The 57,671-nt window shown below is 51.3% G+C and carries 52 protein-coding genes (2 of these 52 running past the window's edge); 37 read left to right on the top strand and 15 right to left on the bottom strand.

Translation table 11 applies throughout. From position 1 onward, the window contains the following. Both ACETK5_RS23695 and ACETK5_RS23700 read left to right on the top strand, forming a co-directional pair. Positions 1-724: the 3' portion of a carbohydrate ABC transporter permease gene (locus ACETK5_RS23695; protein WP_326112016.1), read on the top strand. 143 nt of this gene lie to the left of the window's left edge; the window shows 724 of its 867 coding nt (coding positions 144-867); its start codon lies off the left edge, out of view; the stop codon is at positions 722-724. Beyond that, entirely contained in the window at positions 724-1,542 is an 819-nt protein-coding gene (locus tag ACETK5_RS23700) for a carbohydrate ABC transporter permease (protein ID WP_071221920.1), read from the top strand. The genes ACETK5_RS23695 and ACETK5_RS23700 overlap by 1 nt, the downstream gene beginning before the upstream one ends. Positions 1,543-1,769: 227 nt before the next feature. Here ACETK5_RS23700 and ACETK5_RS23705 read toward each other — a convergent pair whose 3' ends face one another. Continuing rightward, the gene (locus ACETK5_RS23705; RefSeq protein WP_394058211.1) at positions 1,770-3,233 is read right to left on the bottom strand and encodes a carboxylesterase/lipase family protein; all 1,464 of its coding nucleotides are present in this window, start codon (positions 3,231-3,233) and stop codon (positions 1,770-1,772) included. Between the two features lie 205 nt (positions 3,234-3,438). Here ACETK5_RS23705 and ACETK5_RS23710 point away from each other — a divergent pair, with 205 nt between their 5' ends. From ACETK5_RS23710 to ACETK5_RS23740, 7 genes are all read left to right on the top strand, one after another. Beyond that, positions 3,439-4,437 (top strand): Gfo/Idh/MocA family protein, encoded by a 999-nt coding sequence (locus tag ACETK5_RS23710; RefSeq protein WP_394058213.1) that lies wholly within the window; start codon positions 3,439-3,441, stop codon positions 4,435-4,437. Continuing rightward, positions 4,434-5,429 (top strand): Gfo/Idh/MocA family protein, encoded by a 996-nt coding sequence (locus tag ACETK5_RS23715; RefSeq protein ID WP_127594637.1) that lies wholly within the window; start codon positions 4,434-4,436, stop codon positions 5,427-5,429. The genes ACETK5_RS23710 and ACETK5_RS23715 overlap by 4 nt, the downstream gene beginning before the upstream one ends. Before the next feature lie 440 nt (positions 5,430-5,869). Next, on the top strand, positions 5,870-6,769 hold the full coding sequence (locus ACETK5_RS23720; protein WP_394058215.1) for a helix-turn-helix domain-containing protein: 900 nt from the start codon (positions 5,870-5,872) through the stop codon (positions 6,767-6,769). A gap of 294 nt (positions 6,770-7,063) precedes the next feature. Continuing rightward, positions 7,064-7,369: a hypothetical protein gene (locus ACETK5_RS23725; protein ID WP_100540138.1), complete on the top strand. Its 306-nt coding sequence runs from the start codon at positions 7,064-7,066 to the stop codon at positions 7,367-7,369. A 205-nt stretch (positions 7,370-7,574) separates the two neighbouring features. Then, entirely contained in the window at positions 7,575-8,405 is an 831-nt protein-coding gene (locus ACETK5_RS23730; RefSeq protein WP_326112009.1) for a MurR/RpiR family transcriptional regulator, read from the top strand. A 222-nt stretch (positions 8,406-8,627) separates the two neighbouring features. Then, positions 8,628-10,118, top strand: coding sequence for a PTS transporter subunit EIIC (locus ACETK5_RS23735; RefSeq protein WP_326112006.1), 1,491 nt, complete (start codon positions 8,628-8,630; stop codon positions 10,116-10,118). A 29-nt stretch (positions 10,119-10,147) separates the two neighbouring features. Then, a complete protein-coding gene (locus ACETK5_RS23740) occupies positions 10,148-10,792 on the top strand; it encodes an N-acetylmannosamine-6-phosphate 2-epimerase (protein WP_326112005.1) in 645 nt (214 codons plus the stop codon). 141 nt (positions 10,793-10,933) lie between these two features. On the opposite strand, the gene ACETK5_RS23745 is transcribed toward ACETK5_RS23740, so the two are convergent. The 8 genes from ACETK5_RS23745 to ACETK5_RS23780 all read right to left on the bottom strand — a co-directional run bounded on the left by ACETK5_RS23745 (position 10,934) and on the right by ACETK5_RS23780 (position 19,514). Next, the gene (locus tag ACETK5_RS23745; RefSeq protein WP_394058217.1) at positions 10,934-11,776 is read right to left on the bottom strand and encodes an undecaprenyl-diphosphate phosphatase; all 843 of its coding nucleotides are present in this window, start codon (positions 11,774-11,776) and stop codon (positions 10,934-10,936) included. Between the two features lie 86 nt (positions 11,777-11,862). Next, positions 11,863-12,474: a DedA family protein gene (locus tag ACETK5_RS23750; protein WP_100540142.1), complete on the bottom strand. Its 612-nt coding sequence runs from the start codon at positions 12,472-12,474 to the stop codon at positions 11,863-11,865. A gap of 43 nt (positions 12,475-12,517) precedes the next feature. Further along, complete coding sequence (locus ACETK5_RS23755; protein WP_394058220.1) at positions 12,518-14,467, bottom strand: ABC transporter permease; 1,950 nt, start codon at positions 14,465-14,467, stop codon at positions 12,518-12,520. Beyond that, positions 14,442-15,212 (bottom strand): ABC transporter ATP-binding protein, encoded by a 771-nt coding sequence (locus ACETK5_RS23760; RefSeq protein ID WP_100540144.1) that lies wholly within the window; start codon positions 15,210-15,212, stop codon positions 14,442-14,444. Before ACETK5_RS23760 ends, ACETK5_RS23755 begins: the two co-directional genes overlap by 26 nt. Positions 15,213-15,397: 185 nt before the next feature. After that, entirely contained in the window at positions 15,398-16,405 is a 1,008-nt protein-coding gene (locus tag ACETK5_RS23765) for a HAMP domain-containing histidine kinase (protein WP_100540145.1), read from the bottom strand. Further along, complete coding sequence (locus ACETK5_RS23770) at positions 16,402-17,103, bottom strand: response regulator transcription factor (RefSeq protein ID WP_100540258.1); 702 nt, start codon at positions 17,101-17,103, stop codon at positions 16,402-16,404. Before ACETK5_RS23770 ends, ACETK5_RS23765 begins: the two co-directional genes overlap by 4 nt. Before the next feature lie 219 nt (positions 17,104-17,322). Next, on the bottom strand, positions 17,323-18,831 hold the full coding sequence (locus ACETK5_RS23775; RefSeq protein WP_394058223.1) for a sensor histidine kinase: 1,509 nt from the start codon (positions 18,829-18,831) through the stop codon (positions 17,323-17,325). After that, positions 18,828-19,514 carry a response regulator transcription factor gene (locus tag ACETK5_RS23780; RefSeq protein ID WP_394058225.1) on the bottom strand — a complete coding sequence of 229 codons (687 nt, stop codon included), beginning with the start codon at positions 19,512-19,514 and terminating at the stop codon, positions 18,828-18,830. The genes ACETK5_RS23775 and ACETK5_RS23780 overlap by 4 nt, the downstream gene beginning before the upstream one ends. 249 nt (positions 19,515-19,763) lie before the next feature. Between ACETK5_RS23780 and ACETK5_RS23785 the strand changes: the two genes are divergently transcribed. The 5 genes from ACETK5_RS23785 (at position 19,764) to ACETK5_RS23805 (ending at position 23,388) form a co-directional block, all read left to right on the top strand. Then, positions 19,764-20,528: a pirin family protein gene (locus tag ACETK5_RS23785; RefSeq protein WP_100540148.1), complete on the top strand. Its 765-nt coding sequence runs from the start codon at positions 19,764-19,766 to the stop codon at positions 20,526-20,528. 424 nt (positions 20,529-20,952) lie between these two features. Further along, positions 20,953-21,771, top strand: a complete 819-nt coding sequence (locus tag ACETK5_RS23790; RefSeq protein ID WP_100540259.1) for a C40 family peptidase — start codon at positions 20,953-20,955, stop codon at positions 21,769-21,771. A gap of 188 nt (positions 21,772-21,959) precedes the next feature. After that, the gene (locus ACETK5_RS23795) at positions 21,960-22,157 is read left to right on the top strand and encodes a YwbE family protein (RefSeq protein ID WP_100540149.1); all 198 of its coding nucleotides are present in this window, start codon (positions 21,960-21,962) and stop codon (positions 22,155-22,157) included. A gap of 193 nt (positions 22,158-22,350) precedes the next feature. Then, complete coding sequence (locus tag ACETK5_RS23800) at positions 22,351-22,941, top strand: hypothetical protein (protein WP_100540260.1); 591 nt, start codon at positions 22,351-22,353, stop codon at positions 22,939-22,941. Between the two features lie 108 nt (positions 22,942-23,049). Continuing rightward, entirely contained in the window at positions 23,050-23,388 is a 339-nt protein-coding gene (locus tag ACETK5_RS23805; RefSeq protein WP_207797524.1) for a hypothetical protein, read from the top strand. A 60-nt stretch (positions 23,389-23,448) separates the two neighbouring features. Here ACETK5_RS23805 and ACETK5_RS23810 read toward each other — a convergent pair whose 3' ends face one another. Further along, positions 23,449-23,934, bottom strand: coding sequence for a GAF domain-containing protein (locus ACETK5_RS23810; protein ID WP_100540151.1), 486 nt, complete (start codon positions 23,932-23,934; stop codon positions 23,449-23,451). A gap of 187 nt (positions 23,935-24,121) precedes the next feature. Between ACETK5_RS23810 and ACETK5_RS23815 the strand changes: the two genes are divergently transcribed. Then, positions 24,122-24,427 (top strand): hypothetical protein, encoded by a 306-nt coding sequence (locus ACETK5_RS23815; RefSeq protein WP_071221900.1) that lies wholly within the window; start codon positions 24,122-24,124, stop codon positions 24,425-24,427. Positions 24,428-24,510: 83 nt separating this feature from the next. Here the strand turns inward: ACETK5_RS23815 and ACETK5_RS23820 are convergent, their stop codons facing one another. After that, positions 24,511-25,587: an alpha/beta hydrolase gene (locus ACETK5_RS23820; RefSeq protein ID WP_100540152.1), complete on the bottom strand. Its 1,077-nt coding sequence runs from the start codon at positions 25,585-25,587 to the stop codon at positions 24,511-24,513. 168 nt (positions 25,588-25,755) lie between these two features. Between ACETK5_RS23820 and ACETK5_RS23825 the strand changes: the two genes are divergently transcribed. The 12 genes from ACETK5_RS23825 (at position 25,756) to ACETK5_RS23880 (ending at position 41,882) form a co-directional block, all read left to right on the top strand. After that, a complete protein-coding gene (locus ACETK5_RS23825; RefSeq protein WP_394058230.1) occupies positions 25,756-26,337 on the top strand; it encodes a GNAT family N-acetyltransferase in 582 nt (193 codons plus the stop codon). Between the two features lies 1 nt (position 26,338). After that, a complete protein-coding gene (locus ACETK5_RS23830; protein ID WP_394058232.1) occupies positions 26,339-27,097 on the top strand; it encodes an energy-coupling factor transporter transmembrane component T family protein in 759 nt (252 codons plus the stop codon). Positions 27,098-27,218: 121 nt separating this feature from the next. Next, the gene (locus ACETK5_RS23835) at positions 27,219-27,806 is read left to right on the top strand and encodes an ECF transporter S component (RefSeq protein ID WP_100540155.1); all 588 of its coding nucleotides are present in this window, start codon (positions 27,219-27,221) and stop codon (positions 27,804-27,806) included. A 4-nt stretch (positions 27,807-27,810) separates the two neighbouring features. Further along, positions 27,811-29,394, top strand: a complete 1,584-nt coding sequence (locus ACETK5_RS23840; RefSeq protein ID WP_394058234.1) for an ABC transporter ATP-binding protein — start codon at positions 27,811-27,813, stop codon at positions 29,392-29,394. 146 nt (positions 29,395-29,540) lie between these two features. Then, positions 29,541-31,055, top strand: a complete 1,515-nt coding sequence (locus tag ACETK5_RS23845) for an MDR family MFS transporter (RefSeq protein ID WP_394058236.1) — start codon at positions 29,541-29,543, stop codon at positions 31,053-31,055. Between the two features lie 256 nt (positions 31,056-31,311). Then, complete coding sequence (locus tag ACETK5_RS23850) at positions 31,312-33,102, top strand: sensor histidine kinase (protein WP_326119907.1); 1,791 nt, start codon at positions 31,312-31,314, stop codon at positions 33,100-33,102. Beyond that, a complete protein-coding gene (locus ACETK5_RS23855; RefSeq protein WP_394058239.1) occupies positions 33,083-34,720 on the top strand; it encodes a response regulator in 1,638 nt (545 codons plus the stop codon). Before ACETK5_RS23850 ends, ACETK5_RS23855 begins: the two co-directional genes overlap by 20 nt. A gap of 97 nt (positions 34,721-34,817) precedes the next feature. Then, a complete protein-coding gene (locus ACETK5_RS23860; RefSeq protein WP_394058241.1) occupies positions 34,818-36,503 on the top strand; it encodes a type 2 periplasmic-binding domain-containing protein in 1,686 nt (561 codons plus the stop codon). Positions 36,504-36,672: 169 nt separating this feature from the next. Beyond that, positions 36,673-37,563, top strand: coding sequence for an ABC transporter permease (locus ACETK5_RS23865; RefSeq protein ID WP_036664449.1), 891 nt, complete (start codon positions 36,673-36,675; stop codon positions 37,561-37,563). A gap of 21 nt (positions 37,564-37,584) precedes the next feature. After that, positions 37,585-38,463, top strand: coding sequence for a carbohydrate ABC transporter permease (locus tag ACETK5_RS23870; RefSeq protein WP_394058243.1), 879 nt, complete (start codon positions 37,585-37,587; stop codon positions 38,461-38,463). Between the two features lie 40 nt (positions 38,464-38,503). Further along, positions 38,504-40,576 carry a beta-galactosidase gene (locus tag ACETK5_RS23875; protein WP_394058245.1) on the top strand — a complete coding sequence of 691 codons (2,073 nt, stop codon included), beginning with the start codon at positions 38,504-38,506 and terminating at the stop codon, positions 40,574-40,576. A 286-nt stretch (positions 40,577-40,862) separates the two neighbouring features. Continuing rightward, complete coding sequence (locus tag ACETK5_RS23880; protein ID WP_394058350.1) at positions 40,863-41,882, top strand: glycoside hydrolase family 53 protein; 1,020 nt, start codon at positions 40,863-40,865, stop codon at positions 41,880-41,882. A gap of 74 nt (positions 41,883-41,956) precedes the next feature. Here ACETK5_RS23880 and ACETK5_RS23885 read toward each other — a convergent pair whose 3' ends face one another. Continuing rightward, positions 41,957-42,427: a MarR family winged helix-turn-helix transcriptional regulator gene (locus ACETK5_RS23885; protein ID WP_127594664.1), complete on the bottom strand. Its 471-nt coding sequence runs from the start codon at positions 42,425-42,427 to the stop codon at positions 41,957-41,959. A 214-nt stretch (positions 42,428-42,641) separates the two neighbouring features. On the opposite strand from ACETK5_RS23885, the gene ACETK5_RS23890 reads away from it, so the two are divergent. From ACETK5_RS23890 to ACETK5_RS23900, 3 genes are all read left to right on the top strand, one after another. Continuing rightward, positions 42,642-43,982, top strand: coding sequence for an MFS transporter (locus tag ACETK5_RS23890; protein ID WP_394058247.1), 1,341 nt, complete (start codon positions 42,642-42,644; stop codon positions 43,980-43,982). Positions 43,983-44,064: 82 nt separating this feature from the next. Then, positions 44,065-44,796 carry an ABC transporter ATP-binding protein gene (locus ACETK5_RS23895; protein WP_394058249.1) on the top strand — a complete coding sequence of 244 codons (732 nt, stop codon included), beginning with the start codon at positions 44,065-44,067 and terminating at the stop codon, positions 44,794-44,796. A gap of 14 nt (positions 44,797-44,810) precedes the next feature. After that, entirely contained in the window at positions 44,811-46,073 is a 1,263-nt protein-coding gene (locus ACETK5_RS23900; RefSeq protein ID WP_394058251.1) for an ABC transporter permease, read from the top strand. A 96-nt stretch (positions 46,074-46,169) separates the two neighbouring features. On the opposite strand, the gene ACETK5_RS23905 is transcribed toward ACETK5_RS23900, so the two are convergent. Beyond that, a complete protein-coding gene (locus tag ACETK5_RS23905; RefSeq protein ID WP_100540169.1) occupies positions 46,170-47,447 on the bottom strand; it encodes a BaiN/RdsA family NAD(P)/FAD-dependent oxidoreductase in 1,278 nt (425 codons plus the stop codon). Positions 47,448-47,658: 211 nt separating this feature from the next. Here ACETK5_RS23905 and ACETK5_RS23910 point away from each other — a divergent pair, with 211 nt between their 5' ends. The 3 genes from ACETK5_RS23910 to nadE all read left to right on the top strand — a co-directional run bounded on the left by ACETK5_RS23910 (position 47,659) and on the right by nadE (position 51,396). Next, positions 47,659-49,383, top strand: coding sequence for a two-component system sensor histidine kinase NtrB (locus tag ACETK5_RS23910; RefSeq protein ID WP_100540170.1), 1,725 nt, complete (start codon positions 47,659-47,661; stop codon positions 49,381-49,383). Between the two features lie 325 nt (positions 49,384-49,708). Beyond that, on the top strand, positions 49,709-50,143 hold the full coding sequence (locus ACETK5_RS23915) for a BrxA/BrxB family bacilliredoxin (RefSeq protein WP_100540171.1): 435 nt from the start codon (positions 49,709-49,711) through the stop codon (positions 50,141-50,143). 443 nt (positions 50,144-50,586) lie between these two features. Further along, the gene (gene nadE / locus ACETK5_RS23920) at positions 50,587-51,396 is read left to right on the top strand and encodes an ammonia-dependent NAD(+) synthetase (RefSeq protein ID WP_100540172.1); all 810 of its coding nucleotides are present in this window, start codon (positions 50,587-50,589) and stop codon (positions 51,394-51,396) included. A 68-nt stretch (positions 51,397-51,464) separates the two neighbouring features. Here nadE and ACETK5_RS23925 read toward each other — a convergent pair whose 3' ends face one another. Continuing rightward, entirely contained in the window at positions 51,465-52,016 is a 552-nt protein-coding gene (locus ACETK5_RS23925; protein WP_100540173.1) for a dihydrofolate reductase family protein, read from the bottom strand. A 190-nt stretch (positions 52,017-52,206) separates the two neighbouring features. Here ACETK5_RS23925 and acpS point away from each other — a divergent pair, with 190 nt between their 5' ends. Together acpS and mutY are read left to right on the top strand one after the other, a co-directional pair. After that, positions 52,207-52,602 carry a holo-ACP synthase gene (gene acpS, locus ACETK5_RS23930; RefSeq protein WP_100540174.1) on the top strand — a complete coding sequence of 132 codons (396 nt, stop codon included), beginning with the start codon at positions 52,207-52,209 and terminating at the stop codon, positions 52,600-52,602. A 24-nt stretch (positions 52,603-52,626) separates the two neighbouring features. Next, on the top strand, positions 52,627-53,775 hold the full coding sequence (gene mutY / locus ACETK5_RS23935; RefSeq protein ID WP_326111967.1) for an A/G-specific adenine glycosylase: 1,149 nt from the start codon (positions 52,627-52,629) through the stop codon (positions 53,773-53,775). A 268-nt stretch (positions 53,776-54,043) separates the two neighbouring features. On the opposite strand, the gene ACETK5_RS23940 is transcribed toward mutY, so the two are convergent. Continuing rightward, positions 54,044-54,652 (bottom strand): superoxide dismutase, encoded by a 609-nt coding sequence (locus tag ACETK5_RS23940; RefSeq protein ID WP_100540176.1) that lies wholly within the window; start codon positions 54,650-54,652, stop codon positions 54,044-54,046. 326 nt (positions 54,653-54,978) lie between these two features. On the opposite strand from ACETK5_RS23940, the gene ACETK5_RS23945 reads away from it, so the two are divergent. Together ACETK5_RS23945 and ACETK5_RS23950 are read left to right on the top strand one after the other, a co-directional pair. Then, positions 54,979-57,546 carry a hypothetical protein gene (locus ACETK5_RS23945; protein ID WP_394058256.1) on the top strand — a complete coding sequence of 856 codons (2,568 nt, stop codon included), beginning with the start codon at positions 54,979-54,981 and terminating at the stop codon, positions 57,544-57,546. Positions 57,547-57,573: 27 nt separating this feature from the next. Next, positions 57,574-57,671: the start of an ABC transporter ATP-binding protein gene (locus ACETK5_RS23950; protein WP_394058258.1), read on the top strand. 670 nt of this gene lie beyond the right edge of the window; 98 of the gene's 768 nt are visible here — the first part of the coding sequence; its start codon is at positions 57,574-57,576; its stop codon lies beyond the right edge, outside the window.

The following is a 57,671-nucleotide window of genomic DNA, read 5'->3' on the forward strand; positions in this document are numbered from 1 at the left end:
CGGATTCAAGAATTACGTCAATCTGTTTAAGGACGGCAACGTGGGCAATGCGTATTGGTTCACATTCAAATTCGCGGTCGTGGTAACCATCCTGATCAACATCTTCAGTCTGCTGATTGCCATGGGGCTGAATGCCAAAATCAAAGCGAGGAATTTCTTCAGAGGCATCTACTTTCTTCCGAATATTCTGAGTGTGCTGATTGTTGGTTACATATTCAACTACCTGTTCTCGAATGTGTTCACCATTTGGGGACAGAACCTGGGGATCGAGTGGCTGTCCACCAATATCCTGGGCAGTGAACAGCATGCCTGGATCGGGATTGTGGTGGTAGCGGTATGGCAGGGCATAGCGTATAACACGATCCTGTATCTCGCGGGGCTCCAGACCATCCCTCACACACTGTATGAAGCGTCCAATCTCGATGGGGCGAACCGCTGGCAGGAATTTTGGAAAATAACGTTTCCGCTGATCGCGCCGTTCTTTACGATCAATATGGTGCTGGCGATGAAGAATTCCCTGATGGTCTTTGATCAGATCGTCGCCCTCACCAACGGCGGTCCGGGCCGGGCGACGCAGTCGATCTCCCACCTGATTTATACGGGCGGCTTCGAGGGAGGAGAGTTTGCTTATCAATCCGCGAACTCCGTGATCTACTTCATCCTGATTGCAACGATATCGATTGTGCAGATTCGGTTCCTGCAGAGAAGAGAGGGGGACATGTAATGCGGACGAAAACCAACTGGACGGTGATGATTCTCATCACATTGGGTACGATACTGATCTTGTTCCCGCTGTATATGACGATCACGATTGCGCTCAAAACACCGGAGGACATGCTGGCTTCCGTATTCGGCCTGCCGAAGGAGCTCCATTTCGAGAATTTTACGAATGCCATAAAAATGACCAATTTCTTCAACGCGCTGGGCAACAGCGCCATGGTAACGACAGCAACGGTGGTGCTGACCCTGCTGACCAATTCGCTCGTCGCTTATGCGATTGCCCGCAATATGAACCGGAAGTTCTTCAAAGGCTTGTACTTCTATTTCATCAGTGCCATGTTCATTCCATTCCCGATCATTATGCTGCCGCTGGTCAAGCTGACAGCCGGGTTTAATATGACGAATCTGGTCGGGCTTACGATCCTGCATACCGTATATGCCTTGGCATTTAACGTATTTGTGTACGTGGGTTATATTAAATCCATCCCGGTTGCGCTGGAGGAGGCGGCCCGAGTGGACGGTACCTCGACTTGGGGGACCTTCTGGAGGATCATATTCCCGATTATGGCGCCGATCAATGCGACGGTGGGCATTCTGATTTGCCTCTCGACCTACAATGACTTCCTGCTGCCGCTCATCATTATCAGCGATACGGATTCCTACACGCTGCCGCTTGTGCAGTATATATTCCAGGGGCAGTTCAATACAGACTTCAATCTGGCCTTTGCTTCATACCTGATGGCGATGCTCCCGATGATCATCATCTATCTGTTCGCACAGAAGTGGATCATCAATGGCATTACGCAGGGAGCTGTGAAATAAGGCTGCTTCCTGCCTTATCCTAGGGCCCCCTTAGTCCTCACCATCCTTTCGCTGCAGCAGGCGGGGGCTGGGGAGCCCACGATCAGTGGCATGTACATGTACGGCCCATAATAACAAAAAGCTGTATTCCAGCATGATATCCATGATGTCATGCCTGGAAATACAGCTTTTTTGCTGCCATAAGGATTCTATTGGCATAAGGGACTCCTTGCTTATGGCTTGCTATTTTATAATTGCAGCATTTCCCGCTTCTCCGCATCCGGGTCCTCGATGATCCTGCTGTCGTTGTTGAATATCATCGTTGAACGCGATGCCCGATCATAAGCAGGCCACGGCAGCGCCTCCGTATCCGGTGAGCCATTGCGCGCAAATGCAATCCAAGCATCCTGCATCCGGTCGGACAGGGTTTGCGTAGCGGCATCGACTTGAACACCGATGTTCTGAAACAGCGCCAGCGTGTTGAATACAAACGGGATTTCCAGGGCGTGCATCGCTTTGCCGAGAACCGGATGATTCGGCAGCGTCCAATCGAATCGGTACATCCATACCGGCGCGTGTTTGCTCTGAGCGGAAGCGAACTGCAGGGCCGAGCGCCAGAAATACAGGTCGGTCATAATCTGGGCATGTCCGTCGATGCTGTACGGGTACTCCTTGGTGATTGGGGCGGCATCCTCAATACCGGTCATCATCTCCACGGTGCGGACAAGATCGTTCTCCTTCACAAGCGGCATGTCCGGTCGGAAGAACAAAGCCCCTTCATCGTGATTTGTTCCGATTAGGATCGGCACGTCCTTGGCCCAGCCCGATTGAACAGCCTGCAGCGGATCATGAGGCAGCGTGTCCGGTTCCAGCACCGGCTGGAAGATCATGTTGACGCCGGCTCCAATTCGTTTCTTCAGCCGTTCCCCGGCTTCAAATATTTGCTCACCTGTGAGGGATTCAAGCTGATGGGCCTTATCAGGCGTTATGTCCAGCTCCTTAAGCAAACCAGCCGTTACCATCTTTGCCTGTTCCGGAGCCATGACCTGGGCAGCACCGCTTTGCATGATGGCCCGGTGGAACAACCCTTTGGCTGCCGGCATTGCTAGTAAGGCTGCAATGCTCATGCTGCCGGCCGACTCTCCGAATACCGTCACTCGCTCTGGGTCGCCGCCGAAGGCCGCGATATGATCCCGCACCCATTGCAGGGCGGCGATCTGGTCCAATAAACCGGTATTGGAGGAATAGGCTTCACCGAATGGAGAGAGATGGAGAAAGCCGAGCGGACCCAGCCGGTAATTGAGCGTTACCACAATCACGTCTCCACGGAGAACGAAGGGCGCGCCGTTATAGCTTGGCAAGCTGCCCGAGCCTGTGACAAAAGTGCCCCCGTGAATCCATACCATGACGGGCAGCGGCTCCGCCGGCGTGTTCAGGGGTGCCCACACATTGAGATAGAGGCAATCCTCGGACACCGTTTTGGTCACTCCTCCGCCAAGCATGCTTGAGGTGGATTCAAGCGGTTGAAGGCACATGGGGCTGAAGGCGGTGGCATCTTTTATCCCGTCCCATGGATCGGGGGATACGGGAGCACGGAACCGAAGCGGACCGATCGGTGGCTTTGCATAAGGGATTCCCTTCCATACACGTACTCCGTTTTCCGAACTGCCTTGAATACGCCCGTCTTTTGTTTGAACGACAAGTTCTGACATGTTCTCGCTACACCCTTTCTCTCTACTCTATATATACACTTTACCAAGTTAGCGGCATAAGTTCAAAAAAGCACGAATCATGTGAAATATAGGCAGGAATGTCATGTCACATGAAGAATGTAACAGGGTGGAGTAGTATTCGCGGACAACGGATACGGCATCACCTTTTGGTCCAAGTCATTACAGGTATACTGGAGGGATAAGCATGAACATAGCGATTTTGGGCTGTGGAACGATGGGAACGGCCTATGCGCACAACTTGGCGAAAATGCCGGGAGTAACGGTGACAGGCGTGGTTGATATTAACGCCGGGCGGGCTGAGCAGGCAGCAGCTTTGACCGGGGCGAAGGCATACACGGATGTAGAGTCGCTGTTTGAACAAAAAGATTTGGAAACGGTTGCGGTGTGTCTGCCCACCTATCTCCATAAACCGTTTGTACTGAAGTTAGCTGAAAAAGGACTGCACGTGATCTGCGAAAAGCCGGCAGCATTAACGCTGGAGGATGCACAGGAAATGAAGGCAGCCTGCGAGAAGCACGGAGTCCGGTTGTTTATCGGACATGTCGTCCGGTTCTTCCCGAACTATCATGACGCTTATCGGCAGGCTCACTCCGGAAGCATCGGAACACCGAAGATGGCTCACTTTAAGCGGTACGGCTCATACCCGCAGGGTATGGATGGATGGTATAACGACCCGGGCAAAAGCGGCGGTGTTATCATGGACCTCATGATTCACGATATCGATTTTGCCTGCTGGCTGTTCGGGGATGTGGAGTCGGTGTATGCTTCCATCGTTAAGCGGGATGAGCCTGAGATGGAGTATGCCCAGCTTACGCTTCATTTTAAAAATAGCGCAATCGCCAGTCTAACCGGCTATTGGGGGTATCCCGGACCGTTTACAACGCAGTTCGAGATCTCGGGAGACCAGGGAATTATAAGATTTGACAGCAATCAGGTGCAGTCTCTGGACATTAAACTGGTGAATGCGGAGGCAGGCGAGGGAGCAGCCGTACAGGTTCCTTCAAGCCCAAGCCTGTATGACCCTTATTATAACGAGGTGCAGCATTTTATCGAGTGCATCCGAAACGGCAGCGAGCCGCTCGTAAGTATTAAGGATGCTTGCTACGCCGTTGAAATCGCTCAGGCAGCGGAGCAATCGGCCCAGACTGGACAGCCCGTGACGATCGGAGGGACGGTTTCATGAAGAAAGTTAAAGTAGGCTTTATCAGCTTTGCCCATATGCATGCAGCGAGCTATCTATTTGGCATGCTGAAGCGAGATGATGTCGAGGTGGTCGGCGTCGCCGATGAAGACGCGGAGCGCGTGCGCCCTTACTCCGTGGACCGGGGCATACCGTATTATGCAGACTATAATGAATTGCTGGCACAGGAACTGGATGCGGTTGTCATCTGTTCGGAGAATGCGCGTCATGCGGAATTCACCAAACTTGCCGCTGCGGCGGGTAAGCATGTGCTGTGCGAGAAGCCGTTAGGCTTGTCCGAGTCCGAAATGCTGGAGATGATTCAAGTGTGCAAGGATCATGGCGTTCAGCTCATGACGGCTTTTCCTTGCCGTTATATTACGTCCGTTCGTCAGGCGAAGGAAGCGATTGACGCAGGGCAAATCGGCGAAATTTTGGCCATGAAGGGAACCAACCGGGGAAGCATGCCGGGCGGCTGGTTTATCGAACGGGAGAAGTCGGGCGGCGGGGCTGTCTTGGACCATACCGTCCATGTGATGGACCTGATGCACTGGTTTACCGGCAGCAAGGCAGAGGAAGTATACGCCCATGCGGAAACACTCTTCCATGACACAGAGATTGACGATGCCGGCATGGTCCACGTCAAATTCGCGAATGGCGTTGTTGCTGTACTGGACCCAAGCTGGTCCCGTAATCGCACCTTCCCTACCTGGGGGGATGTCACGCTTGAGATCATTGGCACCAAGGGTGTGCTGAACATTGATTCCTTTGCTCAGAAGAACGATGTCTACAGCGATGTAACTGGTAAAGCGGCGTGGAGCTTCTGGGGCGATGACATGGACGCAGGTCTCGTCAACAGCTTTATCGACAGCATTCGCGATGGCAAGCCGGTCGAAATAACGGGGGAAGACGGCTACTATTCTGCCCGTGTAGCCATTGCAGCGTACGAATCCGCAAGCACCAAGCGTACCGTTCAACTGAAACCGCTGGGGTAATGGTGCAGTATGCGGCTTAGCCGTACAGCAGAATGCGCTCGGCTATATAATGGGGGAGTGCCCTGGAGTTCGGGGATCCGCCGAATTACAACGGGTAGAGGAAACTGTCATCAGGGATGACATACATTTTTCCTGCCCGAGACGAGACTGCTGTGAATCACGGAGCCACGCCTCGGTTGAGGCGCGTCTTAGCTTTCTTATGGCATGAGTTCGCTTGCAATAGGCCTCTTCGATGATCGTAATCGAAGGGGCTTTTTTTTATTTCAGAAAATTAAACTTCAGAGCTTGAGCCTCCCTGATCTCCGCAAGAAGACAGCTTCCGCTATTTGCGATTGGTTTTGCGAGAAATCACGTCGACAGACGGTTATCTTATGTTGGCAAAAAAGATCAAAAACGCTCTTCTCCCGTTTGGTATCCTAATAACAAAGGAGGGCCTGACCTTGAGTACCCAGCGTATCATCCAAAAAAGTATAGCGTACATGGAGCAGCATCTGGAGGAGCAGCTGACCCTCACGGATATTGCATCCTATGCGGGGTTTTCGCCATATCACTTCCACCGCTTGTTTCGGAAGGAGGTTGGCATGAATATCGCGGATTACCTTAGAAAACGAAGACTCTGTTATGCAGCACAGCTCCTGCTGCACTCCGAGGCTGCGATTATCGACATTTCCCTGCACTGTCACTTCGAGAGTCAGGAGTCGTTTACGAGAGCATTCAAAAAATTGTACGGCATGCCGCCGGGGCGTTACCGGAAAATCTTTGCGGTTCACGCTCAACACTCAAGCTACCAAAAAGGAGAGGATCATATGCAGCAGCAAACGCAATCCGCATTAAAAGGCTGGTTTCTGAGCGGAAGTCATCCGCATGATTATGAAATCGGCGTCGACCGGTCCACCGTCCACCAAGGAAGCACTTCCGGTTACCTAAAGGCCCTTACCCCAACGGAAGATGGCGCTTTTGCGACCATGATGCAGCAGTTCAAAGCCGACAAGTATGCGGGCAAGCGGATGCGGTTCTCCGGCTTTGTCAAAACCGAGAACGTCAAAGAATACTGCGGGCTGTGGATGCGCGTCGATAATCGTGCGGAAGACGTGCTCCAATTCGATAATATGAATGACCGGCGCATTGTGGGCAGCACGCACTGGAATCACTATGCGATCGTGCTCGACGTACCCGAGGACAGCGCCACGATTTCGATCGGTGTCCTGCTGATGGGGACAGGCAAGGTGTGGGTGGACAGCTTCCGCTTTGAAGAGGTGGATCTCAGCGTACCTACGACGAACCTCGACTTTCACTATGAGCTGCTGGAGGAGCCCGCCAATTTATCGTTTGAAGAGTGAGGCAGAGGGGTTTCAAGCTGCTATTGAGAATGAATCCTGGCTCATCGATGGATAGGGGATTCCCCGTACAACCATTAGGCAGAAGTCCCTCCTTATCGGAGGGCTTTTTCTTCATGGATGAATGGTTGCGCTGCACCATATTTACTCCTATGATGGTCTTGAGCAATTATCCCTATCATTCTGACAATCATAGAGAGCATTTAGCGCATTAGAAACTTTTATCATCCGCATCTTTTCTTGTCCACGATATTTCTGAAGAGTACGAGTATCTATTTACCAAAAGGAAGGTGTACGATGCAGGTAATAACGCTATGCGGCTCGACCAAGTTTAAAGCACAGTTTCGGGAAGTCGAAGCTGCGCTTACGTTAAGCGGACATATCGTTCTTAGTGTCGGTTTTTTTGAGCAGAGCGACGGGATCGAGATCACGGAGGAGCAGGAGCGGAAGCTTAAAGAGCTGCACTTCCGCAAAATCGATATGTCGGACGAAATCTTTGTAATCGATGTGAATGGCTATATTGGAGACAGCACTCGGGCTGAGATTGAATACGCCAGCTGTCATGGTAAGAGGGTACGGTATTATTCAAAGGACCAACTGTAGTAGTCTGCTCCTCGAAGTACCCGCATTTATGATATTCGTTGACGGACAGAACGGACGTTGTTTACTAAAAATCGGTCTTCCGGACGAGCTCGATATCATTCTCTGTAATATCCGTTTTTACGAACTAGGATTCAGGATGGGCACTAGCATTCACGCCCATAGCAATAATATTGAATCCACATGCTTTTTTTGTTATAATTCCCAAATGGCGGTGGTGGATTCAATGGATATTTATATGGTTATTCAGCAGTTATATCCGAGTTTCTCGAAGAAAGAACAGTTGGTAGCGAATTATATTCTTCAAGAAGGTCAATCAATTAATAACATGAATATATCTGTGCTGGCGAACCATGTTGGTGTCTCGAATGGGACAATCACGCATTTTTGCAAGAAGATTGGTTGCCGTAATTTTGCCGAATTGAAGGTTCAGTTGGGCAGGCTTCGTACTGCGACGGCTCCTTCGGCGGAGGACAATATTCTCATACAAGTATCTAAATTCTATCAGACGGTCATTGAGCGTTCGAATCAATTGCTGGACATTACATATTTGCATCGACTTGCTGAAGCGATTAAGAGCGCAGCACGAATTTACATATACGGAATCGGGAGCTCGGGACTTTCAGCGAAGGAAATGATGCTTCGTTTGCTGCGTATGGGCTTCAATGTGCAGAGTATTACGGATTCTCATTTAATGCTGATCAATAGTTCGATCGTGAATGAGAATGATTTCGTTATTGCGATTTCCAGTTCAGGGGAAACGTCCGTCATTGTCGACGCAACCAGAATTGCAAAGAATAATGGGTGCAAAGTCATCTGTCTGACCAGCTTCTCCGAAAGTACGCTGGCGCAACAAGTGGACTCTTTTATTTTGGTCTCCAATACATTGTTTGTTGATAAAGAAAGGTTTGTAAATAGTCAATTTTCCGTCATGTATGCGATAGATATTTTATGTATGATCTTACTCGAGGATGCGGATTTAAATAGTCGGATGCAAATTACAGTGAATACGATTCTTGAACACAACCGAATGGATTAATAATAAAGCTTTCATCGTACCTGTGAACCTCAGAAGTTGACGTATTTTTCGTCTGCTGGAGGGACACAGGTTTTTTATTGTGATTGTTCATACTAAGTGTCATAGCTTATTTACCAAAAATAAAATTATTTCAGTTAAATTGTATTTACTAAAATAATTTCATGATGTAGAATTGACATATCGCGATGGAATACAATGATTGATCCAATAGGAGGAAAATCCATGTTTAAACAGTTGCAAAAACTTGGTAAGTCATTTATGTTACCGATTGCAATCCTACCTGCTGCGGGTTTGCTGCTTGGGATTGGGGGAGCCTTATCGAATGCGAATACGATTGCTGCATATCCGATTCTGAATACGCGGTTTTTACAAGCTGTTTTTCAAATTATGTCGGCAGCCGGCAATGTTGTGTTTGCCAACTTAGCGCTAATCATGTGTATTGGTCTTGCCGTGGGGCTAGCGAAAAAAGATAAAGGTACTGCTGCGCTGGCGGCAGCCGTCTCGTTCCTGGTTATGAATGCATCGATTGGTGCAATGATCACGGTATTTAATCCAAGCGTTGAATCCATTGACACCGGAGTTGTAGGGGCTATTGTCATTGGTATCCTGGTTACTTATTTGAACAATCGATACCGTGGGATTCAATTACCTTCCTTTCTAGGATTTTTTGGAGGCTCACGGTTTATTCCGATCGTCTCATCTTTTAGTGCTATTTTTGTAGGCGGGATCTTCTTCTTAATCTGGCCTACGTTTCAAGGCTGGCTGGTAGCGGCAGGGACTGCTATAGCCGGAATGGGATATTTCGGTACCTATTTATACGGATTCTTGCTTCGTCTTACAGGTGCTGTTGGTCTACACCATATGATTTATCCGATGTTCTGGTTCACAGAGCTGGGCGGTGTCGCCACGGTTGCAGGTCAGCAAGTGGTGGGTGCGCAGAAAATCTTTTTTGCCGAACTGGCTGATCCGAATCATGTTGGAATGTTCTCCGAAGGAACCCGTTTTTTTGCAGGACGTTTTGCTACGATGATGTTTGGTCTTCCTGCGGCATGTCTTGCAATGTATCATTGCGTTCCGAAGCACCGTCGCAAGCTTGTGTTTGGTTTGTTCTTTAGTGCTGCGCTGACATCGTTCCTGACAGGGATTACGGAGCCTATTGAGTTTATGTTCTTATTCGTCGCTCCTTGGTTATATGTGATTCATGCGGCTCTAGATGGTCTATCCTTTATGATCGCGGATATGTTATCCGTTCGTATCGGGAATACCTTCTCTGGCGGGGCCATCGACTTCATGCTCTTTGGGGTTCTGCAGGGGAATGCCAAAACTAATTGGATCTATGTCATTATTGTGGGGCTTTTCTGGGCTGTCATCTATTACCTTGTGTTCCGTTTCTTAATAACGAAATTCAATGTGGCGACACCGGGACGTGAAAGTGATGGGGAGAGCGTATCGGTTGAAACCAAGGACAGTATTGGAGAGACCGCGATGAAAGTGCTGAATGCACTTGGTGGCAAGGAGAACCTGGAAGATGTCGATGCATGTATTACAAGACTTCGTGTTGCAGTCAAAGATGTATCGAAAGTAGATAAGGATACAATCAAAGAACTGGGTGCTACTGCAGTATTGGAAGTAAAAGGCGGGATTCAGGCTGTATTTGGCGCAAAAGCCGACTTAATTAAACAAAAGATAAATGAGGCTATTGGAGAAGAATAAAAGAGGATAGGGCATGGAGGGAACATATTGTGAAACGAGGATTAATTGTATCATGTCAGGCTTTGCCAGGCGAACCGTTGCATAGTTCATTTATTATGGGACGTATGGCCATTGCGGCAGCCGAATCCGGTGCGGTGGGGATCCGTGCTAATAGCGTTGAAGACATCGAGGAAATAAAGAAGCAAGTTGAGCTGCCCATTATTGGCATTATCAAAAAAGACTATCCGGGCATGCAATCGTTCATTACAGCGACCATGACCGAAGTAGATGCGCTTGTTGGTACGGGGGTTGAGATTATTGCTGTGCAAGCAACGATGGATCAGGATGAGGCATTCCTGCAATCGATCTTTACAAAATATCCTTCGCAGAAGTTCATGGCGGATATCTCCACAACGGAAGAGGGGTTGCGAGCAGAACGATTGGGGTTCCACTACATCGGAACGACACTTATTGGTTATACACCGCAGTCTCAGCATGTGGAGAAGTTCACCGTGCTGGAAGAACTGATTAAGCAGTGTAAGAAGCCAGTCATTGCAGAAGGCAACTTCAACACGCCGGAGCAGGCTGCAAAAGCGATCGAAATGGGAGCTTATTGTGTGGTTGTAGGCAGCGCCATCACAAGGCCGCAAATCATCGCGAAATGGTTCTCGAATGCGGTAAACGAAATTCTATAACAAAAGAGATACAGTTAGAACGATAGCTATACGCGCACCCTTAATCAAAGGCGGGGCTGTCCCAAAAGTCATTGAAGATGACTTAGGGACAGCCCCGCCTTTTTTCAATCTTGTGCATTCCATATACATGAACGAACGGTTTTACAGATAAAGCACCAACGCAATAATAACAGCGAGCACGATCCGATAAATCGCAAACGGCACCAGCTTGATCCGGTTAATCAGCTTCAGGAAGAAGCGGATGGAGATCAAAGCGAAGACGAAAGCCGCTACGAATCCGGCGATGAAGAACGGAAGAGCCTCGAGCGTGAAGTATTCCCAGTTCTTCAGCAGCGACAGGAAGCTGGCTCCGAACATGATCGGCACAGCCATAATGAAGGTAAAGTCAGCCGCTGCGCGATGACTCATGCCCAGCATGACGCCTCCGGAAATGGTGGAGCCGGAGCGGGAGAAGCCTGGCCAGAGCGACAGACATTGAATCAGTCCGACGCTGAATGCCTGCCTGTACGTAATTTGATCGACAGTGACCACTTTCGGCTCTTTTTTCGAGCTGACCTTATCGGCAACGATCATGAAGATGGCTCCGATCACAAGCCCGATCAGCACCGTTTCGGTAGAAAATAAATGCTCGTCAATAAGGTCTTCGAACAAGACGCCCAGCACGCCCGCCGGAATCAAACCGACGATAACCTGGCTGAGTCTCAGTCTGCCCGTACCCGCCGGTACGCCGGCTTCTGGTTTTTTGCGCTTGAGTCCCAAGAGATCCAGGAAGCGGTCCTTGAACACCACGATAACGGCGAGAATGGAGCCGAGCTGAATGACGACCTTGAACGTGTTGGCTACGTATTTCGTCAGAAACTCCTCGGATTTCAGCCACATATCATCAACGATGATCATATGACCGGTAGAGGATACAGGAGCGAACTCGGTCAGTCCCTCGACGATTCCCAGAATAATTGCTTTGAGGATGGTTAAAAAATCCATGACCTATAGTCTCTCCCTTACAAAAAATATTAAATGTAATGATATGAATGATGAATGGCATGAAATGCGTGTGATCCAAAGCTGACTTAAGCTGACTTTCTCCGCTTGCGGAAGAAAAAGAACAGGAACGCAATCACGGCCACAGCTATTACAGCATAAGCGATATTGGAATAGACGTCCATGAAGGCCACGATATTTTCCCATGAATCACCGACAGCGGCTCCCACGCATACCAGAATAACGTTCCAGATCAGGGTACCGATGGTCGTGAAGAGCAGGAACATGCCGAACTTCATGTTGGACATCCCTGCCGGGATGGAGATCAGGCTCCGGATCAGTGGAATCATACGGCAGAACAGCACGGTCCAGTAGCCGTATTTATCGAACCAGGCATCCGCTTTGCGGATGTCTTCTTTTTTGACGCGGAGGATATGCCCCCAGCGATCCACGATTTTTTCAAGCCGCTCAACATCGAGCAGGCGACCAATTCCGTACAGAATAACAGCACCGGCTATAGATCCGATCGTAGCTGCAATAATGACGCCCGGGACCGTCAGTTTCGTGTAGGTGGTCATAAATCCGCCGAAGGTAAGAATGACCTCGGAGGGAATCGGCGGAAATACGTTTTCCAGCGCAATCATCAGCAGGATGCCGACATAGCCGAACTTCTCCATAATGTCCGTAATCCAGTTTTCCAAAAGTTACACCTCTTTCAAAAGATAAGGATGTCTCTGCCATCCTTTATATAAGGGTCTGCTTCAGCTTGCGCAGATACTGGCTGCGGATGAAAAAGAAGTACAGGACCTGCATCATCAGGAAGCTGATCAGCACAATGCCCATTTCAGCCGCAATGGATAAATAGAAATAGCTTTGCAGCGCGATGAAAGCAAAGATGCTGTGCACGATCGCAAGGCTGATCGGTACAAAAAACAGCAGCGCCAGCTGTCCGGTTACGATCCGCCGGAACTCCTTATCCGTCATCCCGAGCCGGGATATCGTGGCATAATGCCTGCGGTCGTAATCCAGATCGGCATAGAGGCGGAAGTACAGGAAGCTTCCTGCCGCGATAAAAAACACCGTGCCCACAAGCAATGCCGCGAAGAGCAGCATATTGTACAGGCTGTCCCGAAGGGCAAACAGCGTGCCGCTGACCGCCAGCGCGTAAGGCCGGTCCATCTCATAACGCACGGCACCGCTCGGGGCCAAGTGAGGGACGATGCCCTCGGTCTCCGTAAAATCATTCACGTAGAAGCCGGTGTAGCGTTCCTGCCGGACCGGATCCGTGACAGCGGCGAAGATGTCGTCGCTGACGACCAGTCCGCCGAAACGGGAATCGTCATCTATCTCCGGCAGCAAATATTCCGGCACGCCGACATGATCGGAATAACCGATTTCACGCAGCCGGATGTCGGAATCCCGCAGCCGGTAAGAAGCGTAATCCCGGTTGCGGATATAAGCTCTGTCGTTTTGCGAAGCAATGAGGACAAGGGCCTCCTCGCCGCTCGGCGGCTGTTCGTTAAACGGCAGTCCCGCCATCACGACGGCCGCCTTATAGTCGGAGAACGAGATCAGTGTCAACGGAATCTCCGATGGACCGACCTGCGCCGATGCCAGTACGGCATCCGTATATTTAACGCGAAACGATAGCGTTTCAAACGGTATTTTTCTCGATTCAAGCTCATGCCGGATTTCGTTCAAATGCTGCTCCTCGGAGGCATCTCCCGTTTTGGCGAGATAACCGATGGCGGCTGGGAAGTCCTCGTTGAACTGCTTCGTGAGCACCGGGATGGAGGCAAATACGCCTACCGAGCAAAAAGACACGGCCAGCACGATCGTCACCATCGAGAACATCTGGGCATGATCCTTCAGCCGGTATTGCAGGCTGGATAGCGAGATCAGCTTGGTCCTTCTCCAGGCTAACCGGCGGCTTTGCTTCAACCTCCGCACGAGAGCAACTCCAAGCTGGGTATACAACAGATACGTGCCGATCATCGTCATGAAGGTAACCGGAAACATGCGCAGCGCAAGGGTCGATGCGCTTGTCGTGGCCGCCAGGCCGTAGCTGACCAACAGCAGGGCAGCCGCCAAAATGGATAACCACGGCGATGTCCTGGGCGCGGTTTTCGGCCGCTGTCCGGACTGGAACAAGTCGATTAGCGCTTTGGGCCGCAACAGCCAGGGTGTGCACAGCGAGATGATGAGGAACAGCAGCACATAACTCGCGATCGTCAGCCCCAGCGCGCGCAGGCTCAGTCGAAACGGCAGGGGCGGGACTCCGAGAAAGGCTGAGCCTGCCATCAGGAACAGCTTGCCTGTAATGATGCCGAACAGGATGCCCGTTGCAATCGCGCTTACGCCGATGATCATATTTTCAAGAAACACCATCTTGTTAAACTGGCGGTCCGTCATGCCATGCATGAACAGAATGCCGAACTCGCGCTTACGGGTCTTCAAGAAAGCCCCGACGGAATACAGCACGAAGAAAAACGAGAATACGTACATAATTAGCTCTGCGCCAACCATCGCCTGGATCACAACCGGATAGAACATCTCGTCCGTGATGGAAGGGTGAAACAGGAACAGCGCGCACACAAAGAAAATCATGACGGAGAATGCACTGCTTAAGAAATAGGCCGCATAGGTCCGCTTATTCCTCAGGACATTCCTAAAAGCGAATTGTCGAAAGGTCATGACTTCCTCCTCCCAGCAGCGCCAGCATGTCGATGATTTTCTGGAAAAAGGCTTGGCGGTTGTCACCGCAATACATTTCATTATATAGTTGACCGTCCTTGATGAACAAGACGCGGTCACAGTAGCTGGCTGCCACCGGATCATGAGTGACCATGAGAATCGTTGCGGAAGCCTCTTTGCTCGAAGCGGATAGCGTCTGCATCACTTCTTTGGAGGCTCTGGAGTCCAGGTTTCCCGTGGGCTCGTCGGCCAGAATCAGGGACGGCTCCTGAATGAGCGCCCTGGCGATGGCGGTGCGCTGCATCTGTCCGCCGGAAATCTCGTAGGTATGCTTGTGCAGAATGGACCCAATGCCGAGCCGGTCTGCGATCCGGTTCAGCCGGATGCCCATTTCGTCCAGCGGCATGCCTTCCAGCGTCAGCGGAAGAACGATGTTTTCCTCAACGGTCAGCGTATCCAGCAGATTGAAATGCTGGAAGACGAAGCCCAGCTCCCGGCGCCGAAACAGAGCGGTATCGCTCCTGCTGAGCAGATGGGGATTGCGTCCGCCTATGATCACTTCCCCGGCCGTGGGCTGATCAATGGTGGCAATCAGATTGAGGAGCGTCGTTTTTCCGCTGCCGGAAGGTCCCATAATGCCGACGAATTCGCCTTTGGCGACGTTGAAGTGAATATTGCTCAGCGCTTGGAACGCCACTTTGCCCTCGTAGATTTTGGATAGATGCTTGACGCTCAGGATGGGCATATCTTCACTCCTCTATAACGATGTTATCATTGTAAAAGATTCGTTTGCGTCCATGCCATATTCGTAACTTACAGTTACCTTACAACCTTGTAAGGTTTCTTTTACTGATGTAAGCAGATCGGGGAATAAGCCGCAGCGCTCTTAAAGAGCATGTACTGCCGTTCCCTTCCATCTGCCGGTGGAATTTATGGTGCGATGCGGCCTGCAGAATCTGCAAAAACGATGCGGACCGTCGTTCCTTCATCGACCTTGGATTCGATTTCGAAGGCATGTCCAAGCTTATCGCATATTTGTTTGACCAGAAACAGTCCCATGCCTGTCGATTCCTGGAACCGGCGACCGTTCTCTCCGGTGAAATAAGGATCGAACACCCGTGGTAAGTCGCTTTGGGGAATACCGATGCCCTCGTCCCGGATTTCAAGCACAATTTGATTCCCCCGGATGTAGCCGTTGAAAAAGAGGGTGCCTTGTTCCTTCAGCGTATATCGAACTGCGTTGGTCAGCAGCTGTGTCAGCACAAAAGAAAGCCATTTCTCGTCCGTGGCTACCGTTAATCCGGAATCGATCCGGATGGACGGGTATATTCTCCGCCGGATAAACAGACGCTTTTGCTCGGAGGTGACATTCCGGACGATTCGCTGAAGCGGCAGGTTTTCCACATGGAAATCATGCTCGAATGTATCAAGCCTGGCAGTATACAGCACCAGATCAAGCCCTTTTTTGAGCCGGTCCAGCTCGTCGCCGATCGCGGCAAAACGGGGATCATCGTCATCCTGAAGAATCAGGTGAATGACTGATATCGGCGTTTTCATCTGGTGGGCCCATTGGTTGATGAACTGTAGATGGCCTTCAATCTTATGCTTATAGTTATGCAGATCCGTGGTGTAATGCCGGAACTGGGTTTTCAGCAGCTGATGAAGCGCTTCGGCGAGCGGGGTATGGGAGGATTCTGCCGAGGATTCGCCGGTGAGGGATTCTCCCGGGAGCGGCTGCTCCAATCGTTTATAGAAGGAACGGTTGGCAATGAACCGGAAGGCCAGATAGCCGAGCAGCAGCAGCAAGCTGATGATGCCCGCGTACAGGCTGACCGTCAAATTGCGATAACCGTCCAGCCTGTAGATCAGGGTTACGACAAGGAGCTGGGCGATATAGACAATCATTAAGGGACGCTGCTCTTGCAGAAATAGCCTCATGCTTCGTCCCCCCAGCTCGGTACCAGCCGATAGCCGCGCCCGCGCACGGTTTGAAGACCGTCCTCGATTCCGAGGGCGGTGAGTTTCTTGCGGACGCGGGTGATGTACACATTCAGTGTATTATCGTCCACAAAGGCCTGATCATCCCATATTTTCTCCAGGAGCCGGTCCCTGCTGACAATCTGCTCGGGCTTCTTCATTAATTCGTCCAATATTTTGGCCTCGGTATGGCTGAGCTCCGCTTGGGTCTGTCCGAGCGAAACGGAGAGACGCTCAACGTCAAGCGTGAGTCCGGCAACGCTGAGGACACGCTCATTCTGACCGGCAGCATAGGAGCCGTAGGCCCGCCGGAGCTGGCTCTTGATTTTGGCCATGACAATCTCGTAGTCAAAGGGTTTGGTTATATAATCATCGGCGCCGTTCTCCAGCGCCATCACCTGATCCATTTTCCCGTCGCGGGCGGAGATGAAGATGATCGGGCAGGTGGAGAGGCTGCGGAACTGTCGGCACCAATAATAGCCGTCGAATTTAGGCAAATTGATATCCAGGAGCACAAGATGAGGGTCATAAGATTCAAATTGATCGCGTACCGTCTCGAAATCATGAACGGACTGCGTCGCGTAACCGAATTTATGAAGATACTCTTTCAGTAGGCCGACCAGCCCGGCATCGTCTTCGACAATGAAAATTTTGAACATATCGATCATAGTCCCTTCATTTGACATTCTCGTACCGTCTGTATTGTACCAAATTGTCAGGATATAAGGAAAAATTACGTGAGCGAAGACAGTAGGTGGCATTTGGGAGAGCGGGGGGAGTTTGCCAAACAAATAACTATGATAAATCCAATCGACCAGTCTAAGGAGATCATGAGCATTCATGATCTCCTTTTTTCTTGTTTTCTGATTTCGTGTTATTTAGCCATCAAGGAGGGGATGAATGATACCCGGCCATTCCGCACGGAAAACCGTTCCATGGTTAACCGTGCTGTCCACGCTCATCTGACCGCCATGCACGTTAATAATGGACTGGGTGATGGACAGTCCAAGACCTGCACCGCCGTGCTGTCTGGTCCGGGATTCATCGATGCGGTAGAAACGCTCGAATAGATGGGGCAGATGCTCCTTCGGAATCCCGGCTCCATTGTCGCTGACCAGCAGTACGGCATGGTCCTTGGTTCTATCCACCGTGACGGTAATCCGCCCTGTGGCAGCATCGGTATGCTGTACCGCATTATGAAACAGATTGTAGATGACCTGCTTGATCTTGTCGGAGTCACACCGGCACAGCACGGCTGCTGCTTGAATCGTTACGTTCCTGCCTTGGGCAAGCATCCTCAAATGGGGCTCCATCTCAAACAGCAGCCGATCCAGCCGGGTATCCTGCAGATGAAGCTCCGGCTTGCGGTCAAGCTTGGCTAACAGAAGCAAATCCTCGACCAGTTTCTTCATGCGCTTGGATTCCCCGTGCATGCTGGATAGTGCAGCATGCAGCTGCTCCGGGTTGTCGGCGGCCCCGCGGCCAAGCACCTCCAGAAAGCCGTGAATCGAAGTGAGCGGCGTTCGCAGCTCATGGGAAGCATCGGCAATAAACCTCCGCATCTGTTCTTTGGCTTCGCGTTCCGTTTCAAACGCATCTTCGAGCCTTTTCAGCATACCGTTAAACGATTCCGCCAAGCGGTCAATCTCCCGCTGACCCTGCACGGCAGGAATACGCTCCGCCAAGTTTCCGGCGTCGGTGCGTTCTACCGTTTCGACCATTCGGTTCAGCGGGTGGAGCGTCCGGCGCAGCAAAGGCAAGTACAATGCAACCCCCGCAGCCATGGCAAGTATAGCCAGTACGGCAAAAATCAGCAGCTGCCGCAACAGAACGGCATGCAGCGGCTGTGCATCCATTCCAAGCTGCAGTATACCGGAAGGGCTGTTTGGGCTACCGTAAGGGCGAAAGACAACGATCTGCTCGGTGCCTTCGGTATTGTCAATCACTTCATACGCAACGGGCTGGCGCTCTTTGAATTGCTCCAGAATCGAGGTATAAGCCCCTGCTGTCAGCTGCGGTGCGGAGAGACCGGTGTCACTGGTCAGGTCGGTGTAGTTTCCGTTCGCCGCGATCTTGGCAAGCGACATATTCGGCAGAAAGAGCATAGGTCTATCTCCCTGACGGGGGTTTTCCGGAAGGGCTTCGTTATTTCGCTCAGCAGGCCGGTTGCGCGGCTCCCGATCAGGCTCCCATAGCTCCACGGGGATAGAGCGAGCCTGGAGGGAAAGCGCCTCGGCTTGATTGCGGAACAGGGCATTTTTCATCAATACATATTGCCATGCGCCGATCAGCACAAGCAGAAGCGCCAAGACGATGAGGGATCGTGACAGGAGCTGCGTACGTAGCGACGGAGGTCCGGATGAACGTGCACAGTTTCGCAAACTCATGGCAAATCGACCCGGTAGCCGGCTCCGCGAAGCGTGCGAATGACCCGGTGTTCCTTATCACCGAGCTTCTCGCGCAGGGATCGGATATAAACCTCCACGATGTTATCCTCTCCGCCAAAGTCGTAATTCCACACAATATTCAAAATGTTCGTTTTACTCAACACGCTGCCGTGTTTGGTTACAAGCAGTTTAAGCAGTTTATACTCCGTGGGCGACAGCTCAAGGGCCGCCTCCTGGTATGCAATTTCTTTCTTCCGGTCATCGATGGTGAATGGGCCCAGCCGGATTTCACCCAGCAGACTCGGGAACTGATTGCGCAGCCTTGCTTGAATTCGGGCAAGCAGCTCTTCGAAACTAAAGGGCTTGGCCATGTAATCGTCCGCTCCAATCATGAGGCCCTTCACGCGATCATCAATCTCGTCCTTCGCGGTAAGCATAATGATCGCGACATCTCGGCCCTCCGCCTTCAAACGTCTGCATACCGCAAGTCCGTCCATTCCCGGCATCATCACATCCAGTACGATGATATGCGGCTCGAAGCGGCTTGCTTCCCTTATCGCACGTTCCCCATCGGGGGCCGTTCGCACTTCAAACCCTTCATTTTGCAGACCAAGCGCCAGAAACTGCAGTATATGAGGCTCGTCATCCACTAGCAAAACGCGAATACGATGCATTGATTCCATAGCACAAAACTCCTCTTATCTCATTCCTTCAACTTAATCATACGTGCTCTAGCTGAATGAAGTCTGAACGTGAACTGAAAATAAACTGAAAATACACTGAAAAGTGATTCGCAAATATGCATTCTCAATAAGGGAATTTAAGGATGTTGATATATATTCTGTTATCGTTAATACTATCTTAAAGCCGAGATAATCAATGCAGCACCTGTTCAAGGTCAATCATGGATAGGTGAAAGGAGGAGACTGGACATGATAGGAAATGTATATCCACCCGAGAATCAGAGCAAGGGCTCTCTCGATGGAGGAAGGATAACGGAGCAGAAGCCGATCGGTTTCTCCGGAGAAGGGTCTGCCGTGACCCGGGTGGGACCGCTTTTCTATTGGTCCTGGTTCCGTTCGCCCGTCGAAGGTTATATCGCGCCTCATCCCCATCAGGGTTTTGAAATCGTGACTTATATGATTCAGGGAAAGGGCGTTCATAAGGATTCGCATGGCACGCACGATGAGTTGGGGCCTGGAGGCCTGCAATTAATGAGGGCCGGCTCCGGGCTAACGCACGAGGAACGTTTGACTGGGCCGGATGCAGAAGGATTTCAGATTTGGTTCGAGCCGTATCTTCGCGATTCATTGAAACAGAATCCTGCCTGTCGTCAGTATCGACCGGATTCCTTTCCGGTAACCCGCATACAGGGTGGGCTGGTTAAAACGATGATTGGCGGTTCCGCACCAACCGATTTATCTGTGGATGTGAGGATGCTGGATATTCAGATTCTGGCCGGGAACGAAGCTCAGTATGAATTGAAGTCCGGCAGGAGAGCGGCTGTGCTTGCCGTAAGGGGAGCAGGCAGCTTTTGTGGCGAAGAGGAAAGCCTTCTATTTCGTCAGCGGGACTTTATGGTAATGGATACGAAGCAGGGCGAGACGCTAAGCCTTAAGGCGCAAGACAATGTGAGGGTCATCCTGATTGACGTACCGGAAAACCCTGGGTATCCGCTCTATTCCAAGAGGCCATAAGGTCAAAAGTTTACAAAATTGTAGTGGAATGAAATTTAGGATGTACGATAAACTAGAGTCTGTCAGATGGGGACACCCGTCTGGACAGGCTTGTTTAGCTTTTTTTAGCTGTAAGAAGGATCGAAATATATTCTCTCATGCAACAATAGGAAGAAAAGATACGTATATATGGTAAGCAGAAAGACCCAACAGAGAATTCCGGCGTTCGTTATACCGGGATGGTTGGGTTATTTTGGCATGTTTTATTTCTATAATAATCTATTTATACTAAATTTAAGTATAAAAAGAGACTAAAGTCCTCCTCTTTGCCAATAGTTGGCATGCATTTTTGTGAGGATGGTAGCATGCGTCCCGAGACATGGCCTGTCTATAATGATTGCGGGATCACGAAAATGACAATTTCGTCATTCCACAATCTAACGAGATGGGGGAGATACTTATTTTCTCGAAAAAAAGCTTTAAACAATTGATGGCCGGAGCGCTTCTATCAGCAGCTGTTCTTGGTTCTTACGGATATGGGTCTGTGAATGAAGTGGCTGCTGCCAGCGTGCAGTCTGTAACAAAAGGTGTAGCAAGCTCGAACGTGTACATGCGCAATCAGCCTTCGACTTCGGGTAAAGTCTTGGATCGTGTGTATAAAGGGGATAGCGTTCAAATTCTGGGCAGCAGCTCAGGCTGGTATAAGATCAAAACTTCGGACGGTAAGCAGGGTTATGCTTCGTCTAAATATATTAACCAAAGTAATGGATCTTCTAACAATTCCGGCAGTAATTCCGGCAATTCGGGAAGTACCGCGCCCTCTGCCAGTGCCAGCGTTGAAAAAGTAATCAGTGCAGGGATGAAGTATCTGGGCACGCCATATGAATTCGGTTCTAACCGCAGCTCAACGAAAACCTTTGATTGCTCGGCCTTTGTCCGCCGCGCATTTATGGACGGCGCTAACATTACGCTCCCAAGCGATTCCCGCAAGCAAGGGCAGTACATCAAGGACAAAGGAACAGCTGTATATAACGTTAATCAATTAAAACGCGGGGACCTGGTATTCTTTATGAGTTACAGAGGTTCATCGGCATCCGCTTATGCCGGATTGGACAAGTCCAAACAGCGGATCACCCATGTAGCTATTTATTTGGGAGACAATAAGCTGCTGCATACGTACTCGAAACAATCCGGTGGTGTCCTTGTAGGTACCTTCGGTGATTCCTGGAAAAATCGCTTCGTGCATGGCGGAAGCGTCCTGTAACGCATCATTATCAATTTTTATTAAGTATATATTCTTACTTAGAATGTGATAGAAGGACTGTCCGAATAGATCTGAATGATCTTTAACGGGCAGTCCTTTGTTGTTTGGGATTTGCTTTTCACTTTTGATTTCAGTAAGGTGGACAATAGAGAACGGACAGCATCAAGAAATGGACAGGAGGGACGACGATGAATGGTGGGCAGCGTTCCCATATCAAACCGGGACTTGAGGTTGATATCGTATTGAAGCAGGATCAGCGAACGGGCAAATTAACCCGCGGCGTGGTCAAGGATATTCTGACCAATTCTCCGAACCATCCGCATGGCATTAAAGTACGCCTTCAGGATGGCCAGGTGGGACGGGTAAAGAACATTTACGAGTCTTGAAATTCGATGCAGTCCTCGGGTCACAACTGGGCTGTCATTAATAGAACCGTTTGACTATAAGTCGATCCAAAACTTCGCAATTTTGAGGAGTATTGGATGCGACTTTTTTGCATTTCTGTGCAACATTGCCCTCTGACCATCCGTCTGGAAGGTTGAGGTGAAATTGAAGATGAAGATGAAAAGCTACCTTTCTATGGGGTTTATCTTGATGGTTATTATGCTAACAGGTTGTGTGAAGCAGGAGACGCTAGGGGCGGGTCCGTCTGATCCTTCATTGAATAGAGCTGCCAGGGAAAATCATGCAGAAGTTTCCGACGGGGACTTCTTGTATCGCCTCGTTAGCGAGAAGGGGCAGTACGAGCATGGGGATCAGGTTCAAGTATTCGCGGAACTGGAGTATATAGGCGAGCAGGATGAGGTTACGATTGGCCATGCAGCCTCCGCCTTTTTTTTCCCGATGAAAGAGCTCACAAGAGACTATGACATCAGTTACGCCATGAATGAGCCTTATATTACGACCACGCTGAAAAAGGGGGAGCCCCTGCGCGAGTATTATAAAATGCGTAGCGGATACGGCGGTAAAGACGATAAAAAGTACAAAGATTTCATCCTTTCCCTGAAGGATGGCTTTCCGGGCGGGCGCTACGTCGTCTACGGATCCGCGGATTTCGTGATTGATTCACAGTCGAACGGCGCGGACCAGGGCGATTCGAACGGGGAAGAGCCCAAGCGCTATAAGATACAAGCCGAGATCGAATTCAGTGTAAGTGAAGAGAAGAAGTAATAAGAAATACAAAAAAAGGGGTATCCCGCAGAACTTATCGACCTGCGAGATACCCCTTTAACTTTCTTATTGGAAGCCTTGGCCTTGATGTGTATTAGGAAAACCCTGTTGGCCAAACGAAGGCTGAATGTGCTGTGTTTGGTTGTGAGCTTGCACGGAATTCTCGACTTGTCTAACGATCTGAGAGATTTGCTGATACTGCTGCATCGCCTGTTGATGGCCTTGAAGGGCAGACTGGATCATCTGTGCCGCTTGGCGCTCACGCTGAGCGAGCTCCTCAAGGCGGGCAGCATTTTGCTGCTCTTGCTGTATCAGCTGCTGGTACATAGCCGAACCCTGCTGCGTTTGCTGGGTCAACTGCTGAAGAATCTGCTCGCATTGGCGAATTTGCTGCGATATTTGCGAGTTGTTGTTATTCATTTGGTACATGGTGTGTATTCCTCCTAAGAATTGTGGTTTCAAATCATCCTTGGTTAGTGTACGGAAGAATACGTCAAATCATCCTGATTATAATGTGAGCTGCCCTTCCAATATGTGGACAAATTCCTCCAGAAAAGCTTGATCCTGCTGGTCGAAACGGTTCTTCAGCGGACTATCGATATCGAGAACGCCATACAATGCGCCATCCACCATCATCGGAACTACAATCTCGCTGTTCGAAGCTGCATCACAGGCAATGTGCCCGGGGAATTCATGTACATCGGCAACAAGCAGTGTCGTCTGTTCAGCAGCAGCCGTGCCGCAAACGCCGCGATTCATCGGAATCCGGATGCAAGCGGGGAGTCCTTGGAACGGCCCGAGCACCAGTTCTTTGCCATCATAGAGATAGAAGCCGACCCAATTCGTATCGGACAGAAACTGCTTAAGCAGCGCTGAGGCATTGGACAAATTGGCAATGGCATTGGGCTCATCGTGTATAAGTGCTTTTAGCTGGTTCAGGACCTGGGCGTATTGCTCGCTCCGGGTGCCCTCATAGGGTGTGTTTTGAAACATGTGGTTATCCGCCCTTCCTTTATTCGCGTTGGTTCAATCACCTTAGTATAAGTATATGATATTCGTCAAGGGACAAGCCATGGGAAGAAAAACTCCAAGTGAATCCGGCTGATTCCTCTTCCAGGCGCAAGGGTAATGTATGACATAACCAGGTATCAATTTAATCAGGTGGAGGGAGAGAACCTTAATGCGGGCAGATGTACAGAATTTGTTTATCGGTATTCATATGCTCTATCACGCCCATGAGCGGGATCTAACGATTAGCGAGATGCAGCCCGAGCTGGAGCGCCATGGATATAAGGTTGGCGACAGGGAGGTTAAGCATGAGCTCGAACGCTTGACCGAAGAGAACTTCCTGACGGCGCACGGTGAAGGATACAGCCTCACGGGAGCCGGGATCGAGGAATTTAAAGAAATTCAGAGCAGGCTTAAGGAGCTTTGCGATGAAGTGCTTAAACCGGTGAATCCGAAGAAGGCAGACTCCATGGCGTAAGTAGCTAACAGCATAACATTAAAAGAAGCCCCCGACTCACGCTTTCTTATGCGTGCAGGCGGGGGCTTTTTTGGGCTACCGGTCTAAACCGTTTCAAGCGAGCCGTCCAGCTCAAGCTGGAAAGGATGCGGGGCAGGTGCTGCCTCCGTTTCCGGCTGTGACACCCGTTCAGCTTCTGGCTGAGGTGCTCTCACGGGTTGATCTATATGTTCGCGAAGGAAGGAGTGCACGCTCTCCCGATATTGCTTGGGATCAATATGATAAGCGTTCGCATGGATAGCGCCTTCGATTAGAAGAAGTTTTTTCGGGTCCGGTTTGGCCTCAAACATCTCGATACTCATCCGGGTAGGCACGTAATTATCCTTGGTGCCATGGATGAACATAACCGGAAGCGTGCTGTTCCGAACAGCACGGATCGGGCTGACCTGATCCAGGCTGAATCCGGCTTTACGCCGAATTCTGGCGTTCACCCAGGACAGGAACGGCACAGAAGGGATTTTGTTGATGCGCGTAAGCTGATGCCGCATTAAATCCGTCAAATCGGAATACGGGCAATCCGCTATGACAAGCTTGACCTGCGGATCGGCAATGGATAAATACTCCAGCACGGTTCCCCCTCCCAGCGATTGTCCATGCAGCCCGATGGCCACATTCTCGCCGTATTTGCGGGTAATCCAGCGTACCCACGCTTGCACGTCGTGTTTCTCATAATAGCCGTAGGTGGTATAACGTCCTTCGCTTCGTCCATGCCGGCGCTGATCAATGAGGAGCACGTTGTAGCCCTCTTCCGTAAACAAATCGATGAATTGGGTGGATACGGCTCGCGAACCGGTATAACCGTGGGCAAGAAGCATCCAATGCTTGGAGCCGGGATTGTTCTCAATGGCTGCGCCGCACAGCTTCAACCCGTCAAAACTCGTGATTGCCACTTCGTTCTTTTGAAGCGATTCATATTGCTCTCTGCTGTACAGTCCGGCTTTTTCCAGTACCGTGAACAGCTTAAGGTCATTCTTTACGCGCATCCGCGTAATCTGCAGATATCCGATTTGCGTAATGGCAGCGGCAATGACAACGACGGTGAACAGCAAGACAATCGCGATATACATACTCAGATGACTTCCTCCTTCTTCCGCACTGTACAAGGGAGCCGTTACAAGCATATTGACGGAAGCCTCCCGAATCCATCAATATATATACATCCAGCTCTAAGGTGTTGATGGGGGACCAGGATACGGATTGATTTTTCGCTATACTCTTATATACACGAACATAGTATCACCGGAAACAGCGCATACAAGTCAGTTTTTTTGCAAGGGGGTTCGAAAACCATGTACGTCTGCGAGGGAATCATTCCGGAGATAAAAGGCCGGCGATTACGGCTGCGAAGAATGGAGGCGGAAGATGCGGAAGCGATGTTCCGCTGCTGGTCCGATCCGAAGACAACCGCTTTTCTGGATTTGCCTCCTATGCATTCGGCTGAGGACGCAAAGGCATTGATTCATTGGCTGCATCTCCTTGCCGAGCAGGACGAAGCCATCCGCTGGGGCATCGAAGTCATCGAGACAAGACAATTGATCGGCAGCTGCGGATTTAATATTTGGCAGCTGGAGGGTGCGTTCAAGGGCGAGTTCGGCTGTGAGCTAATAAGCACTTACTGGGGGCAGGGCTTCATGTCGGAGGCGGCCGAAATGGCTGCAGCATTTGGGTACATATCCATGGGACTAAACCGGATCGAAGCTTTTGTTGATCCGAGAAATGAACGGGCATGCCGATGGTTTATGGAGATCGGCTATGTGCGCGAAGGCGTTTTACGGGATTATCGCCATACGCCAAACGGTTATGTGGATGCCGCCGTTTTTTCAAGGCTAAGAAAAGATTGGGAAAGGCCGATAGAGAGGCAGGAGTTGTAATATGCTGATTCAATATGAGAAGGGTAACACGCTTCTTCATCGATATGATCCATTAAGCAAGCTGGTGATATTATTTTGCACCGCCGTGATCGCCATGCTGCTTGATGAGGCCTGGCAGCAGGCGTTATTCCTCCTGCTATGCATAGGACAAGCCCGATTTGCAGGCCAGGTGTCAGGCAAACAGTTGCTGGGAGGGATCCGGCTGATTGCGATCGTTGCAGTGCCCTATTTCATTCTGACCAGCCTGACGGTCAAAGGAGAAACCGTATGGCTGCAGTGGGGACCCATCACTCTGACGGTAGAGGCTCTGGACGCTGCGGGTGCCATGTCACTCCGCATGTTTACGTTGTTTCTGACCTCGATGGCTTATATCTTGACAACGGATCCGAGAGAATTGGTAGCCGAGTTGACCAGACGCCTTCGAATCCCTTACCGGTTTGCGTTTGGCGTATCCGCTGCGCTGACCTTCATTCCGCTGTTGGAGGAGGAGGGTGCCCATATTCTGGCTGCCCAGCAGGTAAGGGGCCATCGCCTGCCCAAGGGTCTCGGAAGTCGCATCGGTTACGGATTGAAGTTTGTATCAGCTGTCCTGCTTAATGCGCTGCGTCGTGTTCAGCAAACGGCGGGCGCAATGGAATCCAAGGGATTTGGCGCGTATCCGGACCGAACGTATCGTACGGAGGTTAACCTTCCTTCATGGGCGGTCGCATCGGCGGTTTTGTATGTACTGGCAACGGTTTTCGTGTGGTGGATTGTCTAAATTGTTAACCGTTAATAACAAAAATAAGGTTGACGTTAAGAGCGGAAGCATGCAAAATATGAAATGAAGCATCCGAAAGTGTTAGTACAGCCGTCATGGCTGGAAATAAGGAGGACTACATTTGAATTCATCATCGCAGAAAAAATGGTTTGCTTTTACGACGCAGGAAATTATTCTGATGGCGATGCTCGCTGCCGTCAATGCCGTTCTAACTGTATACATAGGGCCGGTTAACAAGCTGCTGAACAGTCTTGGCGGACCCATCGCAACCTCGACGACGACGGGCATCTACATGGTATATGGACTCTTGGCTTATTACATCATTCGAAAACCGGGAACGGCGGTTGTCACGTTTGCGATTGGCGGCACGATTCAGGCTCTGACGGGGACGGTGTACGGCATCGCTTCGTGTTTTGTTGCCGCAGGCTGCTACATGATCGTGGCAGAGACGATTTTTGCCATCTACCGCCACAAAAAGTGGAGTGCCGGCGTGCTCATGCTGGTCGGCGGTGCGATGGTACCGCTCTGGTTCCTGTTCGCGGCCAATATGTTCGGATATACGTCCTGGCCGCTTGAAGTGCTTGGCATCGCGCTGGTTGTGCGCATTCTGAGCGGCGTGCTCCTCTGCGGTCTGTTAACCAAAGTGTTAGGAGAGGCGTTAGTGAAGACAGGCCTGCTTCGCCGGTTTGCCGTCGCCGTGAAGGGATAGCTCCATGTCAGGAACAACGGTAATATGCCGAGACCTTGGATTTCTCTATGATGGAGAGGAGCGCCCGGTTATACAGGATTTCCACCTGAAGATCGACCAAAACGAGTGGGTCGCTATCCTCGGGGCCAGCGGCAGTGGGAAGTCGACGCTTTGCCAACTGCTGAGCGGCCTTCTTCCGCGGAGCGGCGGAGGCGCTAGAACTGGGGAAGTGCTGCTGGATGGCATGGATCCCGCAGCGGCGCCGATTGCCGACGTGGCCGAGGCGGTAGGGGTATTGTTTCAGGATCCGGATGCGCAGCTCGTTCAGGGCATCGTAGAGGACGAGGCGGCCTTCGGGCCTGAAAATATGCGGGTTTCACCTGCCGAGATTGAGGAGCGGGTGGTTCAGTCCCTTGCGGCGGTCGGGCTGCTGGACCGCCGGACCGATCCGGTGCGCAGCCTGTCCGGCGGACAGCGGCAGCGCACGGCCTTGGCCGCGGTGCTGGCGCTGCGCCCGCGGCTCTTCGTCTTCGACGACGCCTGCGCCAGCCTGGATGCCGCGGCGCAGGCGAACTTCCTGCAGCTGTGCCATAAGCTGCAGGCGGAGGGCCGGACGCTCATCACCGCGTCCGGCCGCTTTGACGATGTTGCGCGCGCAGCGCAGCGCGTCATCGTCCTGGACGGCGGGACCGTCGTGCAGGACGGGCCGCCAGAGGAGCTGCTGCAACGCTGCGGGGAGCAGCTGGTGCAGCTGGGCTTGCTGCCTCGGCCCGCAGGAGAGGCAGCGGGTGCCGCCGCCGGGGAACAGTCTGTCCCGGCGGCAACTCTCCCGCATCCGGCTGGGCGCCATGCGGGGACGCCGGTCCCAGCAGGTTCCATGCCTGCCGCGGTATCCCATGCGGAAGGCGGCAGGCTGTCTGCGGCCTCCCCGCTGCTCCAGATTGATTCGCTGACGTTTGCGTATCCCGGCGGTCGGGAGGCGCTGCGCGATATCGAGGCGGTGATTCATCCCGGCGACTGGGTGCTGCTGACCGGGGAGAACGGATCCGGCAAAACGACCCTCAGCCGCCTGATCATGGGACTGCTGCCGGCTCCGGCAGGCAGCATACGCTGGCAGGGGGAAGATACAAAGGGAATGGCCGTCTACCGGAGAGCCGAGTTAATCGGCTACGTGTTCCAGCAGCCGGAATATATGTTTACGGCTCCGAATGTTTGGGAGGAGCTGATCTACAGCCTTCATGGCGGACTGTCCGTGAAGAAGCGCCCCGAGTTGACGGCTGGCCAGCAGCAGCGAGCCGGGTTTCTGTTGGACAAGGCGGGACTTACGGATCGTCTTCAGATGTCTCCCTATTTGCTCAGTCAGGGCGAGAAGCGTCTCTTAAGCATCATCAGCCAATTGATGCTGGAAAGACCGCTGTATATCCTAGACGAGCCGACCTCGGGAATGGACTATGCCGCCATCGATAAAGTAACCGAGCTGTGCCATTATGTCATCGGGGGAGGCTCGGCCGTCCTGATGATCACGCACGATCCCGAACTCATGAAGCGGCATGCCACTTCCCGTATTCATCTACGGAGCGGGAAAATGTCTGTGCAACCAACGCGGTAACCTTTATAATAGAAATGTTACATGATGTGAAAGCGCTCCTGGTATCGGGAGGCGCTTTTATGCTGTTGGCCCCGGTTTTATCCTAATAGGATCGGCAGGGACAGGAGTCATGCCGGGGCCGTCTAGAGTAAAGGGGACGAAGGAACGTGGGTGTATTAAGACAAGACAAACGCAGTTATATCCTGGTCGGTATTCTGTTATCCACCTTTATGGCTGCGATCGAGGGAACGGTTGTCGGCCCGGCAGGTCCGGCCATTATCAGCAGCTTCGGCAGCGTAAGCCTGATGAGCTGGATTTTTACGGCCTATCTGCTGACGATGGCCGTTACGACGCCGATATTCGGTAAAATAAGCGATTTATATGGACGCAAGCCCGTATTTTTATACGGCTCGCTGATCTTTCTCGTAGGCTCATTGCTGTGCGGGCTGTCGCAGAACATGACGCAGCTGATCATTTTCAGGGCAATCCAAGGGATCGGGGCCGGCGCGGTGATTCCGGTGACCTTCACGATTGTCGGAGACATTTACAATCTGGAGGAACGAGGGAAGATTCAGGGGATGATCAGCTCCGTTTGGGGAATTTCCTCGCTGATCGGACCGCTGCTTGGCGGGTATTTCGTGGATTACTTGTCCTGGCACTGGATCTTTGTTTTTAATGTTCCGTTCGGGCTGTTATCGATATGGCTGATATTCCGTTATTTCAAAGAGGAGCGCACCGCCCGCGAAGTATCGATCGATTACGGGGGAGCGGCCCTGTTTACCGTGGGGATGACGGCCCTGCTGTTTGCGCTAGCGGTAGGCGGGGGTGAGAGCTACTCCTGGACGTCTCCGTTCATGCTCGGTCTGATGATCGGTTCCGTGGTGCTGCTCGCTGCGTTCCTGGTGGTGGAGAGCAGGGTAAGGGAGCCGATGCTGCCGCTCCATCTGTTCAAGATCCGGGATATTACGGTATCGACGGTAGCCAATATTCTGGTAAGTGCGCTTATCATCGGGTTGACCACGTATTTGCCGCTGTGGATTCAAGGGGTTCGTGGCGGCAACGCCACCTTGTCGGGTCTGACGCTGGCCCCGATGTCGATCGGATGGCTGATCGGCTCGATTATCAGCGGTCGCCTGATTGTTAAATCCGGTTCCCGGAAAACGGCGATGATCGGCGTCGTGCTCCTCATAATCGGAGCGGTGGGATTGGCGTTCATGCATAAGGATACGGCGCTGGGCGTGCTGCTGGTCTTTACGTTCATTTATGGCGTCGGCTTCGGTTACATCTCCACCTTGTTTCAGATCATTGCGCAATCCTCGGTCGGCTATGAGGTTCGCGGAGCTTCCACGGCGCTGAACTCCTTCATCCGGACGTTTGGTCAAACCGTGGGCGTAGCGGTGTTCGGATTATGGGTCAATGCGGGAATTGCGGGCAGACTTGCCGCTGAGCCGGATGCGGCCGGCATTACCAGCGACGACATTAACAAATTGCTCTCCCCGCATGGAATGGCCGAATTGCCGGAAGGGTCAGGCAGCCTGCTGAGCGGGATACTGGAGGGAAGCCTCAATTCCCTGTTCGTGGTGATGGCGGTGATGGCGGTGATCTGTATGTTGATCGTGGCCGCCTTCCGCAATGCGCCCCCTGAACCGGAGGCGGGAGAGGAAAAACCTTCAGGCCATTGATCGATGGACTCATGTAAGACATATATTTCATAATAAAAATTTAACAGGACCACGGTCTCTTTGAGGCCGTGATCCTGTTTTTTGTTGGTTGCGCTCTATGTGGGCTGCGCAAACGTCCAATGTCGTAGCAATCCCTTCGAAAGTGCCCGAAATCTTGTCTTTATGCCCTACACGGCACAGGGCAAACTCCGATATAATAAACATATTTCGCTATAAATGATATCTCACACTACATAAACCAAGGGGCTGCCGATGTATGTCCAAATTTAATCTGTTCCGAAAAATCGTCCTGTTCATTTTTCTGATGTTGATTCCGATTGTCGGCCTCTATTTCTATTCGAACCAAACCACGACGAACGTGCTCAGCAAGGAGCTCAGCCAATCGAATACGAACCAGCTTGTCTTTTTTCAGAATCAGGTGAATACCAATATCGATATTTTGGCATCGTGGCCGAATTTGCTCCTGCATGACCCGGACATCTCAAGCTTTCGGGATATCTATTTGCAGGATAAGTATCTGAACCTGGACGCGATTAACCTGGTGAAGCAGATTCAGACAAAGCTTAGCATACAGGAGAGCTCTTCGAACTGGCGCAGCCATCTGGCGATTTATTCCCCGTCCCTCGGGCGGGTGGTCACCGAAAGCGACGCCGGGTTTTACTCGCCCGAGGAGCTCGCGGAGGACGTGAAGCCGGGGTGGCAGGTCACTCCTTATGATGAGGGGAGCGATCGGCGTTTCCTGTTTGTCTGGTATTCGGTTGCACCGTATTCCACCCAGCATCATACGGGCAAGTCGAATACGGTGATCAAGGTTGAATTCGACAGCACCAATATCCAAGATATGCTGGACCGCTTTAAGAGCGACGGAAGGAGCGATCCGTTCTACTATAAACCGGATACGGGCGTCATCTACAATCGTACCGCGGACCAGGAACTGATTAACCACATGATTGCGGAGCTGGGCCGCGAATCCTTGCTGGACGTGGAGAACCGCGTGAAGGAAGTGGACGGCAAAACCTATTCGGTCAGCATCGTATTATCGGAAACGACCGGATGGTATTTGATCGACTATATTCCGCTATCGGACATTATGAAGCCGATCCATACGTCGAACAGGCTCTTTTATATATCGATCAGCGCACTGCTCTTGATGAGCTGCCTCGCGGCATACCTGCTGTACTCCCAGGTTCAGGTTCCGATCAAGCAGCTGGTTTATGTGTTCCGCAGGCTGCAGGCCGGGGATTACTCGGTCAGGATGAAGGTATCGGGCCGTAACGAGTTCAGTTTTCTGGCTACGAGATTCAACTCGATGGTGGAGCAGATTCAGGAGCTGTTCGAGCATGTATACATGGAGAAGATCCATGTCAGGGAAGCGAAGCTGAAGCAGCTGCAGTCCCAGATCAATCCCCATTTCTTCTACAATTGCTTCTCGTTTATCACCAGCATGGCGAAGCTTCAGAAATACGAAGCCGTCGTGGCGATGTCGCATAACCTGTCCCGGTATTTCCGCTATACCACACGCCAGGAAAGGGAGCTGGTTCCCTTGTCGGATGAGGTGGAGTTCGTTACGCATTATCTGGAAATTCAGCAGATGCGAATGAGGCGTCTTCAATATCATCTCGACTTGACGGAGGAAGCAGAAGGCATAGAGATCCCGCCGCTGGTCATTCAACCCTTGGTGGAGAACGCCGTGCTGCATGGCATTGAACCTCATTCGGCCGACGGTGAGATCAAGGTAACCTTCCGGATTCTGGACGGCGTTGCCTGCATTCAAGTGGATGATAACGGAATCGGCATGAACGGGCGGAAGCTGGCTGAGCTGGAGGCTCGGCTGAACAGGCCGATGGATCAGGAGATGGGCTGCGGCGTCTGGAATGTTCACCAGCGGATGCGGCTGCGTTATGGCGAAGAAGCCGGTCTGCGTTTTGCGGCATCTCCGCAAGGCGGCGTAAGGGCTGTGCTCTATTGGCCGCTGCCGGATCGCTTGGGGGGAATCAATCAAAGTCAGGGCAGGGGGCAAAGAGTTGATGAATATCTTATTGGTTGATGACGAGAGTTATGTCACGGAAAGTTTATATCAGACCATACCATGGCGTGAGCTGGATATTGAAGAAGTATATCAGGCTTCTTCTGCCCTGGAGGCGATCGACCTGCTGGAGGAGCAGGACATCGATGTGGTAGTTACGGATGTTCGGATGCCGGTGATGACCGGTCTGGAGCTGATGGAGACCATAACCGAGCGCTGGACGCATATCCGCTGCATTTTACTTACGGGTTATTCGGATTTTGAATATGCCAAGCAGGCGATTCGGCTGCAGGCATCCGATTACATTTTGAAGCCGGTGGACGATGGTGAATTCATGCGAAGCGTGAGCTCCGCTTTGGCATCGATCCAAGAGGAGCGGAAGGAGCTTGGGCACTACCATCAGTTGCTGTACAGCCGCAAATCGGATCTCGGCATTCTGCGGAACAGCCTCATGCATGATCTCTTGCTGGGACGCGAGCTGTCGCGGCATTCACTCGATCACAAGCTTCATGAATATGAAATTCCGCTCCGAACAGACCAGCGGATAATCATGCTGCTGATTCAGCTTGGGCAGGGGTTTACGGGAATGGACGACCATTCGGTCGGCCTCATGGAATATGCCATCGGCAACATTGCTGAGGAGGTATTTGCCGAGCTGTTCCATGTGTGGTCCAGCAAAACGCCGCATCATGGTTTGATTCTGTTGGCTCAGCCCAAGAGAGAGTCGGAGGCTGGTGAAATGGAGACATTCGCGGATTCCCGCGAATTGAAACGGTATATCACCCAGTTTCAACAGGATGTGGACAGCTATCTAAAGGGAAGCATTTCGGTTCTCGTGTCAGCCTCCTTTGATTTTCCGGGGGAATTGGCATCCGTTTACCGGTCGGGATTAAGCTCGCTTTACCTCTGGGGAAACGGAGATCTTGAAGCTATCCGTTTCTCCGAAGACCATGATGTCCGGCTGCGTGAGCCTGTATGGGACGTAACCCAGGCGTTTGCAAAGCCGCCGAGCCTGCTGCATCTGCTGGAGACAAGGCAGTGGGATGCCGCCCGAGATAAAATAGAACAAGTCTTTGCAGAACTTGAAACCGTATTCATTGGGCAGACGGCGTTGTATGAAATATTTTTATCAGTTGCAAATGCCTATATGTACCTTGCTCATAAGCAGGGGCACACCATTCATCAGCTGGACCAGGCGGGCTGGGACCCCTTATATATTCAGCAGGTGGTTCAATCGGCTGCCAAGCTGCGCTCCTGGTCGCTTGATATGCTGAACAAACTTCACGATATTTCGTCCGAACAGGAGATAACGAGCAAGAGCCATATCATCAAACAGGTCCAGGAGATGGTGACTGCCGATTCGGGTCATGACCTGTCCGTCAAGACGATTGCGGACCGGGTATTCCTGCATCCGGTGTATTTATCCAAGATTTATAAGAGCGAAACCGGAGAGGGACTCGGCGATTATATCATCCGCAAGCGAATGGAGCGGGCGTTATATCTGCTGAAGCATACGAACAAGAAGATTTATGAAATTACAGCTGAGCTTGGATACCAGAATCCGCAGTATTTCAGCAAGATGTTCCGGAAGCACTACGGAATGACCCCGAATGAATACAGAGACCAAGGATGTTGCTAAAGGTGCAGAAATCTTCGATTCGTGACATAGGATGCGGCTGCCGGCCCCTCTATAATTAAACATGTAATCCATAAGGTGGTAGAAGGGGGATTTAACGATGACCGCTAGAAGAAAGAAATGGTTCCCGATCCTGGCCGCGTCCTTGCTCCTGGCCGGATCCTTGGCCGGATGCTCCGGCGGCGAGCCGAAGCCGGAAGCGGCGCAGCAGCCAGCCGAATCCAAAACTGAAAACGTCTACAAAGAGAAATACGATCCGGAAGTTACGATTACGACGGTATGGGGCGTTGATCCGACGCTGCAATTCAAGAATGGGGAAACGATCGAGAACAACGTGGCTACGAAGTGGGCAAAGGAGAAGTTCGGCATCAATATCAAATCGCTGTGGTCCATTACGGATACCAACGGCGCTTTTGCGACCAAGCTGCGGCTCGCCATGTCCTCCGGACAGGAGATGCCGGATATCGTCACGCTTGGCACCGAAAATCAGCAGCTGGCCCAGGATTTGATCGATTCCGGCATGTTTGCCGAGGTCGGCACGCTGTTTGACCAGTATGCATCGGAAACGTGGAAGAACGCAATGAATCTGGATTCCAATGTGTGGAATCAATACAGCCGGGACGGTAAGCGAATGGGGCTTCCGGTACTGGATTTTGCCTATAATCACGACTATGTATTATGGATCCGGCAGGATTGGCTGGACAAGCTGGGGATGAACGCACCGAAGACGATGGATGAGCTTGAGCAGGTGATGGATGCCTTCAAGAACCAGAACCCGTCCGGTCTTGCTCCGGATAAAGTCACGCCGCTGAGCATCGGCTTCAAAACGTCCATGAGCACCTGGATGGGCGATCCGTCATGGATATTCGGCGCTTATGGAACGCTGCCGCAGCAGTGGAACGTGGCTGAGGACGGAAGTCTGGAATACGGCTCGGTCCATGCAGGCATGAAGCAAGGCTTGGTGAAGCTGAACGAGTGGATGAATAAAGGATACATTCCGAAGGAAGCCGCACTGTGGGATGAGAACAAAACGGCGGAGCCGGCCGTAGCCGGAACGGCCGGCATCATTCCGGGGCCCTATTGGATGAGCGGCTGGCCGCTGATCGATACCGTAAAGAATGCGCCGGAAGCCGTCTGGAAGCCTGTGCAGATTCCGGCGGGCCCTGACGGCGTTGCGATGCGTCATGGAACGCAGTATACAAATGGCGTTACCCTGATCCATAAAGATATGGAGCATCCTGAAGCCTTCTTCACGTATCAGAACTATCTATTCGATAACTTTGCCGTATCCAAGGAAGGCGGCGAATTTGCCAACGGGCTGTTCGAAGGTTACGATTTCGAGCTCGATGCCAATGGCGAAATGGTGCCGAACGATCAGATTCAGGGCGGTTATGTCAATGTCGTCCGTTATTTGCTGGTCCGCGATGGGGCTCGGATTCCAGACGAGCAGATGAAAGCGCTGCTGAAGCTGGCGAAAGGCGGGAAGCCGGAGAGCCGCCTCGAAAAGGATGTGGCGGTCAATTATGGCAAGGATACGCCGGCCGCTGCGGAAGTGCTGCTCTCCCAAGAGGAGATCTCCAAGAAGAACATGTTTACGGGACCGGTAACCGCCACCATGAAATCGAAGTGGGATTATCTCCTGAAGATTGAGAACCAAACCCTGAACGAGATCATTTACGGCAAGCAGCCCGTTGAATCGTTTGATGCATTTGTGGAGACGTGGAAATCCGGAGGCGGGGAACAAATCACCAAAGAGGTTAACGAATGGTACCAAAGCGTGAAGTAGTTGTGGTTACCAAGAAGGGCGGCCTGCCAAGAGGCCGTCCTTTTTGCTCCATCGGAGCGGCTGCAATTTGATTGCTATCGTGCCATGAATATTGGTTTTGTGGGCTACTGCGCTCCGTGGGGCGGGTCCTATAATCAAGAGGTAGATTGATTTAACGGGAGGATCTTGGATGAAGAGGATGAAAAAAACATGGCCTTTCCACGTCATGCTGCTGCCGGCCCTTATCTGTCTGTTCTTGTTCAGTTATTTGCCGATGGGCGGCATCATTATGGCTTTTCAGGACTATAAGCCGTGGGAGGGCGTTGGCGGCTCCGCATGGGTGGGCTTGGACAATTTCCGATACTTGTTTGAAAGGCAGGACAGCATGCAGGTCATATGGAACACCTTTGTCATCGCGGTGATGAAAATCGTGTTCAATCTGCTGATTCCGTTCGTGTTTGCCATTCTGCTGAATGAAATCCGAAAAACGGCGCTTCAGCGGAGCATCCAGACGATGGTGTATTTGCCCCACTTTTTGTCATGGGTTATCCTGGGCGGAATTTTGATCGAAATGCTCGCGGTGGACGGCTTTGTCAACCGAATACTGGCCGCTGTCGGCATCGATCCGATCTTTTTTCTCGGAGACAATAACTGGTTCCGGTTCACGGTGATCGTGTCCGACGTATGGAAGGAGTTTGGCTACAATACGATTGTGTTCCTGGCTGCTCTGGCCGGCGTTAGCCCGACCCTGTACGAAGCGGCAGAGATCGATGGAGCGGGACGCCTGAAACAAACGCTACATATCACGATCCCTTCCATGATTCCCATCACGATCGTTGTCGGGACATTGGCGCTCGGCAACATCCTGAATGCCGGGTTTGACCAAATCTTCAACCTGTACAATCCGCTGGTATACGAGAAAGGCGATATCATCGATACCTTTGTATACCGTACAGCAATCCTGAATGGCGAGATGGGGTTCGGAACGGCTATCGGCCTGTTCAAATCCGTGATCAGCATGGTCCTCATTCTCGTATCCTACCGGCTGGCCTACAAGTGGGCGGGCTACCGTATATTCTAGCAGAGCGAAAGAGGGAGAGCCATGTACCATAAAACGATGGAATACCGCATATTTAACGTGTTTAATACCTGCTTGCTTGTCGCGTTGGCCATTCTCTGCATCATTCCGCTGCTTCATGTGCTGGCGATTTCGTTCAGCTCCAAAGCGGCTGCCGACGCCAGTCTGGTGGGATTATGGCCGGTCGAATTTTCACTGGAAGCTTACAAGAAAACGATCAATAACCCGGCATTTTTGCACTCGATCTGGATTTCGATTGCACGTACCGTACTGGGAACGGGTTTGACGCTCGCCGTAACCTTTCTGGCCGCATATCCGCTGTCCAAAGAGAACCGCGTCTTCCGCAGCCGCAGTGTTTATTCCTGGCTGTTTGTGTTCAGCATGGTGTTCAATGGCGGTCTGGTGCCGTTCTATATCGTGATTCAGAAGCTGGGCTTGATCAACTCCTTCTGGGTGCTGGTGATTCCCGGCACGGTGAACACCTTTCTGGTGATCCTGATGCTGAACTTCTTCAGGGGGATTCCAAAAGAACTGGAGGAAGCGGCTGTCATCGATGGAGCCGGCCATTTCAAAACGCTGTTTAAGATTTATTTGCCGATCTCGCTGCCCTCGATTGCCACGATTGCGCTGTTCAGCATGGTGTTCCACTGGAACTCCTGGTTTGACGGGCTGCTGTACCTGAACAATGCCAAGGACTTCCCGCTGGCCACCTTCCTGCAGACGGTCATTATCCAGCGGGACATGAGCTCGATGAGCATGAGCCCGAAGGAGATGGAGCTGCTGTCCCAGACGACGGTGAATGCCGCACAGATCTTTATCGGTGCGGCGCCCATCCTGCTGGTTTATCCTTTTTTGCAGCGTTTTTTCGTTAAAGGGATGACGCTGGGTTCTGTCAAAGAATAAGAGATGCGATCCTATCAGGAAACAGGAGGTTTAACTTACTATGAAACGAACGTTTAATCCGATTAGCCCGCGCGTTCCGCACATGCTGCATGGCGCCGATTATAATCCGGAGCAATGGCTCCGCTATCCCGAAGTGCTCGAAGAGGATATCCGGCTGATGAAGCTAGCGAATTGCAACGTGATGTCCGTCGGCATATTTTCATGGGTTTCATTGGAGCCCGAGGAAGGGGTATTTACGTTTGATTGGCTTGACGGCGTATTGGACCGTTTTGCCGCCAATGGAATCTATGCCTTTCTGGCTACGCCAAGCGGCGCAAGACCGGCCTGGATGTCGGAGAAGTATCCCGAGGTGCTGCGGGTGAGCGAGAAGCGCGTCCGTAACCTGCACGGTTTCCGGCATAATCACTGTTATACTTCGCCGGTCTATCGGGAGAAGGTCCATACGATCAACAGGAAGCTTGCGGAGCGGTACGGCAACCATCCAGCCGTCATCGGCTGGCATATCTCGAATGAGTTTGGCGGCGATTGCCATTGCGACTACTGTCAGGACGCATTCCGGTCTTGGCTGCAGGCGAAGTACGCCACGCTGGAAGAGCTGAATCATGCCTGGTGGACCGCATTCTGGAGCCATACGATTACGAAATGGAGCCAGGTTGAATCTCCGGCACCCCACGGGGAGACGCAGGTCCATGGAATGAACCTGGATTGGAGACGGTTTGTAACCGATCAGACGGCGGATTTCATCCGGCACGAAACGGAACCCCTCCGCAGGGTCAATCCATCCCTTCCCATTACGACCAACCTGATGGAATATTTTGAAGGACTGAATTACTGGAAGTTTGCTGATCTGCTGGACGTGGTGTCGTGGGACAGCTATCCGACCTGGCATGATCAGGGCGGGGATGATGCCGTTCAGGCAGCCCGCGTTGCCATGATGCATGATATCATCCGCTCGATCAAAGGCGGACAGCCCTGGATGCTGATGGAGAGCACGCCAAGTCTGACGAACTGGCAGCCGGTGAGCAAGCTGAAGCGTCCGGGTATGCATTTGCTGTCCTCCATGCAAGCCGTTGCCCATGGTTCGGATACGGTACAATATTTTCAATGGCGCAAGAGCAGGGGATCGAGCGAGAAGCTGCACGGCGCCGTCGTTGATCATGTCGGTCATGAACACACCCGGGTGTTCAGCGATGTGGCTGAGGTCGGGGACTATCTCAAGAAGATGGACGCCGTTGTAGGAACGGGGATTCCGGCGGAAGCGGCCGTCATTTTTGACTGGGAGAACCGTTGGGCCATCAATGATGCGCAAGGTCCGCGGAACAAGGGAGTCAAGTATGAGGAGACCGTTCAAGAGCATTACCGGGCTTTATGGAAGCAGGGAGTCCCGATCGATGTCATCGATATGGAACAGGATTTCTCCAAATATAAACTTTTGGTCGCACCCATGCTGTACATGGTGCGCCCAGGCGTGGGCGAGCGGATTCAACAATTTGTGGAAGAGGGCGGCACGTTTGTTGCAACGTATTGGTCGGGAATCGTCGATGAGTTTGACCTTTGCTTCCTCGGCGGATTTCCGGGTCCCCTCCGTAAGACGCTCGGCGTATGGTCAGAGGAAATCGATGCGCTCCATGATCACGATGTCAATGGGATCGTAACAAATGACGGAGGGGGGCTTGGCCTGGCCGAGGCTTATGAAGCCGTTGAGCTGTGCGACCTCATTCATCTGGAGACGGCGGAGGCACTGGCCGTTTACCGGTCCGATTTCTACGCGGGGCGGCCAGCCTTGACGGTCAATCAGTTCGGGAAGGGCCGAGCCTATTATATCGCCTCCCGGAACAGGGAGCCTTTTCATTCCGATTTTTACAAGAGGCTTGTTGAACAGACAGGCGTGCGCCGGGCGCTGCCGATGGAGCTGCCTTCGGGCGTAAGCTCATCCATTCGTACGGATGGTGAGTCGGACTACATTTTTGTAATGAACTTCTCTGGCGAAGCGAAGCGGGTCACGCTGGACGGAACCCGGTACAACGATTTTGTCTCGGGCGAAGCTGTGGATACGGATCTTGAGCTGGAACCTTATTGCGTGAAGGTTATCACGCGTAACGTAAGCAAGTAAATGAATCCGTTAGTCCGCCAGACATATCCTCATATAAGGGCAGGTGCCAGCATGCTGGCACCTGTTTTTTTCAGGAAGTATAAACTTCGAAGCAGGGACCCCTGATATCGCAAGAAAACCTTCCTTTGCACATTTTTATTTTGCTTGGAAAAGGACCGGAAATGTTGGCATTATGCCCTGTGGCTTCATTTGGGTAACGCTTACAATAAGGGTGTCACTTGCGCAGTGAAGAAATGACAAAGGAGGTATCATGATGACTGAAGCTGTGAAAGGGGTTTGGTTCAAGATGTTTCTTTGCGTGTCGATGCTTGCGTTATCGTTTGGCTTTTCGGGTAACGGCTCCGCCGGGGCGGCGCCTGCTTTTGCAAAAGGGGCTGACATCAGCTGGGTCCCCGGTATGGAAGCTCAGGGGTATAAGTGGAAGGACAAGAACGGGGCTCAGCGCGATATTCTGGACATTCTGAAGAACGATTACCAGATCAATTCCGCAAGGATTCGGGTCTGGGTCAATCCCAATATGAATGATTATATGAACGGCTATCTGAATGCGGAAAAGGCGGCCGAGCTGGCTCAGCGTGCCAAGAACAAAGGCATGAGCATTATGCTTACGCTGCATTACAGCGATTCCTGGGCGGACCCGGGGCAGCAGAACAAGCCGTATGCCTGGCGTAATTTCACTTTTCAGCAGCTGATGGATGCGGTCTATTCCCATACCGTCTATGTGATGAACACCATGAAGAACAAGGGCGTTACTCCGGATTGGGTGCAGGTCGGCAACGAAACCAACAACGGGATGCTGTGGGAGGACGGCAAAGCTTCGGTGAGCATGAAGAACTACGCATGGCTCGTTAATACGGGGCATAATGCGGTGAAGTCTGTCAGCGGTTCTACCAAGACGATTGTCCATTTATCCAATGGCTACGATAATGAATTGTTCAAGTGGAACATTGGCGGCTTGATCAGCAACGGCGCGAACTTTGATATTATCGGTATGTCGCTGTACCCGGAAGTAAGCGATTGGTCATCGAAGGTCGATCAGACGATAGCCAATGCCAAAGACATGACGTCCAGGTTCGGTAAAAGCATCATGATTAGCGAAATCGGCATGGATTACAATCAGCCGGCGGCAGCCAAGGGCTTTATTCAGAGCATCAAGACCAAGGTGCGAGGTTTAGCGGGAGGTACGGGGCTGGGCGTGTTCTACTGGGAGCCTGAAGCAACGCCGGGATACAACGCGGGATACAACAAGGGGGCCTGGCAGGCGGACGGGAAGCCGACCATAGCCTTGGAAGGCTTTAAAGACTGAGCGATTCTAACCAGTACATTCAATAAGAAGAACCCTGAATTCCGAGAAGGAGGAGGGTTCTTCTCTTTGCTTTTTCAGCCTTGCTGGCGTACGATTTGCACCTGTTCCGCATGTTTTCCCATTTTACTCAAAAGTCCAATCAGTTGGTGCTTTTCTTCCTCATCCAACCCACCGAGGGCATGCTGGATGTGACGCTCATGCAGGGGGTAAAGCTTCTGCATCAATTGTTCTCCGGGCGGGGTCAGCTCGGCGTAAATCACTCTTCTGTCCTCGGGACAGGGTTTGCGGCGCACATAACCTTTTTCGACGAGCTTATCAACCACATAGGTTACGTTTCCGCTCTGCAGGAGCAGCTGTGCCCCAATCTGCTGGATGGGCTGGCGGCCTTTATAGAACAGTACTTCCATTACGGCAAAAGAAGTTGGATTAAAGCCTTCGATTTTACTTCCATTCACGACATGCTCGTTGACGCTCTTGAATGACTTGGCAAACACCCGATACAGGTGCATAGCAAGCTGTGTATCGCATTCATGTGACACCTTCATACATTCTCCCGCCTTTGATATGGACTCATGTCCTGAATTACTTCAAATCTAAGATTACGCTGAAATGAATAAATTCAACATGTGATTTGTCACAATGCGGCCGAAACATTTTCATCCTGCGGCTCGATATCAGCTACACCTCCAGCCCGATACGCCCTCTGAACACCGATTCTATAATGAAATTATTCAAATGGGATGAAAAAGGGTGGGGAACATGAATCAAGCACAAATCGTGGAATCAGAGGGACTTCAACCGCTACTGCGCAATCGGAACTATATGCTATTGATGGGCTCCCAGCTGGTGTCCAACATGGGAGAGTGGCTGTATATTATCGCGCTCTTAACGCTTGTCGGATTAAAATGGCAGGCCACGCCTTGGGAAATAACGGCGATGACATTGTGCATGGCCATTCCCGTTTTGATTGGCGGCCCTGTGGCAGGATGGATCGGTGACAAGTATGACCGCAAAAAAATTATGGTGATATCGGACGTGGTCAGAGCTTTTATCTTGATTGGGGTTTTGTTTGCAGGCAATCTAATACAAATTTATATACTGCTGATCGTTAAAGGCTTGATGGATGTCCTGTTCTCTCCTGCCAAGAGCGGCAAGATCAAAGAGATCGTAGACCCGAAGCACATCGATCAGGCGGTGACGATCAGTTCATCGATCGAGCAGATGTCCAAAATCATCGGGCCTTCCTTGGGCGGACTATTGATGGCGTTATTCGGCATTCAGTTATGCTTCATCATCGATGCCGGGGCTTTCATCGTATCGGCGCTGTTTTTGCTTGGCGTTCCGGGTCGGAAGCTGCTTAAGCAGAAAGGACTGATTGGTGAGTCGCCAAATGAAGCGCGAAGCGGGCAAGACACACAGAAAAAATCCTTCTTCAAGGAGATCGGGGAAGGGCTGCAGCTGATCTATGGCATGCCGCTGCTGCTGGGCGGCGTCGTTACGATATGCGCAGTCATGCTGGTGCTGCAGATGGCCGATTCCCAGATCGTAACCTTATTCCGGCTGATCCCCGACGTATCGGATGATCTGCTTGGCTACTGTATTTCGGCCAGCGGCTTGGGCACGTTGATCGCAGCCATGTTTGTCCGCAAGCTGAGCTGGAGCACGCTTGCCAAGATGGGCGTAGGCTCTGTCGCGGCAGGTTTGGTATTTGCCGTATGTGCCGTAGTGGTCGTGATCGAAATGCCACATCTGCTGCAAAGCGTAGTTTTGTTCGGTTCCTTCTTTTTGGCGGGTGCAGGCGGAGGCTTTGTGCTTGTTCCGTTCCAGATGCTGCTGATGAAGAGGACCCCTGAGCATATGACAAGCCGCGTATTCGGGACGGTCAACAGCCTTACAAGCGGTGCTGTGATCATAGGACCTACGCTCGGCGGCGCACTTGTAACAGGCATGGGACCTGTGCCGACTTATATCGTTGCAGGGCTTGGAACTGCTGCAGTGGGTGCCGCGCTGCTGTTGTGCAAACGCAGAATCGAACGGAAGGATGAGGCTTTTGCCGCAAGGAGCGAAAGTCTCATGGTCCCTGAAACTTCTACGATATAATGAAAGAATGTTTCGCTAAATGCAACGAATTCCTGTCCATCTGCGTAATACTGAGAATAGGATTAACGGATGGGGTGTTAGGATGCATAAGATTCAAGAGAATGGACTTGAGCCCGAGCCGGTGCTGAAAGTGGATATTCAGCAGGCGGGTTACGAACCAGGCCGCCCGCGCATACGGGATATATCGTTTCAAGTGTTGCCCGGCGAACTACTAGGTTTGATCGGGCCGAATGGAGCCGGAAAAAGCACAACCATAAAGACGGTGCTGGGGCTGCTTAAGGATAGTAAAGCCGACGTCTATATTGCGGGCAATCCGCCCCGATATGCTTACGTTCCCGAGCAGCCCGTGTTTTACGAGGATTTGACGCTGTGGGAGCATCTGGATTTGGCAGCTGCCGCATTTGGAATGGATGATGAACATTTCGAGGCACAGGCCGATCAGCTTCTCCGTCAGTTTGGAATGGAGTCGGTGCGCAATGAGCTGCCGGGAGGCTTTTCCAAAGGAATGAAGCAGAAGATGATGCTGATGATTGGCTTTCTCTCCAAGCCGGACGTTTATATTGTAGATGAACCGTTTATCGGGTTGGACCCCCGGGCCACCCGAGATTTCTTGAATTTGCTGCTTGAGGAGAGAAGTCGAGGAGCCGGCGTATTGATGTCCACCCACGTGCTGGATACCGCAGAGAAAATTTGCGATCGCTTTGTGCTCATATCCGGAGGGCGGATTGCCTCGGAGGGCACGTTGGATCAAATCCAACAGGCCGCTGATCTTCCCGGCGCATCGTTGTTTGATTGCTTCGATGTGCTGACATGAAGGAGGTGATGGACATGGATCGCTCCTATCATTTTAGCCATCCTGGCGCCCTCTTTTGGCGAAGGGTAACTGCTCATTGGAAGAATCAACGCGACAATCTGGCAACCGTGGTCGACTGGATCGTGATGCTGTACATCATTGTTCCGGGTCTGCTCCTGGGAGGCGGGCTCTACCGCGAGTTATGGACGAGCCCGCTTCCCGGATGGTCACAATTCTTCCCGCTGCAGGCGGTGGCAGGCATCCTGCTCTTTATGTTCTCCGGCAGAGTGCTGCTGTTCCTGGAAGAGGCTGACGTATTGTTTCTTCGCCAGCAGCGGGGCTGGATGAAGGGGTTAATGATCAGAGGCATGGCGTACAGCCATACGGTCTCAGCGATCAAGGGATTGGTCGTCACCGTGCTTGTGCTGCCAATCCTGGTCAGGGAACATGAGATAACCGGCATTGCCCTGGTGACCTTGCTGGTGATTACGGCTGTATGCGCCTGGTGCGCGAATCTATCAACCGCTATGATTCGTTCCAGCTATAAAGGCTGGCGGAAATATGTAATGACTTATCTCGTACGCTGGCTCTCATTCGGACTGCTAGCGCTGCTTGTTACATTTTGGCTTGAGTCCTATATGGTATTGTGGGCAGCTGCCTTGATTCTGCTCATGGTGTTATTGCTTCTCAGCCGTAAGCGGCTTGCTATGCAAGGGAGCTTCATCGCCGATGCGCGTGAGGATGCAAAGACAAGGGTCCAGTTGACGGAGAAGCTATTGGTTCAAGCCGTCGGCAAACCTCCAAGTGTACGAAGTAAAACCTGGTTTATGCGCAAGTCCGGCCGATTGTTCAAAGGTACACCGGAGAAGAGGCTGGCCGATGCGGGGTTAAAGGCGATTCTGCGCCACCCTGAGAGCTTGTTATTGTACATTCAGATTACGCTGGTCGGCATTCCGGCCGTCTGGCTGCCGCCGCCGATCATCAAAATCATCGTTTATCTTGCTCTGGTATTGATGATGTCGTATTGGCTGAATACAAGGTGGGCGGTGTTCGCCAAAGCGGAATTTATGCAGGTGCTCCCGTTTACGAATCAGCAGCATCGTTCGGCTGGTGTCCTCGCGGTGCGTACCTTGCTCGCTCTTCCCGCCTTTCTTTATTCACTCGTGGCTGGACTAACGCTTTTACAAGGGGGGATGGGATGGATCGCCGTGCTTGCACTGACTGTGCTGGCTGTCATGATCGCGCCATCGCTCATGTCTTGGCCGGTCTACAAGGAAGAGAGACACCCGCAAGAATAAAAAAAGCGCGCTGGATTTCTCCAATGAATGGGGCATACCAGCGCGCTTTATTTAAGATATCAGAAAGTATAAACTTCGAAGCTATGGACGTTTTTCTTATGATTTGTTTATCGCTGCGGCTTCGGCTGCATGCTTGCCTGCGGTATAACCGGTCGCAAAGGCAGCCGTAATATTGTAACCGCCGGTGTATCCGTGAATATCCAGAATTTCACCGCAGAAGAAGAGGCCGGGCATCAGCTTGGATTCCATGCTTTTGGGCTGGATCTCCTTGAGGCTGACGCCGCCGCCTGTTACGAAGGCCTCCTTCAGCGAACGGGTGCCCGAAGCGCGGAACGTGAACTTTTTTAGAATGGAGGCAAAGGTTGTCAGTGCTGTTTTGGATATTCCGCTGCAGATCATATCGCTATCGATGGACGACTTGGATAGCAGCAGGGGGATCATTCGTTCCGGCAGCACGCCTTTAAGCACGTTTTTGATGCTCTTTCTCGGCTCATCCTCCAGCCGCCCTTTGAGTTCGGCCTCAAGCTCTGCTTGGGAGCGATCGGGGAACATATCGATGGCCATGTCCACATTCACGATATCAAACTTCCGCTGCACCTGGCGGATGAACTGACTGCAGCGCAGCGCGATCGGACCGGACACCCCGAAATGGGTGAACAGCATGTCTCCCCGATGGGCAATCACTTTTTTTCCTTTCGGATTCCAGACGGACAGCTCGACATCCCGCAGTGAAAGGCCTTGCAGCTCTTTAGAGGCAATAAACGGCTCGGTGGAGACGATAGGCACTTCGGTTGGATACAGCTCCGTGATGGTATGGCCTGCCGCTTCAGCCCATGGATAGCCGTCCCCCGTGGAACCGGTTTGCGGAACAGACTGCCCGCCGGTTGCAATGATCACGCAGGAGGACTTGATCGCTTCCCCGGATTTCAGCTCAATCCCGGCCGTCCGGCCGTTCTCATAGAGAACTCTCTTCACCGGACTGTTTGTCCGGATGTCGGTACCGAGCTCCTTCACTTTGCCAATCAAGGCATTCACGACGCTGGAGGCTTTATCCGTCACAGGAAACATGCGCCCGTTGTCTTCTTCTTTGAGGCGGATACCAAGCCCCTCGAAAAAAGACATGATATCCTTGTTGTTCCAATGCTGAAAAGCACTATATAAAAAACGGCCGTTTCCCGGGATGTTGGCAATCAATTCATCCTGTTCTTTGGCATTTGTCACATTGCATCTTCCGCCGCCCGATATGCCTAGTTTACGGCCTAGTTTATCTCCTTTATCGATCAGCAGAACAGAAGCTCCCCTTTCCCCTGCAGCCACGCAGGACATCAATCCGGAAGGTCCGCCGCCGACGACAATAATATCATAATCAAGCATGTTTGCTCATAGCTCCTTTGGGGGTATATCAATTAATAGATGAATCTTATTATATAGGATTTTTGCGAATTATCCCAAACCTCATGAATAGGACATAGGATGGAGTTTCCCCAGGCTTCGAAAGAGAAATTACAAGATATTGTAATATGATGTCGCCTATGCTTTAATCAGAAATATTAGATGCGTCGTCCAATTGAGGTGATCGATCACTGTGCTGAGCCTATGGAAAGATATTTTGCTGCAAGTTTTGCTGTCTGGTACACTCATCTTTCATCTGCCGCTTCTCCTCGACAGACATCTAAAGTGCCTGAACAAGAAGCATCCGGATGATCTGCTTCGATTTCGCAAACATATTGTCATCGCATGCGGGATTAGCATCATATTATGCATTTTGATCTCGGCCATGAACGATTATTACGTACCGATCAACCTTGGCGTTATCCCGTTATTTTTAGGCATATTATACGGAGGTCGTCGTTCAGGGCTATTTCTTGCAGCTATGTATATCACATGCCAAGGGCTGATTAACGGCTGGTCAACGATCGGCCTCATTCTGAATATGCTGGTTCTGGGGTACTCGCTATTACCCTGGATTACCTCTAATTTCAAGAAAGGCTCCATGACCGAAAAAATTTGTTGGCTGTGGAGCGCGCTTATTCCGGCTATGCTGATTATTGTAGCCTCCCACGCGATTGAAGGAAAGGTTAAGAATAATGATCTGAATCCGGATACGATATTGGTGACCATTCTGTATATGCTGATCGGCATTTTTTATTCAGGAATGATTGTATATTGGATCGAATTAACATGTGAGCGCCTGGGCGCTGGCCAATACGATGTGAAGAACAGAGAGTGGTTATCTTTAACGAAAATGATGGAGATGATTCCTTTAGGTATGGTCGCGGTGGATCGAAGCGGCAATATCATCGCTTTTAATCAACCGCTTATCCGCAGCTTTCGAAACGTGTTTCCTAATCTGACAACCAAGGATGTCATCGGCAGACCCTTATTTGACTTATTGGACGGCATGATTCAAAAGGAGCATCTGCGCAGCCGGTTTCAGAGAGCTATGGATGGAATCGAAAGCACCGGCGAGATTATGCGAAGCGCTACCCGCGTATATTCCACAGGCATCTACCCGCTTATACATAATGGGAACGGCGACATCTTGGGTGCGGTAGGTATTATGGAAGACATTACGGAGCTGGAGAGACTACGGACGGAATTCATTAATGTAGAACGTTTAAGTTTGGTTGGCCAAATGGCGGCAAGCATAACCCATGAGATTCGCAACCCGATGGCTGTCGTCCGCGGATTCTTGCAGCTGATGCAGGAGAAGAGTCCGGATACGCTGGACCATTATTACCGGATCGTCATGGAGGAGCTCGATCGGGCCAACGGTATCATCAGCGATTTTTTATCCCTCGCCCAGAACCGGGTTGCAGAGAAAGAAGAGTGTCACCTGCATGACATTATCCATGAGCTCAGCCCGCTCTTGTGGGCCGATGCGAATTTGCGCGGACAGAGCATTGACCTGAAACTCGGTAATGGGATTCCTCACCTGTACCTGAATGCCAAGGAGATGAAACAGCTAATTCTGAATCTGTGCCGGAATGGGATGGAGGCGATGGACGACAAGGGGACGTTGACGATCGAAACCCGGCTCGATGGGGATCAGGCCCAGCTTTATGTTGCGGATACGGGAATCGGCATCTCCGAGAATGAGCTGGAGCGTTTGTTTGAACCTTTCTTTACGACGAAGAGTAAGGGAACGGGGCTAGGACTCGCCCTGTGCATGAGCATTGTACAGCGTCATCACGGGACCATTGATGTGAAGTCGCAGCTAGGCGAGGGAACGGTTTTCATTATTTCCTTTCCTGTCCACTCGTACCAGCAAAGCTTACCGGAATCCCAGAGCGCTGCCGCTTCCGAATAAACGGGCTGATAATTACGCATCATAAGGAAGAGCTCAGGGTAAAGGAGGGATTCGGATGAGTAAAAATGATTCCAAACAACAGGAGCAGCAGGAGCGTGAAAACAAAGATCGCCGTGGCGAGCCCATCGTCGACAAGAAAAAAGATGGGGTAAACTATCCTGCTACCTAGTTATCCGAATGGAACAATAAAAGACGGGCGGTATCCTATTTTGTGATGCTGCTCGTTTTGTATTTTCTTGCTTTCACTCTTTAGGATTGTATAATATAGATATCGATGAGCTGTTATAATTCGAACAATCTTGTTTATATAAGGAGTGAAGCAGTTATGGGTATGTCTTTTGACCGATATATGCGCGATATGGTTCAACCGATGCGGGATGAGCTGACCAGCCTGGGAATTAAGGAACTGACGACACCAGAAGAGGTGGAGGAAGTGCTTCCAGCAGCGAAAGGCACAACGCTGGTCGTTGTAAACTCCGTATGCGGCTGCGCAGCAGGGCAAGCGCGTCCAGGAGTAGCCAAAGCGCTTGAGAACCAGGTGAAGCCGGATCATTTGTTTACCGTGTTTGCCGGACAGGATAAGGAAGCAACGGCTAAAGCCCGCGAGTATTTTGCTCCGTATCCTCCATCCTCCCCATCGATTGCTCTGCTGAAGGACGGGGAATTGGTGCACTTTATCGAGCGTCATCAAGTGGAGAATCGTTCTGCAGAAGAAATCGCGGCGGATTTGACCGACGCATTCAATCGCTACTGCCAGTAATCGGCAGTTACATAGGCCCCGAAGCATTCGGCATATTCCGAAGCCGCGGGGCTTTTGTTATAGATATAGAATTTATAAGTTATCAGCTACGCTGATGAAATTCTATATCGCAAGAAAAATTTCCGCTAAATGCGGTCTGTCTTCTGAGAAAGTACGTCGATAGACGTTTTTGTTATAGATATAGAATTTATAAGTTATCAGCTACGCTGATGAAATTCTATATCGCAAGAAAAATTTCCGCTAAATGCGGTCTGTCTTCTAAGAAAGTACGTCGATAGACGTTTTTGTTATAGATATAGAATTTATAAGTTATCAGCTACGCTGATGAAATTCTATATCGCAAGAAAAATTTCCGCTAAATGCGGTCTGTCTTCTAAGAAAGTACGTCGATAGTGAATGAAGTACTTCAGAAAGAGAGAACATACTGAAAGGAGTCATATATCATGAGCCTACAAGAACAAATTATCGCAGAACTGGGTGTCAAACCTACCATTAATGTGGAGGAAGAGGTACGCAAGCGCGTTGATTTTCTGAAAACCTATGTAAAGAACTCGGGCACTTCCGGACTGCTGATCGCGATTAGCGGCGGGATTGATTCCGCTGTGGCTGCCGGTCTGTGCAAGCGGGCTACTGACGAGCTTACAGAGGAGACCGGTAAGGAATACAAGACACTCGGGGTGTTCCAGCCATACGGCGAGCAGGCTGATATTTCCGACAGCTACGCGACGGCGAAAGCCTTCGATTTGAAATATACCGTCGAGACCAATATCGAGGAAGCCGTGAACGAGGTTGCTCTAGAGGTTGAGCACGGCCTGAAAAATATCGGCGTCCATAAGCATATGAGCATTCCCGGTAAAGGCAATGTGAAAGCCAGAGTGCGTATGGTGGTACAATATGCGTTGGCATTCGAACAAAATTTGATCGTTGTCGGCACGGATCATGCTTCCGAGGCGATTACCGGCTTCTATACTAAGTGGGGCGATGGAGCAGTGGATATTACGCCGCTGAGTTCCCTGAACAAGCGTCAGGTCCGTATGCTCGCATCCTATTTGGGGGTTCCGCAATCGATTCTGGACAAAGCGCCTTCTGCCGGCCTTTGGGAAGGTCAGACGGACGAGAAAGAGCTCGGAATCAGCTACGAGGATAACAGCGATTATCTGGAAGGCAAGACGATCAACCCTGATGTTCAGCAGAAGCTCGAGAGTTATTACGTCAAAACCGCGCACAAGCGCAATACGATTCCAGGCATCTAACATACGAATTCCCAAGCATAAAGCCTTCCGGAGAATCCCCTCCGGAAGGCTTTTTATTTAGCGAGGCACTAGGTATACATAATATTATAGGTCGGTTTGAGAACGCCGTTGGCATATTGCTTCATATCGACCAGTTCGAGTCTTAGTCGCGGCTTGACACTGCCGAACAACGGAACGCCGTCACCAACCATTACCGGGTTCACCTTCAATACAAGCTGATCGATCAGTTGATGCTGAAGCAGGCTTCCTGCTAATTCTCCGCCACCGCACAGCCACAGCTTGCCGTCCGTCTGTTGTTTGAGATTATGGATGTACGGGACGGCGTCCTCCTTGACTAGTTCAACTTCATCATTGGATTCGAATTCTAATGACCGTGAGAATATATAATGCTTGAGTCCTTTGTAACCAGGCTCTCCCGGCTTAGCGCCCATCTTAAATCCAAACTCATACGTTTTACCGCCCATCAGTACAGCCTCAAACTCCTGAATGTCGGCCAAGAAGTCCGGAACATGTTCCCCGTCGAATAAAAAGAGGGTGTGGTCGATTCTTCCATCCATCATGGCTTGATCGGCGATAAAAGAGTCAAGCGAAACGGCAACGTGATAAATCAATGAACCCATAACATGATTCCCCCTTAAGTTATGCTATTTTGTACAGTCTATATGGATAAAATTTGAAATACAACAAACTTATTTAATTCATGGTGTTGTAACACCGTTGGTCTCGCGTTGACGTACATCGACTGATACAATAAGTAGGAGTATATTTTTTGGACAGGAAGACTGGATCCATGAAGGAGAGCGAACGATTGTGATCTACGGAATCGGACATGACGTGCTGGACATGAAGCGAATGGAGATGTTGATGACAGGCCCGCATGGCGAGAGGTTCATGAAGCGCGTGCTTACGCAGGACGAGCAGGTCATCGCGGCCGGCAAGGGGGCGAAACGGACGGAGTTTGTTGCCGGGCGCTTTGCTGCCAAAGAAGCGATATCCAAAGCCTTCGGCTCCGGAATCGGGGGTGTAATCGGGTTCCGTGATATCGAAGTGCTGCCAGGTGCTCTTGGCAGGCCTGAGACCCGTCTATCACGGGAAGCCTGGGACCGTCTCGGAATGGAAGAGTCCGCACATTATGCGATTCATCTGACGATTTCGCATCAGGCCACGCTGGCTTCCGCTTTCGCTGTGGTTGAGAAGATAAAGTAAGGATGACGAAGGAGATTTTTATAGATGCATAATACGGAACACAAACCATACTTCAGCCACGAGCTGCTGAATTGGTATGAGATCAACAAAAGGGATTTGCCATGGCGCAGGCATCGCGATCCCTACTATATATGGGTATCTGAAATTATGCTGCAGCAGACCCGGGTGGACACGGTAATCCCGTATTTCCACCGGTTTATCGAGCGGTTTCCAACGATTCAGTCGCTTGCGGATGCGCCGGAGGACGATGTATTGAAATGCTGGGAGGGCCTCGGCTATTATTCCCGGGCACGCAATCTTCAGGCAGCCGCAAGGCAAGTGACAGAGCAGTATGGGGGCGTTATGCCGAGCGGAAAAGATGAAGTGTCGGGACTTAAGGGCATTGGTCCTTATACCTCGGGCGCCATTCGCAGCATCGCATTCAACATTCCTGCCGCAGCAGTGGACGGCAACGTGATGCGCGTGCTGTCCCGCTATTTTTTGATTGAAGAAGATATTATGAAGGTGAAAACCCGCACCAAGATGGAGGAGCTGGTGCTGACGCTGGTTCCGGACGGTCGAGCCTCGGATTTCACCCAGGCGTTGATGGAACTGGGGGCGTTAATATGTACGCCGAAATCGCCCAAATGTCTGGTATGCCCGGTGATGGAGCATTGTACAGCGCGTCTTGAGGGCAAAGAGGAGTCTCTTCCTATTAAGACGAAGGCCAAGCCGCCGCGTCCCGAACACCGCCTTACGGCGATCGTAGAGGGCACCGGCGTGCATGAAGGGAAGATTCTGATCCGCAAGCGTCCATCGACCGGTTTATTGGCAGGGATGTGGGAGCTGCCGCATGTGATTGTATCGACCGAGGGGAGCGGCGTTCCGGCCGTGATGTCCAAGGAGACGGCAATGAGCCGCTTGAGGGATGCCTTGCTGGAGGAAGGAGTTCCGGTCCTGCCGATCGGCCATGTGATGGACGCCGAGCATACCTTTAGCCATATTCAATGGAATATGGGCGTGTACCGCTGTAAGTGGCAGGATGTGCCGCCGGCAGCCCTGCAAGCAGCCGAGAGTGCAGCGGCGTATGAGACAGGCGAAGAGAACTTTCGCTGGATTCACGTTCACGACATGGAACGCTACGCATTTCCGAATGTGTTCATTCGGATTTTGAACTCGTATTTCTCATCTTAAAGCCGTAATTTCCCATGTAATGGGGGATATAATGATGAAACGGAATGGCTCGTAAGGAGTAGTGGAGCTTTGCATAGCTGGAAGAATGCGCTTCTTTACATTTTTGGCATCGGGGTGTCGAACGCCATTATGGGTCTAACCCTGCAGTAGCGGTAAATAACACGTAACAGCATGAAATAGTGATAGAAAAAGGCTGCTTTAGCGGTAGACAGGGTCTACAGCTGAAAGCAGCCTTTTTGGTATGATATCGGTTTTTAGTTAAGCGATATTATTTCGCGTTATCGTAACGTTTGCCGACTTCTTCCCAGTTCACTACATTCCAGAATGCGGAGATGTAATCAGGGCGTTTGTTTTGATATTTCAGGTAGTAAGCATGCTCCCAAACGTCCAGGCCGAGGAGAGGAGTTTGACCTTCCATGATCGGGCTGTCTTGGTTCGGCGTGCTGGTTACTGCCAGTTTGCCGTCTTTAACAACGAGCCAAGCCCAGCCACTGCCGAAACGAGTTGTAGCCGCTTTTGCGAAATCTTCTTTGAATTTATCGAAGCCGCCCAGCTCGCTGTTGATAGCATCAGCCAATGCGCCAGTCGGTTGTCCGCCGCCGTTTGGTCCGATAACTTCCCAGAACAGGGAGTGGTTAGCATGGCCGCCGCCGTTGTTGCGAACCGCTGTGCGGATGCTTTCCGGTACAGCGTCAAGGTTAGCGATCAGATCCTCAAGGGATTTCCCTTGAAGCTCAGGAGCGTTCTCAAGAGCAGCGTTCAAGTTGGTTACGTAGGTATTATGGTGGCGATCATGGTGGATCTCCATCGTTTGTGCGTCGATATGAGGCTCGAGCGCGTCGTTTGCGTAAGGAAGTGCTGGTAATTGAAATGCCATAGTAAAAACCTCCTGTAAATTTAGTTTTTGGTTATGATGAAAGGTCTTCCTTCATCAGGAAGTCTTTATCATCCCGGAGCAATGGAATATGTAATCCGGCTACACTACATATATTAAACCGTTTTGGGTGATTAAATCAACTTTTATGTTTGAAAAGTCCGAGAGGGCTGATTTATTGCACGATGGAAAGTTGTTTCAGCGCAATGAATAATAATGGAAAACTTTTCTGTGAAACTTGTCGTTATATATATAGTCTTGAACAAATCTATGATCGAAACGTCGATATAGAAGGGATATGTCGAGGTAGAAAGGAGTCGGTACATAACATGAATAGTACAAAGTTCAGAGTGACTGCCATTCTGATGGCTGCCATTCTGGCTGCGGCACCGCAAGTGGAAGCTGCGGCATCTAAGACGCAGCCATCGCAAATCACGAAGTCGAATGCGCAGAAGGGTGCAGCGCTGGCCTGGAGCGTGAAACTTGGCAACAACGTCACGGCAAAGCTTGACCATGCCGACGTATGGCAGCAAACCGGTACGAATGTGGCGGTATTTACACTGACTTATAAAAACGGGGGGAAAAGCGCAGCGCGTCTGGTATCTTATTTTCCCAAGGTGGTGCTTCCCGGCGGTTCCGTGACGGCAGCCAATCCCATTTCCAAGGATCTGGCCAAGAAGAAGGTAGAACCCGGGCAAAGCCTGAGTGTAACCTATTATGCGAAAACCGACAGCAGCTCCTTGTCCGGCATGAAGCTGGTGATGGATGTATGGAATCCGCAAGTCAAAGGCTACCTGCAGCGTGTCGGAACGTACAGAATGCCCGCCAACTATTCAGCAGCCGTACCATCCGGCTTGACCTCCAAACTGAATCTGGGCGGCACGCCGGTTACCGTACAGGCTGAATCGCTGGAGATCATCAAGTATGACGGCAAAGTCATCGCCAAAGTCGGGATGTATATGACGAACCATGGCGGAAAGGTATGGAATGACCGGGGGTTCGAACCGTACTTGGTGACGGCAAGCGGCAGCTCATTCCCTCTGCGTCATGAGGCAGGGGCCGAGGGTGTGCCTGTTCAGCCGAAAGAAAAGAAACTTGTTTATTACATAACGGAAGTTCCCTCCTATCTTAAAACGGCGGGTTTGCGTTTCTTGTGGACCGAAAACGATGAAACGCTGAAGCTGTCTTTGCCGGTCGCATCCTTCAAGCTCCCTGCGGCAACAGCTCCAAAGTGGGATGTCGCGGCTGGCGCGGCCAAGAAGTTGACCATCAAGGGCATTCCGGTCGATGCCAGAATCCGCCAAGCTTCGCTGCGCGCCGCCGGGGGACAGGGCATATGGAATATCGAGATGGCCTTCAAGAACAAAGGGAAAAAATCGGTGGAGGTTCCGGCCTACGAGTATGCAATTAAAGCATCCGAAGGCACTTTCCATCCTTATACCCCGGATAACAAAGCGGGTTTGACGCTCCGTCCCGGGGAAGAGAAAACGATGGTAATGGAAATAACGCTTCCGCTTGATCTCAAGCAGGACCGGTTGAAGCTGCAAATGATCGGGGCATCTGGCCCAGTCGGCTCATCCAAACCGCCGGCGAACTCGGATGAACCTGGCGGTGAGTCGACCGTCGAGGTCCAGGAGTCGTTGACCCTGCCGATTGCATACTTTGCCATCCCTTATCAAACGGAACGCAAATCATCGATTGGCGTGGAGTACGATGCGCAGACGGCGAAAGGATTTGCATACACGCTGGAATCCATGCAGCGTCTGCCATGGCAGGATCAGGATCTGATCGTTGCGAAGCTGCGTCTGCGGAATACTCAGGAATCCAAATCGCTGCCGCTGCCTGAGCTTAAAGTGAACGTCACAGCGGACGAAAAGACAACTCTGGCCGGTTCGGAAGTTATTGCGGAGGAGCAGGGTTCCCTGATTGCCCCGGGGTCATCAACCGAGGTGTATGTCATGGCTCGGATCCCATATACCAAGGATATCCGTTCGCTCCGCTTCGAGCTGTTTACGCAGCAGGATACAGCCAAAACGTCGTTCCTTACCATGACCACGTCAGGCATGACGCAGTCGATCAGCACATTGGAGAAAGGGAAGCCGTATACAGTTACCGCGATTGGTAAGCGCGCAGAGGCGCAGGAACGGCGGACGGTCATCTATGAAGGCCTGGACTCCGACATTGTCTATTCCGAGTTCTTGCTGACCAGCAATGAACAGCGCCGCGTTCAAGCAGCGGTGCTGAAGGGGTATTTCCAAAGCACGGATGGCAAGATCTATGAAGCGGAAACCATTCAGCCGGAAGCCTCGCTTCAGCCGGGGTCCAAGCAGTCGATCGTCTTTTGGGCCAGAGTGCCGAAGGGGGCTGCAAGCGAACTGGGGCTTGCTCTGGGTACGGCAATGACCGGAGGCAAGCTTGCGGAGACGGGCAAAGACGCTACCGGTGTCATGGGCGTGAAAAAATTGATGCTGAATCCGATCAGACCAGCCGTAAGCTCCGGACTGACGAACCTCGATTGGTATCCTTACCACGTTTCGGTTACGAAAGCGGTAGGACATCTGCAGGAGGGCAGTTCTTCCATTCCGCTGAATATCACGTTTGATGTGAAACGCAGCGAGAGCATCATTGCAGCGGACTCCGGCCACAAGCTGATTTTAATCATCAAGGACAGCCTCGGGCAGACACAGGAGCGTACGCTCACGCCAGGAACCGATATCCAGGTGCCAGGTACCCGGTCGGTGTCGATGGAGCTGTCGGATGAGCAATACAAAAAACTTCGCGGCGGTTGGTTTAACTTAACCCTGGTGGACGAATTCCAGAATGAGCGTATCACGCTCGGCAGCCAAAGCTACAATCTGATATTCACGCCTACCGCAGTTCCCGACGAGGAGAGTTAAATTAAGAACCGGAAAGGAATAGCGAACATGTTGCGTTTGGAAAATGTATCGCACAGCTTTAAGAACGGTAACGAAGTGTTAAAAGTGCTCCATCATATCCAGTTTGAAGTCCAGAAGGGTGAGAT

The sequence above is a fragment of the Paenibacillus ilasis genome, assembly GCF_043195395.1.
In the GTDB taxonomy this organism is placed as follows: Bacteria; Bacillota; Bacilli; order Paenibacillales; family Paenibacillaceae; genus Paenibacillus_AQ; species Paenibacillus_AQ lautus.

Bases quoted from the DNA above. Each gene is read 5' to 3' on its own strand.
- ACETK5_RS23700 (WP_071221920.1), top strand. From the start codon at position 724: ATGCGGACGAAAACCAACTGGACGGTGATGATTCTCATCACATTGGGT.
- ACETK5_RS23705 (WP_394058211.1), bottom strand. From the start codon at position 3,233: ATGTCAGAACTTGTCGTTCAAACAAAAGACGGGCGTATTCAAGGCAGT.
- ACETK5_RS23710 (WP_394058213.1), top strand. From the start codon at position 3,439: ATGAACATAGCGATTTTGGGCTGTGGAACGATGGGAACGGCCTATGCG.
- ACETK5_RS23715 (WP_127594637.1), top strand. From the start codon at position 4,434: ATGAAGAAAGTTAAAGTAGGCTTTATCAGCTTTGCCCATATGCATGCA.
- ACETK5_RS23725 (WP_100540138.1), top strand. From the start codon at position 7,064: ATGCAGGTAATAACGCTATGCGGCTCGACCAAGTTTAAAGCACAGTTT.
- ACETK5_RS23730 (WP_326112009.1), top strand. From the start codon at position 7,575: ATGGCGGTGGTGGATTCAATGGATATTTATATGGTTATTCAGCAGTTA.
- ACETK5_RS23735 (WP_326112006.1), top strand. From the start codon at position 8,628: ATGTTTAAACAGTTGCAAAAACTTGGTAAGTCATTTATGTTACCGATT.
- ACETK5_RS23745 (WP_394058217.1), bottom strand. From the start codon at position 11,776: ATGGATTTTTTAACCATCCTCAAAGCAATTATTCTGGGAATCGTCGAG.
- ACETK5_RS23755 (WP_394058220.1), bottom strand. From the start codon at position 14,467: ATGACCTTTCGACAATTCGCTTTTAGGAATGTCCTGAGGAATAAGCGG.
- ACETK5_RS23760 (WP_100540144.1), bottom strand. From the start codon at position 15,212: ATGCCCATCCTGAGCGTCAAGCATCTATCCAAAATCTACGAGGGCAAA.
- ACETK5_RS23765 (WP_100540145.1), bottom strand. From the start codon at position 16,405: ATGAGGCTATTTCTGCAAGAGCAGCGTCCCTTAATGATTGTCTATATC.
- ACETK5_RS23770 (WP_100540258.1), bottom strand. From the start codon at position 17,103: ATGTTCAAAATTTTCATTGTCGAAGACGATGCCGGGCTGGTCGGCCTA.
- ACETK5_RS23775 (WP_394058223.1), bottom strand. From the start codon at position 18,831: ATGAGTTTGCGAAACTGTGCACGTTCATCCGGACCTCCGTCGCTACGT.
- ACETK5_RS23780 (WP_394058225.1), bottom strand. From the start codon at position 19,514: ATGGAATCAATGCATCGTATTCGCGTTTTGCTAGTGGATGACGAGCCT.
- ACETK5_RS23785 (WP_100540148.1), top strand. From the start codon at position 19,764: ATGATAGGAAATGTATATCCACCCGAGAATCAGAGCAAGGGCTCTCTC.
- ACETK5_RS23790 (WP_100540259.1), top strand. From the start codon at position 20,953: ATGGGGGAGATACTTATTTTCTCGAAAAAAAGCTTTAAACAATTGATG.
- ACETK5_RS23795 (WP_100540149.1), top strand. From the start codon at position 21,960: ATGAATGGTGGGCAGCGTTCCCATATCAAACCGGGACTTGAGGTTGAT.
- ACETK5_RS23800 (WP_100540260.1), top strand. From the start codon at position 22,351: ATGGGGTTTATCTTGATGGTTATTATGCTAACAGGTTGTGTGAAGCAG.
- ACETK5_RS23810 (WP_100540151.1), bottom strand. From the start codon at position 23,934: ATGTTTCAAAACACACCCTATGAGGGCACCCGGAGCGAGCAATACGCC.
- ACETK5_RS23815 (WP_071221900.1), top strand. From the start codon at position 24,122: ATGCGGGCAGATGTACAGAATTTGTTTATCGGTATTCATATGCTCTAT.
- ACETK5_RS23820 (WP_100540152.1), bottom strand. From the start codon at position 25,587: ATGCTTGTAACGGCTCCCTTGTACAGTGCGGAAGAAGGAGGAAGTCAT.
- ACETK5_RS23825 (WP_394058230.1), top strand. From the start codon at position 25,756: ATGTACGTCTGCGAGGGAATCATTCCGGAGATAAAAGGCCGGCGATTA.
- ACETK5_RS23830 (WP_394058232.1), top strand. From the start codon at position 26,339: ATGCTGATTCAATATGAGAAGGGTAACACGCTTCTTCATCGATATGAT.
- ACETK5_RS23840 (WP_394058234.1), top strand. From the start codon at position 27,811: ATGTCAGGAACAACGGTAATATGCCGAGACCTTGGATTTCTCTATGAT.
- ACETK5_RS23850 (WP_326119907.1), top strand. From the start codon at position 31,312: ATGTCCAAATTTAATCTGTTCCGAAAAATCGTCCTGTTCATTTTTCTG.
- ACETK5_RS23855 (WP_394058239.1), top strand. From the start codon at position 33,083: ATGAATATCTTATTGGTTGATGACGAGAGTTATGTCACGGAAAGTTTA.
- ACETK5_RS23860 (WP_394058241.1), top strand. From the start codon at position 34,818: ATGACCGCTAGAAGAAAGAAATGGTTCCCGATCCTGGCCGCGTCCTTG.
- ACETK5_RS23865 (WP_036664449.1), top strand. From the start codon at position 36,673: ATGAAGAGGATGAAAAAAACATGGCCTTTCCACGTCATGCTGCTGCCG.
- ACETK5_RS23870 (WP_394058243.1), top strand. From the start codon at position 37,585: ATGTACCATAAAACGATGGAATACCGCATATTTAACGTGTTTAATACC.
- ACETK5_RS23875 (WP_394058245.1), top strand. From the start codon at position 38,504: ATGAAACGAACGTTTAATCCGATTAGCCCGCGCGTTCCGCACATGCTG.
- ACETK5_RS23880 (WP_394058350.1), top strand. From the start codon at position 40,863: ATGTTTCTTTGCGTGTCGATGCTTGCGTTATCGTTTGGCTTTTCGGGT.
- ACETK5_RS23885 (WP_127594664.1), bottom strand. From the start codon at position 42,427: ATGAAGGTGTCACATGAATGCGATACACAGCTTGCTATGCACCTGTAT.
- ACETK5_RS23890 (WP_394058247.1), top strand. From the start codon at position 42,642: ATGAATCAAGCACAAATCGTGGAATCAGAGGGACTTCAACCGCTACTG.
- ACETK5_RS23895 (WP_394058249.1), top strand. From the start codon at position 44,065: ATGCATAAGATTCAAGAGAATGGACTTGAGCCCGAGCCGGTGCTGAAA.
- ACETK5_RS23900 (WP_394058251.1), top strand. From the start codon at position 44,811: ATGGATCGCTCCTATCATTTTAGCCATCCTGGCGCCCTCTTTTGGCGA.
- ACETK5_RS23905 (WP_100540169.1), bottom strand. From the start codon at position 47,447: ATGCTTGATTATGATATTATTGTCGTCGGCGGCGGACCTTCCGGATTG.
- ACETK5_RS23915 (WP_100540171.1), top strand. From the start codon at position 49,709: ATGGGTATGTCTTTTGACCGATATATGCGCGATATGGTTCAACCGATG.
- nadE (WP_100540172.1), top strand. From the start codon at position 50,587: ATGAGCCTACAAGAACAAATTATCGCAGAACTGGGTGTCAAACCTACC.
- ACETK5_RS23925 (WP_100540173.1), bottom strand. From the start codon at position 52,016: ATGGGTTCATTGATTTATCACGTTGCCGTTTCGCTTGACTCTTTTATC.
- mutY (WP_326111967.1), top strand. From the start codon at position 52,627: ATGCATAATACGGAACACAAACCATACTTCAGCCACGAGCTGCTGAAT.
- ACETK5_RS23940 (WP_100540176.1), bottom strand. From the start codon at position 54,652: ATGGCATTTCAATTACCAGCACTTCCTTACGCAAACGACGCGCTCGAG.
- ACETK5_RS23945 (WP_394058256.1), top strand. From the start codon at position 54,979: ATGAATAGTACAAAGTTCAGAGTGACTGCCATTCTGATGGCTGCCATT.